At 67.9% G+C, this 54512-nt stretch carries 47 protein-coding genes and 1 tRNA gene; 29 read left to right on the top strand and 19 right to left on the bottom strand.

Annotated elements, in window-relative coordinates; translation table 11 throughout:
* Positions 1–1269 (bottom strand): DNA polymerase III subunit gamma and tau (locus RL72_RS04095; RefSeq protein ID WP_156156692.1); only part of this gene is annotated, 1269 nt, incomplete at its 3' end.
* 225 nt (positions 1270–1494) lie between these two features.
* Here RL72_RS04095 and RL72_RS04090 point away from each other — a divergent pair.
* The 3 genes from RL72_RS04090 to RL72_RS04080 are packed head-to-tail and all read left to right on the top strand — an operon-like array spanning position 1495 to position 4068.
* Positions 1495–2445: a hypothetical protein gene (locus RL72_RS04090; protein ID WP_045249541.1), complete on the top strand. Its 951-nt coding sequence runs from the start codon at positions 1495–1497 to the stop codon at positions 2443–2445.
* 22 nt (positions 2446–2467) lie between these two features.
* Positions 2468–3061 carry a recombination mediator RecR gene (recR, locus tag RL72_RS04085; protein WP_045249540.1) on the top strand — a complete coding sequence of 198 codons (594 nt, stop codon included), beginning with the start codon at positions 2468–2470 and terminating at the stop codon, positions 3059–3061.
* Entirely contained in the window at positions 3058–4068 is a 1011-nt protein-coding gene (locus RL72_RS04080) for a DMT family transporter (protein ID WP_248700367.1), read from the top strand. Before recR ends, RL72_RS04080 begins: the two co-directional genes overlap by 4 nt.
* Here RL72_RS04080 and RL72_RS04075 read toward each other — a convergent pair.
* Positions 4034–4507, bottom strand: a complete 474-nt coding sequence (locus tag RL72_RS04075) for a DUF2871 domain-containing protein (RefSeq protein ID WP_045249547.1) — start codon at positions 4505–4507, stop codon at positions 4034–4036. The two genes, RL72_RS04080 and RL72_RS04075, sit on opposite strands and share 35 nt — an antisense overlap.
* 96 nt (positions 4508–4603) lie before the next feature.
* On the opposite strand from RL72_RS04075, the gene RL72_RS04070 reads away from it, so the two are divergent.
* The 9 genes from RL72_RS04070 to RL72_RS04030 all read left to right on the top strand — a co-directional run bounded on the left by RL72_RS04070 (position 4604) and on the right by RL72_RS04030 (position 14259).
* Complete coding sequence (locus RL72_RS04070; RefSeq protein WP_082072047.1) at positions 4604–5851, top strand: sensor histidine kinase; 1248 nt, start codon at positions 4604–4606, stop codon at positions 5849–5851.
* Positions 5848–6465, top strand: coding sequence for a response regulator (locus RL72_RS04065; RefSeq protein ID WP_045249539.1), 618 nt, complete (start codon positions 5848–5850; stop codon positions 6463–6465). Before RL72_RS04070 ends, RL72_RS04065 begins: the two co-directional genes overlap by 4 nt.
* A 126-nt stretch (positions 6466–6591) precedes the next feature.
* On the top strand, positions 6592–7878 hold the full coding sequence (locus RL72_RS04060; RefSeq protein ID WP_045249538.1) for an aspartate kinase: 1287 nt from the start codon (positions 6592–6594) through the stop codon (positions 7876–7878).
* A gap of 164 nt (positions 7879–8042) precedes the next feature.
* Positions 8043–9107, top strand: coding sequence for an aspartate-semialdehyde dehydrogenase (locus RL72_RS04055; protein WP_045249537.1), 1065 nt, complete (start codon positions 8043–8045; stop codon positions 9105–9107).
* Between the two features lie 128 nt (positions 9108–9235).
* Entirely contained in the window at positions 9236–10696 is a 1461-nt protein-coding gene (mqo, locus tag RL72_RS04050) for a malate dehydrogenase (quinone) (protein WP_045249536.1), read from the top strand.
* A gap of 9 nt (positions 10697–10705) precedes the next feature.
* A complete protein-coding gene (locus tag RL72_RS04045; protein WP_045249535.1) occupies positions 10706–11326 on the top strand; it encodes a thymidine kinase in 621 nt (206 codons plus the stop codon).
* A 62-nt stretch (positions 11327–11388) separates the two neighbouring features.
* Positions 11389–12114 carry a FadR/GntR family transcriptional regulator gene (locus RL72_RS04040; protein ID WP_045249534.1) on the top strand — a complete coding sequence of 242 codons (726 nt, stop codon included), beginning with the start codon at positions 11389–11391 and terminating at the stop codon, positions 12112–12114.
* Positions 12115–12130: 16 nt separating this feature from the next.
* Positions 12131–13414 carry an alpha-hydroxy acid oxidase gene (locus RL72_RS04035; protein ID WP_045249533.1) on the top strand — a complete coding sequence of 428 codons (1284 nt, stop codon included), beginning with the start codon at positions 12131–12133 and terminating at the stop codon, positions 13412–13414.
* Positions 13411–14259 (top strand): alpha/beta hydrolase fold domain-containing protein, encoded by an 849-nt coding sequence (locus tag RL72_RS04030; RefSeq protein ID WP_045249532.1) that lies wholly within the window; start codon positions 13411–13413, stop codon positions 14257–14259. Before RL72_RS04035 ends, RL72_RS04030 begins: the two co-directional genes overlap by 4 nt.
* Before the next feature lie 16 nt (positions 14260–14275).
* Here RL72_RS04030 and RL72_RS04025 read toward each other — a convergent pair whose 3' ends face one another.
* The gene (locus tag RL72_RS04025; RefSeq protein WP_045249531.1) at positions 14276–15058 is read right to left on the bottom strand and encodes an HAD-IIB family hydrolase; all 783 of its coding nucleotides are present in this window, start codon (positions 15056–15058) and stop codon (positions 14276–14278) included.
* Positions 15059–15201: 143 nt separating this feature from the next.
* Here RL72_RS04025 and RL72_RS04020 point away from each other — a divergent pair.
* A tRNA-Pro gene (locus RL72_RS04020) sits at positions 15202–15278 on the top strand.
* A gap of 82 nt (positions 15279–15360) precedes the next feature.
* On the opposite strand, the gene RL72_RS04015 is transcribed toward RL72_RS04020, so the two are convergent.
* Genes RL72_RS04015 through RL72_RS04005 form a run of 3 tightly spaced genes read right to left on the bottom strand, consistent with a single transcriptional unit; the run spans position 15361 to position 19606 of the window.
* Positions 15361–16017 (bottom strand): Pr6Pr family membrane protein, encoded by a 657-nt coding sequence (locus RL72_RS04015; RefSeq protein ID WP_248700366.1) that lies wholly within the window; start codon positions 16015–16017, stop codon positions 15361–15363.
* A 5-nt stretch (positions 16018–16022) separates the two neighbouring features.
* The gene (locus RL72_RS04010) at positions 16023–16958 is read right to left on the bottom strand and encodes a metallophosphoesterase (RefSeq protein WP_045249529.1); all 936 of its coding nucleotides are present in this window, start codon (positions 16956–16958) and stop codon (positions 16023–16025) included.
* Positions 16955–19606 carry a penicillin-binding protein gene (locus tag RL72_RS04005; RefSeq protein WP_045249528.1) on the bottom strand — a complete coding sequence of 884 codons (2652 nt, stop codon included), beginning with the start codon at positions 19604–19606 and terminating at the stop codon, positions 16955–16957. Before RL72_RS04005 ends, RL72_RS04010 begins: the two co-directional genes overlap by 4 nt.
* 74 nt (positions 19607–19680) lie before the next feature.
* Here RL72_RS04005 and sp36 point away from each other — a divergent pair, with 74 nt between their 5' ends.
* Together sp36 and RL72_RS03995 are read left to right on the top strand one after the other, a co-directional pair.
* Positions 19681–19905: a Sp36 family protein gene (sp36, locus tag RL72_RS04000; protein ID WP_045249527.1), complete on the top strand. Its 225-nt coding sequence runs from the start codon at positions 19681–19683 to the stop codon at positions 19903–19905.
* Positions 19902–20360 (top strand): RidA family protein, encoded by a 459-nt coding sequence (locus RL72_RS03995; RefSeq protein WP_045249526.1) that lies wholly within the window; start codon positions 19902–19904, stop codon positions 20358–20360. The genes sp36 and RL72_RS03995 overlap by 4 nt, the downstream gene beginning before the upstream one ends.
* Positions 20361–20426: 66 nt before the next feature.
* Here RL72_RS03995 and acs read toward each other — a convergent pair whose 3' ends face one another.
* Positions 20427–22391 (bottom strand): acetate--CoA ligase, encoded by a 1965-nt coding sequence (gene acs / locus RL72_RS03990; protein ID WP_045249525.1) that lies wholly within the window; start codon positions 22389–22391, stop codon positions 20427–20429.
* A gap of 397 nt (positions 22392–22788) precedes the next feature.
* Between acs and RL72_RS03980 the strand changes: the two genes are divergently transcribed.
* On the top strand, positions 22789–23298 hold the full coding sequence (locus tag RL72_RS03980) for an ATPase, T2SS/T4P/T4SS family (RefSeq protein WP_082072046.1): 510 nt from the start codon (positions 22789–22791) through the stop codon (positions 23296–23298).
* A 106-nt stretch (positions 23299–23404) separates the two neighbouring features.
* Here the strand turns inward: RL72_RS03980 and RL72_RS03975 are convergent, their stop codons facing one another.
* Entirely contained in the window at positions 23405–24745 is a 1341-nt protein-coding gene (locus RL72_RS03975; protein ID WP_045249523.1) for an FtsX-like permease family protein, read from the bottom strand.
* Positions 24745–25494: an ABC transporter ATP-binding protein gene (locus RL72_RS03970; protein ID WP_045249522.1), complete on the bottom strand. Its 750-nt coding sequence runs from the start codon at positions 25492–25494 to the stop codon at positions 24745–24747. The genes RL72_RS03975 and RL72_RS03970 overlap by 1 nt, the downstream gene beginning before the upstream one ends.
* Before the next feature lie 117 nt (positions 25495–25611).
* Between RL72_RS03970 and RL72_RS03965 the strand changes: the two genes are divergently transcribed.
* The 9 genes from RL72_RS03965 to RL72_RS03925 all read left to right on the top strand — a co-directional run bounded on the left by RL72_RS03965 (position 25612) and on the right by RL72_RS03925 (position 39473).
* Positions 25612–26895, top strand: coding sequence for a sensor histidine kinase (locus RL72_RS03965; RefSeq protein ID WP_045249521.1), 1284 nt, complete (start codon positions 25612–25614; stop codon positions 26893–26895).
* Positions 26876–27538 carry a response regulator transcription factor gene (locus tag RL72_RS03960; RefSeq protein WP_045249520.1) on the top strand — a complete coding sequence of 221 codons (663 nt, stop codon included), beginning with the start codon at positions 26876–26878 and terminating at the stop codon, positions 27536–27538. The genes RL72_RS03965 and RL72_RS03960 overlap by 20 nt, the downstream gene beginning before the upstream one ends.
* A 219-nt stretch (positions 27539–27757) precedes the next feature.
* Entirely contained in the window at positions 27758–30841 is a 3084-nt protein-coding gene (locus tag RL72_RS03955) for a hypothetical protein (protein WP_045249519.1), read from the top strand.
* Positions 30842–30990: 149 nt separating this feature from the next.
* Positions 30991–31839: a hypothetical protein gene (locus RL72_RS03950; RefSeq protein WP_211256020.1), complete on the top strand. Its 849-nt coding sequence runs from the start codon at positions 30991–30993 to the stop codon at positions 31837–31839.
* A gap of 250 nt (positions 31840–32089) precedes the next feature.
* Positions 32090–32818, top strand: a complete 729-nt coding sequence (locus RL72_RS03945) for a hypothetical protein (RefSeq protein WP_045249517.1) — start codon at positions 32090–32092, stop codon at positions 32816–32818.
* A complete protein-coding gene (locus tag RL72_RS03940) occupies positions 32805–33968 on the top strand; it encodes a helix-turn-helix domain-containing protein (protein WP_045249516.1) in 1164 nt (387 codons plus the stop codon). The genes RL72_RS03945 and RL72_RS03940 overlap by 14 nt, the downstream gene beginning before the upstream one ends.
* 164 nt (positions 33969–34132) lie before the next feature.
* Positions 34133–35110 (top strand): hypothetical protein, encoded by a 978-nt coding sequence (locus tag RL72_RS03935; RefSeq protein WP_045249515.1) that lies wholly within the window; start codon positions 34133–34135, stop codon positions 35108–35110.
* 108 nt (positions 35111–35218) lie between these two features.
* Positions 35219–35989 (top strand): Hachiman antiphage defense system protein HamA, encoded by a 771-nt coding sequence (locus tag RL72_RS03930; protein WP_045249514.1) that lies wholly within the window; start codon positions 35219–35221, stop codon positions 35987–35989.
* Positions 35973–39473: a DEAD/DEAH box helicase gene (locus RL72_RS03925; RefSeq protein WP_045249513.1), complete on the top strand. Its 3501-nt coding sequence runs from the start codon at positions 35973–35975 to the stop codon at positions 39471–39473. The genes RL72_RS03930 and RL72_RS03925 overlap by 17 nt, the downstream gene beginning before the upstream one ends.
* Positions 39474–40073: 600 nt before the next feature.
* Here the strand turns inward: RL72_RS03925 and RL72_RS03920 are convergent.
* From RL72_RS03920 to RL72_RS03910, 3 genes are read right to left on the bottom strand one after another with little or no spacing between them, the layout of a single operon-like run.
* Entirely contained in the window at positions 40074–40709 is a 636-nt protein-coding gene (locus RL72_RS03920) for a DsbA family oxidoreductase (protein ID WP_045249512.1), read from the bottom strand.
* Positions 40706–41647 carry an NAD(P)/FAD-dependent oxidoreductase gene (locus tag RL72_RS03915; protein ID WP_045249511.1) on the bottom strand — a complete coding sequence of 314 codons (942 nt, stop codon included), beginning with the start codon at positions 41645–41647 and terminating at the stop codon, positions 40706–40708. Before RL72_RS03915 ends, RL72_RS03920 begins: the two co-directional genes overlap by 4 nt.
* A complete protein-coding gene (locus tag RL72_RS03910) occupies positions 41644–43110 on the bottom strand; it encodes an MDR family MFS transporter (protein ID WP_045249510.1) in 1467 nt (488 codons plus the stop codon). The genes RL72_RS03915 and RL72_RS03910 overlap by 4 nt, the downstream gene beginning before the upstream one ends.
* A gap of 71 nt (positions 43111–43181) precedes the next feature.
* Between RL72_RS03910 and RL72_RS19050 the strand changes: the two genes are divergently transcribed.
* Both RL72_RS19050 and RL72_RS03900 read left to right on the top strand, forming a co-directional pair.
* Positions 43182–43823, top strand: a complete 642-nt coding sequence (locus RL72_RS19050) for a TetR/AcrR family transcriptional regulator (RefSeq protein WP_211256019.1) — start codon at positions 43182–43184, stop codon at positions 43821–43823.
* Positions 43820–44461: a class I SAM-dependent methyltransferase gene (locus tag RL72_RS03900; RefSeq protein WP_045249509.1), complete on the top strand. Its 642-nt coding sequence runs from the start codon at positions 43820–43822 to the stop codon at positions 44459–44461. The genes RL72_RS19050 and RL72_RS03900 overlap by 4 nt, the downstream gene beginning before the upstream one ends.
* Before the next feature lie 222 nt (positions 44462–44683).
* Here RL72_RS03900 and RL72_RS03895 read toward each other — a convergent pair whose 3' ends face one another.
* The 7 genes from RL72_RS03895 to RL72_RS03865 all read right to left on the bottom strand — a co-directional run bounded on the left by RL72_RS03895 (position 44684) and on the right by RL72_RS03865 (position 53028).
* Positions 44684–46570, bottom strand: coding sequence for an alpha/beta hydrolase family protein (locus RL72_RS03895; RefSeq protein WP_045249508.1), 1887 nt, complete (start codon positions 46568–46570; stop codon positions 44684–44686).
* Positions 46571–46653: 83 nt separating this feature from the next.
* On the bottom strand, positions 46654–48060 hold the full coding sequence (locus tag RL72_RS03890; protein ID WP_045249507.1) for a mannitol dehydrogenase family protein: 1407 nt from the start codon (positions 48058–48060) through the stop codon (positions 46654–46656).
* 138 nt (positions 48061–48198) lie between these two features.
* Positions 48199–48975, bottom strand: coding sequence for a DeoR/GlpR family DNA-binding transcription regulator (locus RL72_RS03885; protein ID WP_045249506.1), 777 nt, complete (start codon positions 48973–48975; stop codon positions 48199–48201).
* A gap of 404 nt (positions 48976–49379) precedes the next feature.
* Positions 49380–50258, bottom strand: coding sequence for a zinc-binding dehydrogenase (locus RL72_RS03880; RefSeq protein WP_156156689.1), 879 nt, complete (start codon positions 50256–50258; stop codon positions 49380–49382).
* Between the two features lie 111 nt (positions 50259–50369).
* A complete protein-coding gene (locus RL72_RS03875; RefSeq protein WP_248700365.1) occupies positions 50370–51155 on the bottom strand; it encodes a CPBP family intramembrane glutamic endopeptidase in 786 nt (261 codons plus the stop codon).
* Positions 51156–51403: 248 nt separating this feature from the next.
* On the bottom strand, positions 51404–52129 hold the full coding sequence (locus tag RL72_RS03870) for an ABC transporter permease (protein ID WP_045249504.1): 726 nt from the start codon (positions 52127–52129) through the stop codon (positions 51404–51406).
* On the bottom strand, positions 52126–53028 hold the full coding sequence (locus RL72_RS03865) for an ABC transporter ATP-binding protein (protein WP_045249503.1): 903 nt from the start codon (positions 53026–53028) through the stop codon (positions 52126–52128). The genes RL72_RS03870 and RL72_RS03865 overlap by 4 nt, the downstream gene beginning before the upstream one ends.
* 108 nt (positions 53029–53136) lie before the next feature.
* Here RL72_RS03865 and RL72_RS03860 point away from each other — a divergent pair, with 108 nt between their 5' ends.
* A complete protein-coding gene (locus RL72_RS03860; RefSeq protein ID WP_045249502.1) occupies positions 53137–53373 on the top strand; it encodes a hypothetical protein in 237 nt (78 codons plus the stop codon).
* A gap of 18 nt (positions 53374–53391) precedes the next feature.
* Positions 53392–54512, top strand: a 1121-nt coding sequence (locus tag RL72_RS03855) for a sensor histidine kinase (protein WP_156156688.1), incomplete at its 3' end; no start/stop codon positions are given.

Here is a 54512-nt window from a genome sequence, read left to right as displayed (position 1 = left end):
GCCGCTGTTCGCGGGGATCGAGTTCAGCGAGGACTCCCGCGTCATCAACCAGTGGGCGCCGCTGCTGATGGAGCACCGCCGCAAGGGCGAACCGTTCGCCGCGGACGCCGGTGCTGCCGCGGCCGGAGCCGGGAGGCTCTCCCCACCGCCGGCGAGCGCGGTGAGCACCCGGGCCACGAGCAGTTCGAGGTGCAGGCGCGGTGACGTCGCACCGGTCATGTCGTCGAGCGCGGAGCTCACCAGGTCGGCCGCCCGCGACAGGCGCGGGCCGCCGAACACCGCGGCCTGCGTGCGCATGCGGGCGAGCTCGTCCTCGGGGACGCCGCGCAGCACCGCCGAGGCCGCGTCGCCGACGGCGGCGATCACGATGAGGTCTCTCAAGCGCTCCAGCAGATCGTCCACGAAGCGACGCGGATCCTGCCCGGTCTGCACCACCCGGTCGACCGCGGGGAAGGCGGCCGCCGCATCGCCCGCGGCGAGCGCGTCCACGATCTCGTCGAGCAGCGCGGAGTGCGTGTACCCGAGCAGCGCGACGGCGCGCTCGTAGGCCACTTCCACGGCCCCCGAGGCATTCGAAGGGTCGGAGCCGGCGATGAGCTGGTCGAGGAGGGAGAGGGTGTCTCGCGGGGATCCGCCGCCGGCGCGCACGACGAGCGGCAGCACGCCCTGCGCGACCGTCACGCCTTCCTCTGCGCAGAGCTTCTCGACGTACTCGAGCATCGCCGCGGGCGGCACCAGCCGGAACGGGTAGTGATGGGTGCGGGAGCGGATCGTGCCCAGCACCTTCTCGGGCTCCGTCGTGGCGAAGATGAACTTGATGTGCGGCGGCGGCTCTTCGACGAGCTTGAGCAGGGCGTTGAAGCCCTGCGGCGTGACCATGTGCGCCTCGTCGAGGATGAAGATCTTGAACCGGTCGCGGCTGGGCGCGAAGGTGGCGCGCTCGCGCAGGTCGCGGGCGTCGTCGACGCCGTTGTGGCTGGCGGCGTCGATCTCGACGACGTCGAGGGATCCGCCGCCGTTGCGGGAGAGCTCGACGCAGCTCGGGCAGACGCCGCAGGGGGTGTCGGTCGGCCCCTCGGCGCAGTTGAGGCAGCGCGCCAGGATGCGCGCGGACGTCGTCTTGCCGCACCCGCGCGGCCCCGAGAACAGATAGGCGTGGCCCACGCGGTCGCTGCGCAGCGCGGTCATGAGCGGATCGGTCACCTGCGACTGCCCGATCATCTCCCCGAAGTTCTCGGGCCGGTAGCGGCGGTACAGGGCTGTGCTCACCCGACAAGCCTAGAGCGTGCCCGCGACATTCGGACCGGGAGCCGTGCAGCCCGCCGCCGGGGCTCCTCGCACCCCTGCCGCGGAGCCGCGGACGGACGTACCCTGGAAGCGGAGGTGGGACCATGACGCAGGTGGCGGCAGGCGACCGGATCCGCATCCACGGCCGAGTCGTCGCCTGCCGCCGGTCCGATCGACATCGAGCGCATCCGCGCCGCATGGCCCGCCGTGCTCACGCGCCTCGAGAAGATCAGCCGTGGATCCTGGCTGGTGGTCACCGCCGTGCAGCCGCTCGCCTACGACGCCGCCTCCGACGTGCTCACGCTCGGATTCCCCGGCCCGAACGACGTCGCGCGATTCAAGGGCACGACACCGGGCAGCGGTCCCTCCGATCATCTGCGCACCGCGATCGAGGGCGAGCTCTCCGTCACGGTGAAGTATCTGCCTGCGCCGCTGCCGGCATCGGATCCGTCCGGCGCCGAGAGGAACTTAGCCGAGAGCGGGAAGGCCCCGCGCCCCTCGGACCACGGTCGCGCCGAGCGCGAGGAGCGCGGATCCGATGCCGCCGCAGCGACCGGCTCCCGTGCGGAAGCCCCTCGCGCCGCCGCATCGAAGGCGGCGCCGCATCCCGCGTCCGCGCCCGTCACCGAGTGGGCGGTCGCCGCGATCCCGCAGGGCGACCCCGAGCCGGCGCCGGAAGCCCCGGCGCCCGCCGCGCCCACGGCGGAGTCGCGGGTCGGGCAGTTCCCCGTCGACGAGGAGCCCGCCGACGTCGAGGCGATGCCGGCGTCCGGCTGGTACGAACCGGGGCACGACGGCGACGTCCTGGACGACGAGCCCCCGTTCCCCGACGACGCCGACGCGCCCGCACCGGACGAGGATCCGGATGCGCACGGTCGTACGCCCCAGCCGGCGATGGCCGCGGTGCAGAGCCCCGTCGAGCGAGCCGGGGCCGATCCTGCGACCACGGCCGCGCGCCCCGACACGGCCCCCCGGGCCGATGCGGCGGCACGGCCCGATCCGAAGGCCCGGCCCGCGGCCGCACCGGCGGTCGCCGACCGCGCTCCGCGCTCCGGCCCGCCCGGTGTGCAGCGCTACGGCGAGGCCGTGGTGCGACAGGTGCTCGGCGCCACCTTCCTGCGGGAAGAGCCGTACGAGCCGCAGACCAGATTCCAGTGACGACTGACCAAGGGACCCCGAGATGTACGACGGCATCGTCCAGGAACTGATCGACGAGTTCGGCCGTCTGCCGGGCATCGGGCCGAAGTCCGCCCAGCGCATCGCGTTCCACATCCTGCAGACGCCCTCCTTCGACGTGAAGCGGCTCGCCGAGCTGCTCACGGAGGTGCGCGAGCGCGTGCGGTTCTGCGAGATCTGCGGCAACGTCGCCGAGCAGGAGCGCTGCGCGATCTGCCGCGATCCGCGTCGCAACGCCGCGCTCATCTGCGTCGTGGAGGATGCGAAGGACGTGGCCGCGATCGAGCGCACCCGTGAGTTCCGCGGGCTCTACCACGTGCTCGGCGGCGCGATCAGCCCGATCGCCGGGGTCGGCCCCGACGATCTGCGTATCGCCCAGCTGATGACGAGGCTCGCCGACGGAACGGTGCAGGAGGTCATCCTCGCCACGAACCCGAACCTCGAGGGCGAGGCCACGGCGAGCTACCTCAGCCGTCTGCTCACGAGCATGCAGATCACCGTCTCGCGGCTCGCCTCCGGCCTGCCGGTGGGCGGCGACCTGGAGTACGCCGACGAGGTGACCCTCGGCCGAGCGTTCGAGGGCCGGCGCGTCCTGTGAGCGCCGCCGGGTTCAGCCGCCGCGGCTGGCTGCTCTTCGGAGCCATGTGCCTGCTCTGGGGCGTGCCCTATCTGCTCATCAGCGTGGTCGTCGAGTCGTTCTCGCCGCCCGCGATGGTGGCGGGCCGCACGCTCATCGCGGCCCTCCTGCTGCTGCCGTTCGCGATCCGCAGCGGCGCGCTCAGGGCCGCGTGGAAGCTGTGGCCGTGGGTGCTGGCATTCGGTCTCATCGAGATGGCCGGGCCCTTCCTGCTGCTCGGCCACGCGGAGCAGTCGCTGCCCTCGGGGCTGACCGGGCTCCTCGTCGCCACGGTGCCGCTCTTCGCCGCACTCATCGCGCTGGGCGGCGGCGACCGCGGCGTGCTGCGTCCGGCTCGTCTGATCGGCCTGCTCGTCGGATTCGTCGGCGTCGGCGTCGTGGTGGCGGGCCCCGGCCTCACCGGAGGCAAGGTCGACCTCCTCGCCGCCGCGGAGGTGCTGCTCGTCGCCGTGCTCTATGCGACCGCGCCGTTCATCGTCGCCCGCAAGCTCACCCACGTGCCTTCGATCGGCACGATCACGCTCGCCCTGCTGTTCATCGGGATCCTCTACCTCCCGGTCGCTCTGCTCACACAGCACAGGGTGCCGACGATCCCCTCGATCGCGGCGCTGGTCGCGCTCGGCGTGATCTGCACCGCGATCGCGTTCCTCGCCTTCTTCGCGCTCATCAAGGAGGTCGGTCCGGTGCGCGCGCCGCTGTTCACCTACGTCAACCCCGTGATCGCGATCATCCTCGGCGCGATCGTGCTGGCCGAGCCGCTCACCGTCGGCCTGCTCGTCGGGTTCCCGCTGGTGATCATCGGATGCTGGTTCGCGGGCACGGGCGGCCGGCTGCGGCCGAAGGCGGCGATCGACGAGACCGCCGTGGAGCTCACGGCCGAGCCGGTGCCGCCGGCGGAGCCTCCCGCCTCCGGCCCCGCCGCGCCGCCGGAGGTCAGGACGCCCGGCGGATCCCCTTCCACAGACTGATCAGCAGCAGCACGAAACCGGCGCCGATGAGGATGTGCCCGGCGCCGGCGATCCCGGAGATCGCCTTGGACGCCTCCACCTTCTGCACGTCGAGGATGCCGTGCCAGGTCATCATCGCCGCGGTGAGCAGCACTCCGGCGTTGTAGATCCAGAAGAACCAGCGGAACAGGCGGCTCGCGGAGAGGGCGAACAGCTTCTCCAGGGCGAGCACGATCAGGGTGACGAGTGCCCCGAGCGCCAGCAGGTGCGTGTGGACGAGGGCGAGCTGACCGCTGAACCCGTTCGGAAAGCCCTGCGCCTTCGTGAACTCGCGGTAGAAGAGCCCTGCGACCAGGCCGAGCGCGATCCAGGTCACGGTCGCGACGAAGAGCTGGGAGAGGGCACGGCGCTGCGCGGGCGCGGCGAGGGCCGGGGCGGTGAGGTCGGATGAGGAGGTCATGATCTCCACCTTCCTCTCCTTCGAGGTTTTCCGGATCCATCGAAGGATCGATCCTGACGCGGCGGGATCCGGGCCCCGACGGGGGAGAATCGGAGCATGACGACTGCACCGGCCTCCGCCCGTCGGCGGATGCTGCGCGGGGCCCGCTTCGCCTTGCACCTGATCACGGTGGTGCTCGTGGTCGTCACGACCGCGCGCGCCGCCGTCGAGGGCGAGCTGCTGCCGGTGCTGCTCGCCGCGGCCGTGTACCTGGCCTGGTACGGCGCGGGGGCGGGCTTCGCGCACAAGCGCGCCGCGGGGTGGTGGATGCTCGGCCTGCTGGCGATCTGGATCGGGATGCTCGCCCTGTCGCCGGAGTTCGTCTGGCTGGCCTTCCCGCTCCTGCTGCTCGCCGGGCATGTGCTGCGCCTGCCGTGGTCCCCGGTGTTCGTGGTGGTCGTGCTCGCGGCGTCGATCGCCGCGCCGTGGCTGCATCCCGGCACGGTGCAGCCGGGCACGTCGCTCGCGCACCTGATCGGTCCGCTCATCGGCGGCGGGTTCGCGTTCGCGGTGTCGCTGGGCTACGACGCGATGCTCCGGGACGCGGTCGAACGCGAGCGCCTCATCGACTCCCTGCTGCGCGCCCAGCACGAGGCCGCGCAACTGCACGACGAGCTGGCGGCCACGCAGCGCGAGGCCGGAGCCACGCGCGAGCGCACGAGGCTGGCGCGCGACCTGCACGACACGATCGCCCAGGAGCTCAGCACGATCGTGATGCTCGCGAGGACGGATCCCGCCGTCGAAGGGCCGCGACCCGACCGGACCGCGCAGATCGAACAGCTCGCACAGCACTCCCTGACGGAGCTGCGGCGCATCGTCGCGGCTCTCGCCCCCGCGGATCTCGACGAGTCGGCGCTCGCGGCGGCCCTGGACCGGATGCTCGACGCCCTGCACGACGAAACCGGCGTCGCGGTGCGGCTCGAGGTGGCCCCGGATCTGCCCGCCCTCGCCACGCCCACGGAGGTCGCGCTGCTGCGCGTCGCGCAGTCGGCGCTCGCGAACGTGCGCCGGCACGCGCGGGCGCAGCACGTCGTGGTCCTGCTGGAGGCCGACGAGGCGTCCGTGCGGCTCCGCGTGCAGGACGACGGTGTCGGGTTCGACCCCGACGTCCGCCCGTCCGATGCGTCCTACGGGCTGGCGGCGATGCGCTCGCGGCTGCGCGAGGGCGGGGGAGAGCTGACCGTGCGCTCCGCCCCGGGTGCCGGCACGACGATCGACGCGGTGCTGCCGCGCGGCGTCGTCGCGCCGGGCTCGCTGGCGGGTGCGGCGGGCACCGTGCCGGACGAGAGGACGGAGTCCGTATGAGCGTGCGGCTGATCATCGTCGACGACCACCCGATCGTGCGCGCCGGGATCCGTGCGGTGGTCGAGGCCCGGGGGTTCGAGGTGCTCGCCGAGGTGGGCACCGGCGAGGAGGCCGTCGACGCGACGCGCGAACTCCGGCCGGACGTGGTGCTCTGCGACCTGCGGCTGGGGGAGGGGATGGACGGGGTGGCGACGACCGCCGCGCTGCGGGCGCTGCCGCATCCGCCGGCCGTGCTGATCCTCACGACGTTCGACCACGATGCGCAGATCGTGCGGGCGGTCGAGGCGGGAGCCGCCGGCTACCTGCTCAAGGAGGTGGGCATCGAGGTCATCTCACGGGCGATCGTCGACGCCGCCGCGGGCGCGGCCGTGCCGACGCCCGGCGGCGACGAGCGGCTGGTGGCCGCGCTGCGCGCACCCCGCGTCGAGCTCACGAGCCGGGAGCAGGAGGTGCTGGCCCTGGTCGCCGAGGGGCTCAGCAATCGCGAGATCGCCACGCGGCTGTTCGTCGCGGAGGCCACCGTGAAGACCCACATCGTGCACCTGCTCGACAAGCTCTCCGCCGACAGCCGCACCGGCGCCGTCTCGGAGGCCCGTCGGCGCGGCCTGCTCTGACCGGGAGCGTGGGGGGCGGCGGTCCTTACCGCCCGGTCGTCACATACCGGTTGGGGCATGGAGGCCGCTCGTAGAATGACCTCTGGTGCGCCGACTCCGGCGCCCGGCATCCCCCAGGAGTGATCCGTGGCCCTCATCGTGCAGAAGTACGGCGGCTCGTCCGTCGCCGACGCAGAGAGCATCAAGCGCGTCGCGAAGCGCATCGTCGACACCCGCCGTGCCGGCCACGACGTGGTCGTCGCCGTGAGCGCCATGGGTGACACCACCGACGAGCTGCTGGACCTCGCAGCCCAGGTCGCGCCGATCCCGGCGCCCCGCGAGCTCGACATGCTGCTCTCCAGCGGAGAGCGCATCTCGATGGCGCTGCTCGCGATGGCGATCCACTCGATGGGCTTCGACGCGCGCTCCTTCACCGGTCCGCAGGCCGGCATGCGCACCGACAGCCGGCACGGCTCCGCCCGCATCGTCGAGGTCACCCCGACCCGCCTGCGTGAGGCGCTCGACGAGGGCGCGATCGTCATCGTCGCCGGCTTCCAGGGGATCAACGACGACACCCAGGACATCACCACGCTCGGCCGCGGCGGATCCGACACGACCGCGGTCGCCCTCGCCGCCGCGCTCGACGCCGACGTCTGCGAGATCTACAGCGACGTCGACGGCATCTTCACGGCGGATCCGCGTGTGGTCCCCCTCGCGCACAAGCTCTCGCAGGTCTCGAGCGAGGAGATGCTGGAGCTCGCCGCGAACGGCGCCAAGGTGCTCTACATCCGCGCGGTCGAGTACGCGCGGCGGCACGGCGTCCTCATCCACGCCCGTTCGACCTTCACGGCGAACGAGGGCACGTACGTTCTCGGCGAGGGCATGAAGAACCCTCGCGAATCCCAGGGAGAAGCCATGGAAGAGCCCATCGTCGCCGGTGTCGCCACCGACCTCAGCCAGGCCAAGGTCACCGTCGCGGGCGTGCCCGACGTGCCGGGCAAGGCCGCCGAGATCTTCAAGATCGTGGCGAAGTCCGGCGCCAACGTCGACATGATCGTGCAGAACGTGTCGGCCGCGTCCACCGGCCGCACCGACATCTCCTTCACCCTCCCCAAGTCGGACGCCACGGCGGCGCTCAAGGCGCTCGCCGCCGAGCAGGCCGAGGTCGGCTTCGAGAGCCTGCTGCACGACGACCAGATCGGCAAGCTCTCGGTCGTCGGCGCCGGCATGCGCACGCACTCGGGAGTCTCCGCGATCCTGTTCGAGGCGCTGTCGACCGCCGGCGTGAACCTCGAGATGATCTCCACGTCCGAGATCCGGATCTCGGTCGTGGTGCGCGGCGACGAGCTGGCCGAGGCCGCTCGCGTCGTGCACGCCGCCTACGGCCTGGACGGCGAGGTCGAAGCCGTCGTCGCCGCCGGCACCGGCCGCTGACCGCGACGGACCGGGGCGCGAGCACCGCGTGCTCGCGGAACCGATAGAATCGCCCAAACCCTGACACCGGCGCCAGGCGCGGAAAGCTCCGTCGTACCCGGCGGTCCGCGCCTTCGCCTCGTCCGCCGCCCTGTCGCGGCACCAAGCCGAGGAACAGCATCCCCATGACCCGCATCTCCGACTCAGGATTCTCCGTCGCCATCGTCGGCGCCACCGGCCAGGTGGGCACCGTCATGCGCGACATCCTCGCGGAGCGCTCCTTCCCGATCCGTGAGCTCCGCCTGTTCGCGTCCGCCCGCTCCGCGGGCAGCGCGATCGACTTCGGCGGCGTCTCCGTGATCGTCGAGGACGTCGAGACGGCCGACCCGGCCGGCGTCGAGATCGCCCTGTTCTCGGCCGGCGCCACCGCGAGCCGCGCCTACGCGCCGCGCTTCGCCGCCGCGGGGGCGATCGTCGTGGACAACTCGAGCGCCTGGCGGATGGATCCCGAGGTGCCCCTCGTGGTCAGCGAGGTCAACCCCGAGGCGATCGCAGAGACCCCCAAGGGCATCATCGCGAACCCCAACTGCACCACCATGGCGGCGATGCCGGTGCTGAAGGCGCTGCACGCCGAAGCGGGACTCGAGCGACTCATCGTCTCGACCTACCAGGCGGTGAGCGGATCCGGCCTCGCCGGGGCGCAGGAGCTGCTCGGTCAGGTCGAGGGGGTGCTCGCCCAGGGCGACACGCTGCGACTCGTGCACGACGGCTCGGCGCTCGACTTCCCGCAGCCCGAGAAGTACGTCGCCCCGATCGCGTTCGACGTGATCCCGCTCGCCGGATCCGTCGTCGACGACGGGCTGAACGAGACGGACGAGGAGAAGAAGCTCCGCAACGAGAGCCGCAAGATCCTCGGCCTCCCGGACCTGCGTGTGGCGGGCACGTGCGTGCGCGTGCCGGTGTTCACCGGGCACTCGCTGTCGATCAACGCCGAGTTCGCCGACGGCATCACGCCGGAGCGCGCCTACGAGGTGCTCGCCGCCGCCCCCGGCGTGGTGGTCGAGGAGGTGCCCACCCCGCTCTACGCGGCGGGCAAGGACCCGAGCTACGTCGGCCGGATCCGTGCCGACCAGTCCGCCCCCGAGGGCAAGGGACTCGTGCTGTTCATCAGCAACGACAACCTGCGCAAGGGCGCCGCGCTGAACGCGGTGCAGGTGGCGGAGCTGGTCGCGGAGCGCCTGCACGCCTGAGTCGCGAGCGCCGCACGCCCGAGTCGCGGGGCGCCCGCGTCGCCGTGATCTCCGCGTCGGCGAAAGGGCGTCGCCGGATGGCCGACACGGCGAAGAGGAGCACTCGTTCGGCGAACTAGACTGTTCGAGTGACTGAATCCGTCGACGTCGTCCTCATCGGCGGTGGCATCATGAGCGCCACCCTCGGAACACTGCTCCGCGAACTGCAGCCCGACTGGAAGGTCGTCGCCTTCGAGCGGCTGGGTGACGTCGCGGAGGAGAGCTCGAACGCGTGGAACAACGCGGGCACGGGACACGCCGCCCTGTGCGAGCTCAACTACATGCCCGAGGGCAAGGACGGCTCGCTCGACCCCGGCAAGGCGATCGGCATCAACGAGCAGTTCCAGCTCAGCCGCCAGCTGTGGTCGACGCTCGTCGACCGCGGCGTGCTCGACGCGCCCACCACGTTCATCAACTCCACGCCGCACATGACCTTCGTGCGCGGGCAGAAGGACGTCGACTACCTGCGCCGCCGCTACGAGATCCTCAAGGAGCAGCCGCTGTTCGCGGGGATCGAGTTCAGCGAGGACTCCCGCGTCATCAACCAGTGGGCGCCGCTGCTGATGGAGCACCGCCGCAAGGGCGAACCGTTCGCCGCGACCCGTGTGCCCAGCGGCACGGACGTCGACTTCGGATCCCTCACCCGCCAGCTGTTCGACCACCTCGCCGAGAGCGAGAACTTCACGCTGCTGCGCAACCACGAGGTCCGCAAGCTCAAGAAGCAGAAGGACGGCAGCTGGAACGTCCGCTACCGCAACGCGATCGGGCACACCCCGGGCGAGCTCAACGCGAAGTTCGTGTTCGTCGGCGCCGGCGGCTGGGCGCTCAAGCTGCTGCAGGGCTCCGGGATCTCCGAGATCCGCGGCTACGGCTGCTTCCCGATCGGCGGTCAGTGGCTGAAGACCTCGAACCCCGCGATCGTCGCGAAGCACAAGGCGAAGGTCTACTCGCAGGCCCCGGTCGGCGCGCCGCCGATGTCGGTGCCGCACCTCGACACCCGCGTCGTCGACGGTGAGACGAGCCTGCTGTTCGGCCCGTTCGCGACGTTCAGCCCGAAGTTCCTGAAGCAGGGCGGGATGCTCGACATCGTCACCCAGGTGCGCGCGCACAACCTGGGCAGCATGCTCAAGGTCGCCTTCACCAACTTCGACCTGATCAAGTACCTCGTCAGCGAGCTGCTGAAGACGCACCACCGCAAGGTCGCGACCCTGCGCGAGTTCATGCCGACGGCTCAGGACGGCGACTGGGAGCTGCTCCAGGCCGGTCAGCGCGCGCAGGTCATGAAGGGCGGCAAGCTGCAGTTCGGCACCGAGGTCGTCGCGGCCGCGGACGGCACCATCGCCGGACTGCTGGGCGCCTCCCCGGGCGCGTCGACGGCCGTCCCGGTGATGCTCGACGTGCTGCAGCGGTGCTTCCCGGAGCAGTTCGGCGCGTGGGAGCCCGCGCTGCAGAAGCTGATCCCCACGCTCGGCGAGAAGCTCAACGACTCGCCGGCCGACGCCGCGGCGTCGATGGGGGCCACCGCGAAGACGCTCGACCTCACGGCCTGATCGCGCCCCGTGGCCAAGCTGTACTTCCGCTACGGAGCGATGAACTCCGGCAAGTCCACGGCGCTGCTGCAGGCGGCGTACAACTACGAGGAGCGGGGGCAGCGGGTCCTGCTCGCCAAGCCGGCGATCGACACCAAGGGCGCGAGCCAGATCGAGAGCCGGCTGGGGATGACCCGTGAGGTCGACTTCCTGATCGCCGCGGGGGAGGGCGCGCGGACCCTGTTCCAGCAGGAGCGGGAGAAGGCGCGCAGCGACGGATCCGACATCGCCTGCCTGCTCGTCGACGAGGCGCAGTTCCTCGAGCCGGGGCAGATCGACGACCTGTTCCGCATCGCGGTCGAGGATGACATCCCGGTGCTCGCCTACGGCATCCGCAACGACTTCCTCACCCACGCCTTCCCGGGATCCGGACGGCTGCTGGCGATCGCCCACACGCTGGAAGAGCTCAAGACCATCTGCCGCTGCGGCCGCAAGGCGGTCTTCAACGGACGCAGGATCGGCGACCGGTTCGTGTTCGACGGCGACCAGGTCGCGATCGACGGCGCCCTTCGGCAGGCTCAGGGAGCCGTCACCTACGAGTCGCTCTGCGGCCACTGCTATCTCGAGGAGTCCGGCGGCCGCCTCGGCTGATGCATTGTGCTTGCGTGGTCTGACCACACGCCTTAGGCTGTGGTCTGACCACAGGAGGCCCCATGCCCGACCTCAGCGACGTGCCCGCGCGCACCTGGCGCGCGGTGCTGCTGCACGTCGAGCAGCGCCTCCTCGACGGCGACCTCGGCCCGGGCGACCGCCTGCCCAGCGAGCGTGATCTCGCCGCCGAGCTGGGCGTCGGCCGTTCCAGCGTCCGCGAGGCCATCCGGGTGCTCGAGGTGATGGGGCTCATCCGCACCTCGACCGGATCCGGACCGCAGGCGGGCGCGATCGTCATCGCCGCGCCCGGGGGAGGCCTGTCGGCCCTGCTGCGGCTCCAGGTGGCCGCCCAGGGCTTCCCGATCGCCGATGTGGTCGGCACCCGCCTCATCCTGGAGCAGGCGGTCGTGGCGGCGCTGGCGACCGGGCGGCGCGACACCGCCACGGCGCACCGGATCCTCGACGCCATGGACGCGGAGCTGGACGCCGCGGACTTCCTCGCTCTCGACGCCCAACTGCACCTGGCCCTGGCGGAGGCGAGCGGCAACACCGTCGTCGCCGCGATGATGACGGGGCTGCGCGACAGCATCGAGTCGTACGTGCTCTCCGGATCCGCCGGGATCCGGGACTGGCCGCGGATGGCCGACCGGCTCCGCGCCGAGCACCGCGACCTCGTCCGCGCGATCGACGACGGCCGCGCCGACGCGGCGGCCGCCCTCGTGCGCGACCACATCACCGGCTACTACGCCGCCACCGACCTCGCCCGCGCGGGCGACGCCCCCGCCTGACCGGAAGGACCACGCCATGGTGCAGCGACAGCTCCCGAATCCCGTTGAGATCTTCGAGCTCATGAAGTTCAAGGCTCCCGAGCTCGACGGCACCAAGCGCCGCCTCGAGGGCGCCCTGACGATCTCCGACCTGCGCACGATCGCGAAGCGGCGCACCCCCAAGGCCGCCTTCGACTACACCGACGGCGCGGCGGAGGGCGAGCTCTCGCTCGCGCGGGCCCGGCAGGCGTTCGAGGACGTGGAGTTCCACCCCGGCATCCTCGCGCCCGCGCCCGACCTCGACACCTCGACCACGGTGCTCGGCGGATCCAGCGCCCTGCCGTTCGGCATCGCCCCGACCGGGTTCACCCGTCTCATGCACACCGAGGGGGAGGTGGCGGGCGCGGGCGCCGCGGCCGCCGCGGGGATCCCGTTCACGCTGTCCACGCTCGGCACCACCTCGATCGAGGACGTCAAGGCGACCACCCTTCGAGAGCCTCAGGGGCCGACTCCCGGGAGGAACTGGTTCCAGCTCTACGTCATGCGCGATCGCGAGATCTCGTACGGCCTTGCCCGGCGTGCGGCCGAGGCGGGCTTCGACACGCTCATGTTCACGGTCGACACTCCGGTCGCCGGCGCCCGGCTGCGGGACAAGCGCAACGGCTTCTCGATCCCGCCGCAGCTGACGCTCGGCACGATCGTCAACGCGATTCCGCGGCCGTGGTGGTGGATCGACTTCCTCACCACGCCCAAGCTCGAGTTCGCGTCGCTGTCGACGACCGGCGGCACGGTCGGCGAGCTGCTCGACGCGGCCATGGATCCCACCATCTCCTATGAGGACCTCGCGGTTATTCGGGAGATCTGGCCCGGCAAGCTCATCGTGAAGGGCGTGCAGACGGTCGACGACGCGGTGCGGCTCAAGGACACGCACGGCGTCGACGGGGTGGTGCTCTCCAACCACGGCGGCCGACAGCTCGACCGCGCCCCCATCCCGTTCCACCTGCTGCCGCACGTGCGTCGAGCGGTCGGGGACGACTTCACCGTCATGGTCGACACGGGCATCATGAACGGCGCGGACATCGTCGCGTCGGTCGCGCTGGGCGCGGACTTCGCGCTGATCGGCCGGGCCTATCTCTACGGTCTGATGGCCGGGGGGCGTCGCGGCGTCGACCGCACGATCGCGATCCTGCGCAGCGAGATCGAGCGCACGATGCGCCTGCTCGGCGTCTCCTCGCTCGCCGAGCTCGAGCCGCGTCACGTCACGCAGCTCACCCGCATGGTGCCGGTCGACCCGGCCGCCGCGGAGCTCGCCGCGCGATGAGCCGGGACGAGGCGGTGCGGATCGCCGCGCAGGAGATCCCGGGACCGCACGGCGCCATCCCCGCCCGCGCCTACACGCCCGTGGATCCTGCCGGTCCCGGACTGGTCTGGCTACATGGCGGGGGCTTCTGGGCGGGCGACCTCGACATGCCCGAGGCCGACTGGGTCGCGCGCTCGTTCGCGGCGCGGGGGATCACCGTGCTCTCGGTGGACTACCGGCTCGCGCCGCCGATGGCGGACGCCGCCGGGCGCGAGGGCCGGAGCGGGTTCCGCCACCCCGTGCCCGTCGACGACGTCGTGGCCGCGTTCCGCTGGGCGACGGCGTCGGGGGGTGCCGCCGGGCCGTGGGCGATCGGCGGCACGAGCGCCGGGGGCAACCTGGCGGCGGCCGCGACCCTGCGCCTCGTGGCGGAGGGCGGGATCGCACCGGCGCTCGCGCTGCTCGCCTATCCCACACTGCTCGCCGTCCAGCCGGCACCGGATCCCGAGCTGCGCGCCGCCCTCGACGCGGATCCCGCCGCGGACGTGTTCGGACCGGATGCCGTGCGGGCCCTGTATGAGAACTACCTGGACGCACCCGCAGAACAGGCGACGTCGTCTGCCGCGCCGGGTCTCGCCGTCGGGGGCGAGCTCGCCGGCTTCCCGCCCGTCATCATGATCAATGCGGAGGTCGACGAGCTGCGCGTCTCGGGGGAGGCGTTCGCACGGACGCTCGCCGAGGCCGGGGTGCCGATCGACGTGTCCATCGAGCCGGGGGCCACCCACGGCTACCTCAACCGGCCGGAGGAGGCCGCGGCGTCGAGGTCGATCGCGCGCTACGCGGAGCGGATCCTGGCGCTCGGCTGAGGCTCCTGCAGCGCTGTCAGGATGCTGCGGTGGGCGCCGGGGCGCCCAGGGTCGGCAGGAGGGCGTCCAGGTGCTCTGCGGTGTCCTCCCAGCCGTCGACCGCGACGCACGGCACACCGAGGGCCTTCACCGGGTAGTCGTTGCCGCCCTCGTCGAGGCGGTCGCCGTAGAACAGCATCTCGCCGAACGGGATGCCGGTGCGCTCGGCGAGCTCGGTCATGCCGTAGGCCTTGTCGATCCCCGCCCGGGTGATGTCGATCGACGTGGATCCGCCCGAGCGGACCTCGAGGTCGGGTACGCGCGGAGCGACGGCGTCGCGGAGAGCGGCGCGCCGGGAGCCGTCCGGATCCCACGCCTTCTTGACGTCGTGCGGCGCCCGCTGGCCGAGCGCCGAGAAGGTGATCTGCGATCCGCGGTCCTCGAGGATGGGCCCCCAGGTCTCGCTCTCCCAGAGGCCGAGTCGACGCGCCTCCTCCTCGAGGGCGGTGAGCGCGGCGGCCTTCTGCGCGGGGCTGAGATCGCGGGCGTAGACCAGGGAGAACCCGGTTCCGTCGTGGCGGAGGTAGCGGGTGCCGCACGTGGGCAGCAGATGGATGCGCTGCAGGACAGCGGTGTCGGCCGCGCCGAGCCGGGCCACGACCTGGGTGCGGAACTGCTCCTCGTTGCCGCCGGAGATGATCGCCACCTCGACGCGCTCGGCGAGACCGAGGAGGAGGTCGGCGATGCGGGGCTCGATCGCGGCCTTGGAGGCGGCGAGAGTGTCGTCGAGGTCGAACGCGACCAGGCGTGGCGTCGTCATAGCGTCTCCAGGATACGGGAGGCGGCTGGGGGACAGCCCGGGGCGGGCGGCGCCCTGATCCGGCGACCGCGGGGCGCGCCACGCGCGGGTTCCGCCTCGATTCGCTCCCGTGCTCCTGTCCGTATAGACTTGAACGGTTGCCACGGGGTGTGGCGCAGCTTGGTAGCGCGCTTCGTTCGGGACGAAGAGGCCGCAGGTTCAAATCCTGTCACCCCGACCAGCACGACGAGAGGGACCGACCACCGGGTCGGTCCCTCTCGTCGTCTCCGGCGACGCTTCATGCGCCGCTCGCCTGTGATCCGTCAGCGTCCCGCATCGCGCCGCAGCACGACGCCGGGGAAACGACTCGCCGTCCACACGAGGGCGCCGGCTGCGGTGAGCGCGCCGAGCAGCCCGAGGACGGTGAGCACCATCGCGATCGCGCCGCGCTCGGGGAGCAGGAAGCCGTAGGGCACCCACCCGTCGGTCGCCCCACGCACGAGGACGACGACGAGCCACAGCAGGGGATACGGAGCGAGCACCCACAGGCGGGACCAGGGCAGGCGTCGACGGTCCCCGATCAGCAGCCAGTCCAACGACGTCAGAGCGGGCAGGACGGCGTGGAGCGTGACGCTGACCCAGACGGGGGCGGATCCGGTCCCCGGCACCAGAGCGTTGTAGATCACGGCGACGATCAGCATGCACGCGGTGACGACGGCACGAGCCGGCGTGAGCCAGCGAGTCGCACGACGACCGATCAGGCCGAGGGTGCCGCAGATCATGAGCACGATCGCCGTGAGCAGGCCCGTCAGGTTGGTGAAGTAGCCGAAGTAGTCGAAGGGGTTGTATCCGTGCGCCTCGCCGCCGATCGCGTACGTGTACATCAGGATCACGAGCACGGCGACGCCGACGAGCACCCGGCTTCCGCCCACGACGCGTGCTGCGGCCGGCCGGGTGTGCTCCGGGGCGTCGGGGCGCACGTCGCTCAGGTCCGCGGCAGCAGCGTGAGCAGCGTGGCCTCGGGCCGGCAGGCGAACCGGATCGGCGCGTAGATGGAGTGCCCGCACCCGGCGCTCACGTTCAGAGGGACGGCGCGACCGGCGTGCGACCAGGTGCTGAGACCCTTCGCCTGCTTCAGCGGGATGTCGCAATTCGCCACGATCGCGCCGAAGCCGGGGACGCAGACCTGACCGCCGTGCGTGTGGCCGCCCAGGATCGCATCCGCGCCGAGATCGGTGAACGCGTTCAGCACGCGCTGGTAGGGCGCGTGCGTCACGCCCAGTACGGGAACGCCGGCCGGGCGCGGGCCGAGCGCGTCGATCGCCGCGGGGAGCGCGTCGAGCTCGTCCCAGTCGCGGTGCGCGTCGTCGACGCCGAACAGGTCGATGCGCTCGCCCGCGACGGTCAGCGAGGCGGCGGTGTTGTCCAGATCCGTCCAGCCCAGCTCATCCGTGAAGTAGGCGTCCAGAGCCTCGGTGTCGAGCTTCGGAGCGGTGATCGATCGCGCCGAGGGGCCCATGAAGTAGCGGAACGGGTTGCGCGGCGACGGCGCGTACTTGTCGTTGGATCCGTGCACGAAGACGCCCGGCGTTCCGGCGAACGGGGCGAACGCGGCGCGGACGCCGTCGAGTCCGTCCTCATGACCGAGATTGTCGCCGGTGTTCACGACCAGGTCGGGCCGGAGCTCTGCCAGCGAGGCGAGCCAGCGCTGCTTGCGGTGCTGCCAGGGCGCCATATGCGCATCAGAGACGTGCAGGATCCGCAGCGGGCGGGTTCCCGGCGGCAGGGCCCGCGCCGTGGCGTGGCGCAGGGTGAACAGATAGCGCTCGATGCCGATGCCCCAGGTGGCGGCCGCGACACCGGCGGCCCCCACCGCACCGAGTGCGATGAGGGCCGAGCAGGTGGTGCGAGACGAGGTCATCCCTGGCAGTTCTTCTTCACGTAGTTGAGCGTGACCGAGGAGCCCTTGGGTGCGGCCGTGCCGGCTGCAGGGCTCGTCGCGGACACCGTGCCGGAGTCGTCGCCGTTGCCGGGCGTGCACGCGCCCTTCACCGCCTGGAAGCCGGCCTGCTGCAGCGCGGTCGCGGCATCGCCCATCGTCTTGCCCACCACGTTCGGCACCGTGGCGCCCTGCCCGTTGCTCGGGCTGATCGTGATGGTGCTGCCGGTGACGACCTGACCCGGACCCGGATCCTGCTGCGCCACCTGATCCGTGGGCAGGTTGCTCTGCACGGGGGCGCCCACGGAGACCGAGAACCCGGCGCCCTCGAGCGTCTGCGTGGCCTGGTCGACCGTCATGCCGACGACACTGGGCAGGTTCGTGTACGACTGCTTGAGCTGGCTCTGCACCGGGTCGGGGAAGGACCCGCCCGGGAACAGCGAGTCGGCTGCGCTGAGGATCGCCCTGCTCAGGGGGTACCGGATGTTGGGGACGCCGATGTCCTGCGTGGAGAAGTCGTTGATGTTGACATCGCCGCTCGCCTGACCGACCCAGACACCGGTGGTGGAGGTCGTCGAGGAGGACATGAGCATCGTCTGCGCGTTGTTGTGCGAACCGGTCTTGCCGATCAGCGGGGTGCCGTCGAACGGGTTCGCCTGGGAGCCCGTACCGCCGCTGTTCATCACTCCCTGGAGCGCGTACGCGGCGCCGGCGGCGATCTCCGGCTTGATGACCTCGGTGCACGTGGTCGGCGCGAGCGGGATGTCGGCGCCGTCGGGGCCGGTGATCTTGTCGATCGCGTGCGGGTCGCAGCGCGTGCCGTTGTTGGCGATCGCGGCGTAGACCGCCGCCATGTCCAGGGGCGCGATGTTCTTCGAGCCGAGGACGTCGAACGGCGCCGGCGCGGACGCCAGGATGTTCCCCTCGTCATCGGTGACGTTCTCGCGGTTGTTGACCGGGACCATCTTGCCCTTGTACTCGGTGCCGAGGTGCACGCCCATGCGGGCGGCGAGATCGTTGATGTCGCAGAGGTCCAGCTTCGAGGCCATGCCGAGGAACCCGCTGTTCAGCGACAGCCTGGTGAACTCCATCGGGGTTCCGGTGAACCCGCGCTGGTTCTGGAAGTTGCCGATCTCGCCGGTGTCCGCCGTCATCGTGCTGGTGCCGCACTTGAACGTCATCTTCTTGAGGTTGCCGTCCACGGACTCACGCAGGGAGTGACCCTTCTCGAGCCAGTCGAGGAGCGTGAACACCTTGTACGTCGATCCGACGGAGAAGCCGATCCCGCCGCCGTGCGCCTGGTCGGCCGCGTAGACGATGCCGGTCTGCCCGGGAGGCGCGTCCTGCGCCTCGTTGAAGACGGTGTTCTGCGCGAGGGCGAGGATCCTGCCCGTCTTCGGGTCGAGGTTCACCGCTGCGGCGCCGAAGTCCATGCCGTCGATGGTCGGCGTGGTGTAGTCGTGCATGGCCTGCACGGCGGCGCCCTGCATCGCCGGGGAAAGCGTCGTGTAGACGTTCAGGCCGCCGCGCAGCAGCTTGTCGGCCCGATCCTTCTGCGGGCCGAGCGCCGAGTCGAGCGACGGATCGCCCTCGAGCGTCGCCTGGACGTACTTGCAGAAGTAGGCGTTGTCGCCCGCATCGGCGCAGCCCGACGTCGGCGTCTTGATCACGGGCGTGATCGGCTGCGCCTTGTCGGCCTCGAACTCGGCCTTGGTGATCTTGCCCAGGAACTCCATGCGGCTGAGCACGTAGTTCCGGCGCACCATGGTGTCGTGGTAGCCGTCGGCCTGCCCGTTCTTGCAGTTCTTGCCGTCCTTGTCGCAGTCGTACGTGCCGCCGGGCAGGTCGATGCGGAAGGCGTTGGGGTTCTGCACCATGCCGACCAGGGTGGCGGCCTGCACGGCGTTCAGCTGCGACGCGGAGACGCTGAAGTACCGCTGCGCCGCGGCCTCGATGCCGTACGTCGTGCCGCCGAAGTTCACCAGGTTGAGGTACCCGATGAGGATGTCGTTCTTGGAATACTGCTTCTCGATCGCGGTGGCGTAGCGGATCTCCTGCAGCTTGCGCGCGATGCCCTTGGATCCGACGGCGGAGGCCGCGTCGACCCAGCACTGGTTCAGCTTGTCGTCGCGCTTCTTGTCGGAGAGGGGGACGCCCTTCTCGCACTCCTGCAGCAGCACGTTCTTGACGTACTGCTGGCTGATCGAGGATCCGCCGTTGGTCGCGGATCCCGTCACGTTGCCGACGATCGCCTTGAGCGTGCCGGTGATGTCGATGCCGCCGTGCGAGTAGAAGTTCTTGTCCTCGCTCGCCAGCAGCGCGTCGTACAGCACCGGGGCGACCTGGTCGTACTTGACCGGCACCCGGTTCTGGTCGTAGAACCGCGCCATGACCTGGTCGTTGCCGTTCGCGTCCTTGGCGTAGATCGTCGTCGGCTGCATCGGGCGGTCGACCTTCAGGTTGGAGGGCAGGCCCTCGAAGAGGTCGATCGACTGTGCGGCGGTCGCGCCGGTCACGGCGAACACCGGCGTGACGGCGGCCGTCACGAGCACACCGGCGACGACGCTGAGACCGACGAGGCCGGCCAGGCCGCCGAGCACACCGGTGAGCGTGCGTTTGGTCTGAGGCATACGCTTGATCGTAGGGGAGTTCCCTGAACGCAAACTTTGACGCGCCCGAGCGCGTCCCACCCTCCGGGAGAGCCATGACCACGTGGGAATACCTCACCACGCCGCTGCTGATCCACAACACCGCCGCGATCCTGAACAACTGGGGCAAGCAGGGGTGGGAGCTCGTGCAGGTCGTCACCGGGCCCGAGGGTGGGCTCGTCGCATACCTGAAGCGCCCGGTCGGCGGCGACGCCGCCGCCAACACCGGTCTCGGCGCCGCCGCGGAGGCCGCACGTCAGTTCGAAGGAGACAACGCATGACCATCAGTTCCCGCCTCGCCGAGCTCGGCATCGAGCTGCCCGCGGTCGCCGCGCCGGTGGCCGCGTATGTGCCGGCCCGGGTCCACTCCGGCCTCGTGTACACCTCGGGACAGCTCCCGTTCGTGTCGGGGTCCCTTCCCGCGACCGGCAAGGTCGGCGCCGAGGTGCCGGCGGAGGACGCGAAGGGCCTCGCGCGGCTCTGCGCGCTGAACGCCCTGGCGGCGGCCGCCGACGCGGCGGGCGGGGTCGATCGGCTCGGCGGCGTGCTGCGCGTGGGCGGGTTCGTGGCGTCCGACCCGGCGTTCTCCGGCCAGCCCGGCGTGATCAACGGTGCGAGCGAGGTGCTCGGCGAGATCTTCGGCGACGCGGGCAAGCACGCCCGTGCCGCCGTGGGCGTGGCCGTGCTGCCCCTGGACGCTCCCGTCGAGGTCGAGGTCGTCTTCACGCTCGCCTGAGTCCTGCACAGCGAAAGAGGCGCCCCTCCGATCGGAGGGGCGCCTCTTTCGTGCGGATCCGGGGACCTACTTGACCTGGGCCGAGATCACGCTCATGACCGCCGTGTCGGCGAGCGTCGTGGTGTCGCCGACCTCGCGGCCTTCGGCGACGTCGCGCAGGAGCCGGCGCATGATCTTCCCGGAGCGGGTCTTGGGCAGCTCGCCCACGATGTACACGTCCCGGGGCCGGGCGATCGGGCCGATCTGCTCGCCGACCCAGCCCCGCAGCTGCAGTGCCAGCCCCTCGGGGGAGTGCGCCTTCAGGTAGCTCTCCTTGATGATCACGAACGCGACGACGGCCTGGCCCGTGGTCTCGTCCGAGGCGCCGACGACGGCCGCCTCGGCGGTGGCCTCGTGCGCGACCAGCGCCGACTCGATCTCCGCCGTGGACAGGCGGTGGCCGGACACGTTCATCACGTCGTCGACCCGCCCGAGCAGCCACAGATCGCCGTCCTCGTCGAAGCGCGCCCCGTCTCCGGCGAAGTAGTACCCGTGCGTGGCGAACTTCTCCCAGTAGGTCTCCACGAACCGTTCCGGGTCGCCCCAGATGCCGCGCAGCATGCTCGGCCACGGCTGCGTGATCGCGAGCAGCCCGCCGCCGCCGACGCCCACGGAATTGCCGTCGTCGTCGACCACGTCGATCGAGATCCCGGGCAGGGCCACCTGCGCGGAGCCCGGCTTGGTCGCGGTGATCCCGGGCAGCGGGGAGGCCATGATCGCCCCCGTCTCGGTCTGCCACCAGGTGTCGACGATCGGAGCGCTCCCGCCGCCGATCACGTCGCGGTACCAGATCCACGCCTCCGGGTTGATCGGCTCGCCGACGGATCCGAGCAGGCGCAGGGAGGAGAGGTCGTACCGCTGGGGGATCTCGCGGCCGAGCTTCATGAACGAGCGGATCGCGGTCGGTGCGGTGTAGAGCGTGGTCACCCCGTACTTCTGGATGATGTCCCACCAGCGCCCCTGCTGCGGCGTCTCCGGCGTGCCCTCGTACATCACCTGGGTGGCGCCGTTCGCGAGCGGTCCGTAGGCGACGTAGGAGTGGCCGGTGACCCAGCCGATATCGGCGGTGCACCAGTAGACGTCGGTCTCCGGCTTGAGGTCGAACACCACGCGGTGCGTGTACGACGCCTGCGTGAGGTAGCCGCCCGAGGTGTGCAGGATGCCCTTGGGCTTTCCGGTGGTGCCGGAGGTGTAGAGGATGAACAGCGGGTTCTCGGCGGGGAACGCCTGCGCGTCGTGCGCATCGGACGCTGCCGAGACCGCGTCGTGGTACCAGACGTCGCGCTCGTCGTCCCAGTCGATCTCGTTCTCGCACCTCTTCACGACGAGGACGTGCTCGACGGTGTTCTGCTCGCCCTCGCCGCGGTCTGCGAGCGCCTGGTCGACCGTCGGCTTCAGCGGCGAGGCCTTGCCCTTGCGGTAGCCGCCGTCGGCGGTGATCACGACCTTCGCGCCGGCGTCGTCGATGCGCGAGCGCAGGCTGTCGGCGCTGAAACCGCCGAAGACCACGGAGTGGATCGCGCCGATGCGCGCCACGGCGAGCATCGAGGCGACGGCCTCCGGGATCATCGGGAGGTAGATCGCGACGCGGTCGCCGTGTCCGACGCCGAGCCCTTCCAGCACGTTGGCGAGACGCTTGACCTCGTCGGTGAGCTCGGCGTAGGTGATGCGACGCTCGTCGCCCGGCTCGCCCTCCCAGAGCAGGGCGACACGGTCGCCGTCGCCGGCCTCGACGTGGCGGTCGAGGCAGTTGTACGCGACGTTGAGCTCGCCGTCGGCGAACCACTTCGCGAACGGCGGGGTGGTCCAGTCCAGCACCTGCGTGAACGGCGTGTGCCAGTGCAGCTCACGGGCCTGCTCGGCCCAGAACGCCTCACGATCGGTGGCCGCCTCGGAGTAGATCTCGGGCTGCGCGACGGCGGCTGCGGCGAACTCCGGAGAGGGCGGGAACACACGGGTCTCGTCGAAGACGTGATCGATCTGGCTGCTCATGCGTGGGGGCGCTCCTTTGCGGCGGGTGTGCGTCGCGGCATGGGGCTGCGACACCGGTGAATCTAGCCGTGCCCATCGTCCCTCAATACCGCCGGAAGTCGGTAGCGCCTCTCGTTTTGTTCGGTCTCTTTTCAGACGTACACTGTCCGACGGCCGATCATTCGAATCCGGCTTTCCCGTGGCAGCGACGGCCCCCCTCCGTCCGCCGCGGCTGGGCGGCATCCTATTCCCCCCGTGGGATGCCGCCCTCTTCTGCGTCCGGCCGTCTGTGTGCGGGCGTCTCTGTCCAGGCGTCCGTGCGCCGCGCGTCTCCTGCACAGCCGGCGCGCACCGGGACTTCTGCACGGGAAGCAGGCACCCCGCTCCATGCCGCCCGACGGCTGCCTAGCTTCGGTGCATGGCCTCTCCCTTCGTGATCGTCCCCCGCGGATCCGCCGGCCCGACCGGGCAGCTCGACCTGGATCCCGCCTTCGGCGAGCTCGCCGTGCACGCCGAGGATCCGCGCGTGACGGATCTGTTCCTGAACGGGGCGAGCGGCCTGTTCGTCGACCGCGGCGCGGGTGCCGAGCCGGTGGACGGATGGACGGCGTCGGAGAGAGAGGTGCGCGAGCTCGCCGTCCGGCTCGTGGCGCTCGGCGGACGGCATCTGGACGATCAGGCCCCCTGCGTGGACGTGCGCCTGGCTGCGGGCGTGCGCGTGCACGCGGTGCTCGCGCCGGTCGCGAGCGGCGGCACGGCCGTCTCCGTGCGGATCCCGCGGGTGCGCGCCGCCGATCTCGACGACCTCGCCGGTCTGGGCGCGATCGACGCCCCGCGGCGGGTCTGGCTGGAGCAGACGGTCACCGCCCGCAAGAACGTGCTGATCACGGGCGGCACCGGCACGGGGAATACAGCATGGAATCTCTGACCCTGGTAATCGGAGCCCGCATTTCGAGCGTATCGCGCGATGGCTGCGGCAGTCAGACCGAAGGTTCTCGAGTACGTGGCTGGGGCTGGCTCCGATGGTGCAGCCGCTATTCGACGGCGAGTGTGCGGGGTATCTCGTGGCGGAGTGCAGCCATTGTTGGCGCGACGGTCGCGGCGAGGATGAGCACGAGCCCTCCGCCGGCGATCAGTCCGAGGGTTGTGAACGACACGACGGGGGCGGGCAGGGAGAGTTTGGCTGCGATGATGAGTCCGCCGATGACGGTCGCGGCGGTGCCGAGGATGGCCGCGGTAGCGGCGTAGATCACGGCCTCCCAGATGGCGGTGAGCGTGATGGCTTCGTGTGTCGAACCGGCGGCTTGGATGAGGGCGAGTTCTCGTTCGCGGGCGTGACCGGACATGAACACGATCGCGGCCGCTGCGACGGCTGAGAGCAGGAGTGGGCCGCCGAGCAGGATCACGACTCCTTCGGGGGCGAGGTCGAATCCTTCGCTGCTGCCGGTTCGCGCGGCTTGCGCTGCGGCGAGGGTCGCGCCGGTGGTGTAGAGGCCGCCGGCGAGGGCGATCGCGACCATGAGAGGGCTGATCGCGGCGCTGGACTGGCTGAGCCGGTAGCGGGCGGAGTTGCGGGCGAGGAACCAGGATGCAGATGCCTCGGCGGGGAGGAGCGAGGTCCAGGCTCGCAGGACAAGAGGGAACACCAGCGGGCCTGCTGCGGCGAGGGCGGCGGCGATGAGGGGTGTGAGCAGGACGGCTTGGCCCGAGAACGCGGAGATAGAGGCGTTGCCGTCGAGGGTCAGCGCCAGCGCGACGATCCCTCCGAGAAGGAGAAGGGTGAGCACGATGCGGAGCCACCCGATCTTGATTTGGGGTGGCTCGGGGTCGCGTAGAGCCTCGATCGGTGGGATGCGGCTGGCGCGTCGCGCCCCGCGCAGTCCACCGAGCAGCACGACGACCGTGATCGTTGTGACAACGACGAGCACGCTGATGGTGCCGAGGTGCAGGCTGATGCCGTGCATGTCTGGCCACTCGCGGAACGCCCAGACGAAGAGCGGAGGGAAGATCGGCAAGGCGACAAGGCAGCCGACCAGCGCGCCGAGAGTGCCGACGATCCCGAGTTGGGTGAGCACGACCAGGGCGACGAGGGCGGGTCGGATTCCGGCTAGTTGCCAGAGGGCGTAGCTGCGCTGTTGCAGGGCAACCGTCAGGTTTGCCGTGGAGCTGAGCACGATGAGTGCGGTGACGGCGGTGAACATGATGACGGCTGCGCTGGTGCTGGATAGGCCCTCTTGCACGCGCCCGCCGTGGACGATGCCGGTCTCGATGAGCCCGGCCGCGATCGCTCCGACGATGCCGGTGGCGATCGTCACGGCGAGGACGCCGAGCCACACACGCGCGTGAGCTGCCAGATCGGACAGCACGAGACGCATCACGCGGCTGCCCCGGCGAGTGTGATCGCTTCGAGCACCTGTTCCGGCGTGGGACGCCGCAGTTCGCTGTGGATGAGACCGTCTCGGAGCACGAGCACCCGGTCGGCGAGCGCAGCGGCCTCCAGGTCGTGGGTGACTACGACGACCGAGCGGCCGTCTCCGGCTGCTGCGCGCAGGAGCCGGAGTACGTCAGAGCCGGTAGCGGTGTCGAGCGAGCCGGTGGGTTCGTCAGCGAACACGATATCGGGGCGCATAGCGAGCACGCGGGCGATGGCGACGCGCTGCTGCTGACCGCCCGAGAGCTGTCCAGGACGGTGGCCGCCGCGATCGGCCAGCCCCACGTCGGCCAACGCACGGTAGATGCTTGCGCGATTCGCGCGGCGACGAGCGAGGCGAGCGGGCAGGGCGATGTTCTCGCGCGCGGTCAATGAGGGGATCAGGTTGAAGGACTGGAACACGAAGCCGACATGCTTGCGGCGCAGGGTCGCGAGAGCGCCACGTCCGAGGGTGCCGAGTTCGCGCCCGGCGAGCCGCACCACGCCGGAGTCGGCCGGTTCGAGCCCGGACAGGCAGTAGAGAAGCGTGGACTTGCCGGAGCCGGACGGCCCGACGATGCTCACCATCTCGCCCGGCTGCACATCGAGGGAGATCCCGCGAAGCACTGGCACGCGGGGCTCCTTCACCCCGGCCGAGGAGAAGGTCTTGTGCAGGTTCTCGGCATGGATCAGCGATTCAGTCACGTCCTCCATCTGACGCGACCGAGGCGACCGATGCGATGGAGCAGAGTGGAGAGTCGAGGTAGAGCTGGCTCTACTCTTCGGCAGGCGGCCACCCGTGGCCACGGGCGCGTCCGTAGGCTGGAATGCATGAGACCGGCAACCGTATGGCACGCGCTGATGCGCCCGCCGTGGCGGTTCCTGCTCGGTAGATGGCCCTGGCGCACGCTCGTCTACGTTCTGTCGAGCGCAGCGATCGGATTCCTTCTGCTACCGGTCACCATCGTCACTCTGCTGCTCCTACCGCTGTGGGGCATCGTCATCGGTGCGCTCGAACGTCGCCGCACCCGCCTGCTCGGTTTCCCTCGCCAGACGTCCGGCCATGTCCCGCTCTCACGGGACCAGCGGCACATCTGGCTAGCCGTCCGCGTGGCCGAAGGGGCGACCTGGCGGGAGACGGCAGCCCTTCTGCTCGATCTCGTGCTCGGCTGGATCGCGCTCGCCGTCCTGTTCGTCCAAGGTCTGTGCCTCGTCGTGTTCGTTTTCATCGGAGTGTCAGGATCGTGCGGCCCCGCTCAGATCAATCTCTTCGCGGACGTCCGGATCGTCGTTGGGCCGGACAACTGGTGGCCGGTCATCCCGATCGCGCTGCTCGCGGTATGCCTGTTCGCCTACGTCAACGCCGTGCTCGCAGCGGGCCAGGCGTCGCTGCTGCGCGTGCTGTGCGGTCCGCGGCAGCGCGAGCTCGCCCGCAACGTGGAACGGCTCGTCCAGTCGCGGGCCGCGCTCGTGGCGGCATTCGAGGCCGAGCGGCGACGCATCGAGCGCGACCTGCACGACGGTGTGCAGCAGGAACTCGTCACCCTCGCCGCCCGGCTCGGCATGGTTAGCCTCGAACTCGACGACCTCACCGCGCAAGGCATCGACACGGCCCTGGCCCGCGACGCGCTCGACGCCGCCCAGGGGCAGGCGGAGCATGCAATGGCGACGCTGCGCAACACCGTGCGCGGCATCCACCCCGCCGTGCTCACCGATCACGGGCTCCGCGCTGCTCTGGATGAGCTGGCCGACCGCACCCCGATTCCGCTCAGTCTCGACCTCTCCGAGCTCGATCGGCTCCCCGCACCTTTGGAGACCGCCGCCTATTACCTCGTCACCGAAGCGATCAGCAACGCTGCCAAGCACACCGCCGCGACCCGCCTGACCGTGCGTGCCAGCATCGAAGACGACGCGCTGTCGGTCACCGTCACCGACAACGGGCACGGCGGCGCCGACGAGAAGGTCGGCACCGGACTGCGCGGTCTGCGCGAGCGTGCGGAGACCCTTGGCGGGCAGTTCAGCGTCGTCAGCCCGGCCGGTGGACCCACGACACTTCACATGGTTCTGCCGATCCTCACGGGGAGTGTCGAGCGCGATGCGTCTGCTGCTCGCTGAGGACTCTGCGCTCCTGCGCGAGGCGCTGACCGCGCTGCTGGAGCGGCTCGGCCACACCATCGCTGCTACAGCGCAAACCGCGCCCGAATTGCTCGCGGCGTACGAAATGCTGACTCGCACCGGTGACGCGCCGGACCTCGTGCTGACCGATGTTCGGATGCCTCCCGGTAACAGCGATGACGGCCTGCGCGTCGCGCTAGCGATCCGGGCCACGCGCCCAACCCAGCCGATTATGGTGCTGTCTCAGTACATCGCAGACACCTACGCTCGTGAACTGCTCACCCTCCCCGAAGGAGCGATCGGCTACCTACTCAAAGACCGCGTGAACCGAGTCCGCGACTTTGCCGCCGCCCTCGAAACCGTCGCCTCCGGTGGAACCATCATCGACCCCGACGTCGTGCAACACCTCCTCAGCAGCTCCCGGCCCGGCCCCCTCGACGGCCTCACCGCCCGCGAGCGAGAAGTGCTCGGGCTCATGGCAGACGGACAGTCGAACGCCGACATCGCCCTCACCCTCACCCTCACGGACGCCGCAGTGAGTAAGCACATAGGCAACATCTTCGCCAAGCTCGGCCTCGGTCCCATCGAAGACAACCGCCGAGTTAGAGCAGTGCTGACCTACCTCCAAAATCCTGGCCAATAGCCAGGAGCGATCCCCGGTAGAACGGCCGATCAGGGGCTGAATCTACGAAAGAAATACGTGGGGGATTGCAGCGAATACCACATGGAATCTCTGACCCCAGTAGTTGTTTGGGCGTCGTTCCTGCCGGCACCCCTACCGACCGCTGGGCGAGGCGACCGTCGACTCGGCCGTTGCGACGAGATACTGGCCTAAGGAGAGCTCAACTGGGACGGAGGCGTGATGGAGAACCCTCCCCAACTCGTACAGCAGATCCTGTTCAGCCTGGACCGTTTGTCCGACGGCAACGGCCATCACGAGTACGAAAAGATCTGCTTCGCGTTCGCGCGTCGTCGAATCAGCATCAACCTGCTTCCCGCAACCGGACCGGTGAGCGCAGGGGGCGACCAGGGACGTGATGGGGAGAGCTTCTGGTCGAACATCGCGAACGAGATCGCGGCGACATCGGTGCACGCCGCCACTGTGTCCGACGAGCGGGTGGTGCTCGCCTGCACCATCCAGAAGACCGATATCCCGTCCAAGATCCGCTCCGACCTCAACAGCATCACGGGTCAAGGAACTCCCGTGGACCGCGTCCTGTACTTCACAGTGGCGTCAGTGCCCGTTGCAAAACGGCACGAGCTCATCGCGCAAGCGAGGACGGATCACGACGTCGAGCTCGAGGTCTTCGACGGCCTGGCACTCGCCGAACATCTCGCCGACCCGGACCTCTTTTGGATCGCGGCAGAGTATCTGAAGCTGCCGGCCTCGCTGGCTCCCGAACGCGTCGACGAAGACGACCCCCTGCCGGACTGGTACGTCCGCGACCGCGACTACTGGCGGGCTCGGACAGAACCCGGGCAGACGATGGGCGATCTCGTGAGCCTGCGGGACGTCCTGCGCCACGCCACGTATCACGTTCAAGCGCGCGGCGATTTGGGGGACTGGATCGCAAAGATGCGCGAGTTCCTCACCGGAGACGGGCCGGCGGAGGTCAAGATGCGAGCCCGATACGAGATCGCGGTGGCGACACTCCGCGGCACCGGGGAGCTTCACACGGCTGACCCACTTGTCCGCGAGTTCTTTCAATCCATCACGGGCATCGAGGGTGATCTGCCGCTTCTTGAGGACGCGAGTGTGCTACTCCAGTACGGATATGGGTCTCGCCTTCGCGGAAACACCAGCATCACCATGCCCGAGTTCGACGGTTACTACGAGACGCTGCGAGAACATGTTCAGATAGCGCTAGCTGCCGGTCCGTATCCAAACGCGAAGGCACTGCTGCTCGCCATCGATGTGCGCCTCGCTTTCTTCCAGGCATACCCGGACGACCTCCCTGAACGGATCGAGGGGTTGCGTGATCCTCGTGACACTCTTCGCCTTGTTCTTGACGCCTATGACGCCGACGAGACCGTGCCCGCGCAGACAATCGCGCTTCCGCTTCGGGACCGCGACGGAGGCACGATCACGCTCGGCGCACTGCTTGATGTGTTGCCATCCGCCCCGCTGTTCCCGATCGAGCACACAGCAGAACTGTTCGAGATGCTCACCCTGTCCCTCGCCGACCACCCGGACTACGCAGAGCTTCGCGATCGTCTGGACGAGGCGGGCGCCCGAGTCGGAGGGGACGCGAGTAAGGCAGAGCGTGCTCATGCCCGCGCAATCACCTTCGCCGGCGCCGGCCAATTGCTCCGCGCTCTGGCCGAAGTGCACGAGGCAAAGATCGGGTGGCGTCACGGCGAGACAATTCATGACAGCATCCCTATGATGCTGCTCGCCGCTTCCATCTACGAGAATCTCGGTCTGTTTTTCGCGGCGAAGTTGCACGCTGTTGCCGCCGCTGTAGCCGCTAATGGTGCTCAACAAACCGACGTACGTCGCTTCGTGCCACAGGCCATCGCCGTCGCGGCCATCAGCGACTTCAAAGCGGGTAACTGGTGCTCGGCATCACGGCTCGTGCGCGTGACGATCCTTGCGCAGAACGCGTATGCGGAAGACCCAACGAACCTCGACCGGCATCCCTACCTGGCCGATGTTCTTCAGCGGGAAGCATTCGCCCTTCACGTCGCTCACAGGATCGCACCCGATTACGAAGCCTCGATTCGGACCACAGCCCGAGAAGTGGGCACCGAAACGTTGCTCGACGACCTGGCTTCCGAGCTTGCCAGCGAGGACCCCTGGACCATTGAGAGCCTCGTTCGAGGACTCGATCGACAGGGATCTGGACGACCTTTCGCCGACGCTGGCGAGGCCCGAGAAATGCGCTGGACAGCTTTCGGCGCAACATGGACCGTGCAGTGCCGAAACACCCGGCGCGACACCCTCGCCGCGGAACGCCTCGTCTCCGGCATCCAGATCATCCAGGCTGAACTCGCGCTCGCCGATGCTGTCTGGCTTCCCGCGCAAGTCCACATCGAAGTGAAGACCGACCGAGATGAGCAAGCGACCGATGCAGAGAAGCTCGAGCGCATCCCAGACAACAACGACCTCAGCCGGTGGATCGTTCACCTTCAGCCAGGCAACAGTGTTCAGGAAGATCGTGCGCTCGTTGACCTTGTCACAGATGCTTCGCTGTTGCTCCTCGACAACTCCCTCCTCGACCGAGAGAAGTTCCTCGCTCTCGTCGACGACGCGTTCGCACGAGGCCTCGGGCACAAACTCTCAGGAGGACGACCCTACGACGAGGCGGCCGGCTTCCTCCGGGACGAAGACTACGAACGCATGGCGGCTCTTCCAGACGGACCACTCGGTGAGGGAATCGTCGGCGATGCGTTCCCCGAACACCCAGAGCTTGCACTCCGAACCGATCTTTCGAAGTGGTACGACCACGATGAGACAGTCGCGAACATCGAGCGACGTTACGAGCGCATGATGCCGATCGGGCGCGTGACCATTCCCCGGCTCGCCAGGACCGAGCCTACAGCCGCTGTCCTTCGCCAGCTCCGCGATGAGGGTTGGCGCGATTGGCAGATGATGATGGCGATCACCAACATCATCGGCAACGCTCGCCCGGCCTGGGAGGGACTGCGAATCGCCGTCGGCAGTCCCCCCGAAGTTCGAGCACGCGCGTCCGCGCTCCTACGGCGAGAGGAACTCGACACTGATCCGCAGCTCGGTAGCGACGCGTTCACACGCGACAAGCTCCTTGCAGCGTTGGAATTCACCGCCTTGCTCACGCTGCCGTCCTATGGGCTTCATCTGAACACCCCAACACCGAACGCCACCGCCGTACTGACCGTCCTCCGGGATCGATTCAACTTCGGGGTCGACGACGCGGAACACGATGACCTCCTTGCCGGACCGCCCGGTCGCGGAGACGCCGCGTAGTGCTTGCGAGAGCCGGGGCTATGGAACGACCGATTGACTTCTCCCACCAACGACACATGCTGTGTGGAAAATGCGGCCACCAATGGGTTACTGACCTCGACTGGATCGATCGGTGGGATCAAGCCCTCGAGAGTTGTCCAGGGTGCGGCGTGACCTGCGAAGCGGAGGCCGCGCCACGGGTCACCGTTGACCCGCATGACCTTGCCCTGACGGACGAGAACGTTCCGCGGCTCGCCTGGTATCACACCAGCACTCAACCGGATTGGCCCACGCAAGACTTGGATCCCGCCGCGGAGCTGACACAGGACACTCGGCAGAGGATGGGTGGAGACGATCACGTCGCCCGCTGGGCCGAACGGCAGAGGGCCAAGGCGCTGCATGTCGGCACCTACGAAGCAGCAATCCACAACATGCTGCGACGAATCGACGACCAGGGCGATCGCGGTACCCAGTTCTACCTCTACCGCGTGCGCCTGGTGCCTACCATCTCTGTGCGGCAAGGGTGGCTTATTGACCCGAGCAACTTCGTCGGCGACGTGGTTCTCAACGAAGTCTGCCCACCCGGTACTGACGTCGCCCGCTACCTCAACTACCACGAGGACCCCGGCGCGATCTCGCTAGCGTTAGGCCGAACCGCAATCGACTCCACACAACGCGTCGCGATTCCCATGACTGACGAAGAGCAGCCCTCCTGGGCGATCGAAGCCATCCGCGAGCTCGACAGCGCAAGCGTGACACCGCCCCGTCCAAGCGGAACCCGTCCGCTCGGAAGACGTCGCGCGCCCTCCCCTCGGACCAGCACAGCACGCGAGCTCTCTGCATCACTCGCCGACCAGCTACCAGTGAACCTGCGCTGGCAGTTCGAGTCCGCCGCTGGCTTCAGGGATGATCTAGTGCCCGAGGAGTGGACCCGCTACGTCCGCGGGGTGATGGACCTCATCCTGGACTCCGCGCGAATTCTGAGGGCGCTCGACAACGAGCCGATCCGGCAGCATTGAGCTGGTCACCGGCGCGGGCGATAACGCACATTCGGTCCGCATTCGAGACGACTGGCCTGGCCTGGGTAAATCCTGGTCAGACACAGTTTCCAGGCGAGAAAATGTAGGGCGATTGCAGCGAATACCACATGGCATCTCTGACCCCAATAGACACCGCGTCGGCGACACGCGACAGCCCGACGTGAGCGATTAGTGTCAAGAACTAAAGCGACATGATATGTTTTGGGTATCCGGATGAAGGGAGCCCGTTGTGGCGATCGACGAGGGGCGCGCGTGGGCGCTGCGAACGCTGGGAGCCGATGGCGTGCTGGTGCGAGAGCAGATCTCGTCCATCATCCGCGACTGCCACGAGAAGATGGCGAACGCGCAGGCCGAGGCCGAGATGAAGCACACCGGCGTGTATGGCCAGATCTGGCGGAAGTGTTTGGACGAGTTTGTGACCGTGCTCGGGCGCCTGCCCTCGGCTGAGATCGTTCCGCGCCGGGGATACAAGCTGGTCGCGTTCAACGGGGTGATCCTGTTCCCGTGGCGGTTCGCGCGGGAGCGGTCCACGGACATCGGCTCGCGCCCGTTCGCCGTCTCGGACACTCGGATCTCCCTGTTCGGTGAGGAGCGCGAATCGACCCAGCAGCGTCTGGACATCGAGTTCGAGCACCCCGAGTTGACCGAGGAAGAGCGGGAGTTGCTCGACGCCGAGAGCAAGGCGCTCGAGGAGGCGCTGTCGACCCACTCCCGCGTGGTTGTCGTGCCGTATGCGAGCAACCCGTTCGCGCTCTACAGCGTCGACTGGGGTGAGGCGACGTTGGGAAGCGACGGCTACCTCACCTTCGCGTCGATGGAATCGCTGCTCGAAGTAGGCGCGGGCTCCCTGGTGGATGTGGACCTGACGGACGAGTCCTTCTCCGACGGGCCGATCCCGCGCCCGGATCTGGGGGTGAAGGGCGACGAGGTGAACGGAGAGGCTGATGGACGACCGTGACACCCTCTTCTCTCTGCTCGGAGTAACCGACCGTCCCGATCTCGACGCCGTCGCGGATGCGTTCGATCCGGCCCGTCTGACGCAGGCGCGTTTCGCGGCTGGCTTGTCGAAGGCGAGGCTCGCCGAGCTAGTTGGGGTCACGCCTGCGGCGATTGGCCAGTACGAGTCGCGAGTGGTAACACCGCGTCGCGATGTATTGCCGGTGCTCGCGCGCGAGCTCGATGTTCCGGTGGACTACTTCGCCACGGGGCGACCGATCGGCCGGGTCGACGGCTCGGAGGCGCATTTCCGGAGCCTGCGCTCGACCACGGCCCGGGATCGGTCCAAGGCGATCGCTTTCATCGAGCAGGTGTGGGAGCTCACCTTCGCGCTGGAAAAGAAGGTCCGGTTCCCCGATGTCGACTTGCCGGTGGTGGATCGGCAGCAAGCAGATCCCGTTTCCGCGGCGCAGGCGCTTCGCGAGCATTGGGGTCTGGGCGTGAAGCCGGTCAAGCACCTGGTCGCGCTGACGGAATCGCACGGGATCGTTGTGAGCCTGCTGACGTTGGCGAACGCCGATGTGGCCAGGGTCGGCGCGTTCTCGACGTCTCGCTTGGCTCGCCCGGTCATCGTGGTGACACCCGAGCGCGCGAAGTCGGTGTTCGTCTATCGGTTCACGGTTGCCCACGAGTTGGGCCATCTGCTGCTGCACGGTGAGGCAGTACCGGGCGACCAGCAGCAGGAGCGAGAAGCCGATCAATTCGCTGCTGAGTTCCTGACTCCACGTTCCCAGATTGTGAACTTGCTGCCGCGGACCGTGAACCTTTCCCGGCTCGATGAGCTCTCGCGGCGTTGGGGTGTGTCGGTGGATTCACTGCTGCTACGGATGAAGGAGACCGGTACGGTCTCCGACGCTTCGATCCGTCGGGGCTACCAGAAGCTGAACCAGCTGCGCAGCTCTTCACTGGACGCCCCCGAGCCGGTGAACGCATATCCGGGTGAGGTGCCGTCGATGTTGGCCGAGGCTGCCCGGCTTGCCGATCAAATCGGCTTCGCCCAGATAGACCTCGCCCGCGAGCTGCGATGGCACCCGGCACGTGTGCGCGAAGTCCTGGGTGTCGACGATCCCAGGCCGACATTGAGGCTTGTCACCGATCCCTCACCCGAATAGGGCTGGATTGGTGTCGTCGAGGTCGAGGAGTAGTGCGCAAATGACGGCCCTCCGGAAAGGCAACGACGTCGCCCAACGGTGATGGGATTCGGCAGCCGCGACGCGGAGGATTAGGGATGAGCCGATCAAGTTCGAAGACCCGGCGAGATGCTCGGGCAGCGAGCGTGACTGCTCGTAGCGTCCAGAGTTCCGGCATCGTCAAGTGCTACGTCGAGCGGTTCGAGAACGCGGTCGGCGCACCGGACCTCCGCCTTCGCGAGAAGTCGACCAAGCGGCTCGTGCGGGTTCTGACGGATAACCAGATGTTCAGGTCATTCGCGCCGCTGTCGAACCTTCTGCAGGACTGCTACGCGCATGGAGGCGGCCTCGTTGAGCCGCGGAGTCGCACGGAGTACGTCGCCATCTCCGCGCCGATCGTGAAACAAGGCGCACACGAGATAGCTGTCGCGTTCGAGGGCTTCTCGGCGAAGGTCCACATCGTGACGGCGGATGTCGGATCTCCTCCGACATCTGTGTGGGCTTACATCGAGGAGTATCCGGTCGATGACGGGGGCCTTGGTCTGCGTCTTCGCCAGAAGGTCACAGGTCGGAAGGTCGAGATGTACGGCAGGAACCAGGACCACTTGCTTACGTTCCTCAGCAGCCCGCAGTTCACAGGTGCTGACAGGCACATGCCGAACGTGTACCAGAAGGACGGCTTCGACGACTACGTGCTGGTTTCCGGAGGTGCGGCCACGGACTCCTACGACGTGCTGCTCTTCAACGACGGCGCCGAGCTCACTTACCTGCTTGGCCCGACACCCGACACCGCATACAGGGACGCTTTCCGTGAGCTCACGGATGAGTCAGCGCCCGAGGCGCACGCGCGTACCGCGCAGACGCACTTCGACACGGGCCGCTACCGCGAGGCCGTACTCGCCGCGCGACTCGCTGTCGAGACAGCGTGTGGCGGACGTGGGCCGGATGTGAAGCGCCGTCTCGCTAGAGCTCCTGCTGACGTCGCGGCTGCGGGTGATGCGCTGTACGGGAAACGTCACATCGCCGTCCATGAGGGCGACACGCGGGTCGAGCAACCCGACGCCATACAGGCGATCCTCGCGATGCACAGCGTCCTCGCCTACCTAGAGTCAAACAGTTCCTAAGCCGGCGGGTTCAGGATCTAGTTGTCCCCTTGGTGGAGCGCCGTTTTACTTGCGGAGGCAAGGGGATGTATTTGAGTTCAGTAGCTAAGCCTCTGCCACGATTGAGGGATGGCACCGCTTTCTTCGTGGACGACTTCCACGCGCGAGCCGCTGAGGCGGCACGCGATGGTGCACATGGTTGCCCCGCCGGCGACCATCGGGTCGGGGGTCGACTGGGCTGCGTCACAGATCCCGAACCAGTACACAGGTCCCGACCGCGTCGCCGCGATCCTCGCCGATCTGGGGAAACCTGCTGCGGCCGAATACCTGGAAGGGAAGCTCCCTACAAGCAAGCGCACCCGCTCGGGCGACCTCGGAGAGATCATCGGAGCGCAGTACGCGGCGCTTGAGCTGGGGTTTCGAGTCGTGGAACGCCTGCGGTGGAAGGACCACCGCGAGATGTCGATGCGTGGCGATGACCTGGTTGGGGTGCGCGCGGCCACCAATGGATCGCTCGAATTGCTGAAGGGCGAGGCCAAGAGCCGTGCGACGCTCGGAGCGGCGACGGTCACAGACGCGGACCTTGCACTCAGACGCGATCGGGGACGCCCATCGCCTCACGCTCTCAGCTTCGTCGCTGACCGACTCCACGAACTCGGCGAGCATGCATTGGCGAACCTTGTCGACGACGCTCAACTGACTACAGGGATCAGCCAACGGCAGGTGGTGCAACTGCTTTTCACCTTCACGGGCAACGACCCACGCAACCTCCTCCGGACAAACACGACCGCATATCGAGGCGGCGTAGAGCGCCTCGCCGTCGGCCTGCAGGTCTCAGAGCATCAAGCGTTCATCGCGAACGTGTACTCGAAAGCGATCGCCAATGCCCGAGACAATTGAGGACATTGAGGCCGCGATCGAGGAGGCGACCACGCCCGGCTTTCGCGAACAGCTTCTCGCGCGAGGCGAAGCCCGGTCGATGATCTGGCGTGACGGCGTCCTGCCCGAGGACGCGCCCGCGTTCGATCAGCTACTCAGCTACGACCTCCTCTCCTACGGCTATTCGCTCCTGGGCCTGGGGCTACATCTCGTGGAGGCGAATGGGTCGCAAAGCCTCGCCCAACGCGCCTTCGAGGGCGCAGCCACAGCCATCGAATCAGTCATCGCCAGAGGACCTAACTCGCGCGAACGGGGCTTCCACCGTGTCGTCGCAGCAGCCGCCTACCACCTCGGCAGCTACTCCGCGCGGGCATACTCCCTGCTTCAGACCGCGCTCGATTCCGGTGAAGTCACGACTGGCGAGCGATCCCTCATCCACATCATCCGCAGAGAACTCGACACCCTGGCCGCGCTCATCCTGAGCCACCGCGACGAGGACGCGGCAGCAGACGCCAACCTGGTTGAGACGTTGCGCGGGCTCTTCGAGCCCACGAGCGATGAGGACCAGGACGATGAGAGCGGCGACACCGATGTCATCGACGTCGTCGACCTCGCACTGACCGACGCGTTCGTCGGTGCGATCAGCATGGCGCTGCTTGCGTTCGAACGGGGCGAGCAAGCGCTGCTGGATGAGGCCCTCAGCACACTGCAGGTCGGTCTAGGAGCCGCCAGCGAACTGAACATGGTTCCGCAGTGGTGGTGCCATCGACTTGCGATTCACCTACTCCGCGGCCTCTGGGAGGCCAGTTTCCATCGCCTGCTCCCGGACGGCCCCATCGACGGTGATGGTGGCGACTGGGCACGGCTGCGTGCGACGTTCATCGCATCACTCTTCCGGAGGCGACGCTCGGAGATCGACCTCTGGCCGTCGCAGGTCGCCGCCGCAGAACGGGTGCTGAACACCAGCGAGAACCTGGTGTTGTCTCTCCCGACGAGCGCCGGCAAGACCCGGATCGCCGAACTTTGCATCCTCGCGTGCCTAGCCGAGGGCCGGCGGGTTGTCTTCGTAACCCCATTGCGGGCGCTGTCAGCCCAGACCGAAACGGCCCTGCAACGCACCTTCACCCCTCTGGGGAAGACCGTCACATCCCTCTACGGCGCGATCGGGGCCAGCAGCGCCGACGAGGACTTGCTACGAGAGAGGGACATCATCGTCGCCACTCCCGAGAAGCTCGACTTCGCCCTGCGCAACGACCCAACACTCCTCGACGACGTCGGACTTGTCGTCCTCGACGAGGGGCACATGATCGGAGCGGATGAACGCGAGGTCCGATACGAAGTTCAGGTACAACGACTGCTACGCCGTGGGGATGCGGCCACCAGACGTATCATCTGCCTCTCGGCGATCCTGCCAGACGGAGACGAAGTCGAGGACTTCGTCAACTGGCTCACCGATGACCAACCCGACGGTCTCATCGCGAGCTCGTGGCGGCCGACGAAACTTCGCTACGGCGAAGTGATTTGGCAAGGCGATCGAGCCCGCCTGAGCGTCATCGTGGGAGACGAGGAGCCCTTCGTTCCCCGGTTCCTCGAACCCGTCGTTCCACCGATCGGTCGCAGGACGACGCCCTTCCCCAAGGATCCGCAGGAGCTGACGCTGGCTACCGCCTGGCGGCTCGTCGACGACGGGCAGACCGTCCTGATCTTCTGCCCACTCAAGTCATCGGTGAACGCCTTTGCCAAGGTCATCGTCGACCTTCATGCGCGGGGAGCACTCCGGAGCGTCTTCGAAGGAGATCTGGGCGACCTCGCCTTGGCCATCACGATCGGAGAGGAATGGTTTGGCCGCGATCACCCGATCCTCGCCTGTCTGAGACTCGGCGTAGCGATCCACCACGGATCGCTGCCCGCACCCTACCGACGAGAGGTCGAAAGGCTGCTACAGCGAGGAGCGCTGAAGGTCACGGTCTCTTCGCCGACCCTCGCCCAGGGACTCAACCTCTCAGCCAGCGCGCTCGTAATGCACAGCCTCTGGCGCAACCGGGAACTGATCAAGGCGTCTGAGTTCCGCAACATCGTCGGCAGAGCCGGCCGAGCGTTCGTGGACTCCGTCGGCCTCGTCGTCCACCCAATCTTCAAGGATGTGTCCCGAGGGCGGCGGAACTGGAGGCAGCTGGTCGAGGACACCGCTCTGCGCGACATGGAAAGCGGCCTACTGCAACTGGTGGTGAACCTGTTCGCCCGGATGCAGGCCAAGCACGGTCTCCGGGATCTGGACGCGCTGCTGGAATACGTCGCCGGCACAGCGGCGTGGGATTATCCAGAAGTCGCTGCGGAGAGCGACGAGGAAGCGGCGCATTCCCGAACTGCGTGGCGCTCGCAGCTCGCTAGCCTCGACAACGCCCTCCTCAGTCTGCTCAACGATTCCGCGGTTGCGGAGGACGGAGTCGAGGGGGCTCTCGATGACGTGCTCGCCTCGTCCCTCTGGAACAGGAGCTTGGCTCGACGGCAGGAGCCCGTTCAGACAGCGCTTCGAGCCGGCCTGACCGCGCGTGCACGCTACCTCTGGAGCCAGTCAACCGCGGCACAGCGCCGAGGGTACTTCCTTGCGGGGGTCGGTCTCGAGACCGGACGCCAACTCGATGAGCACGCCAGCATCTTGGAGCAGTACCTGCGCGACGCAGACGAGGGCATCCGACTTGGCGACCCCGGTGCCGCAATCGATGCTCTAACGAGCTTCGCCAGGATCGCATTCGGCATCCACCCTTTCGCGCCCCGCGCTCTTCCTCCACATTGGGAAGGCGTCCTCGCTGGTTGGCTTCGCGGTGAGGACCCCTCGCAGATAGCGGGAGAGGAGGTCACGGACACGCTGGAATTCATTGAGGACTCGCTGGCCTACAGGCTGCCATGGGCGCTGGAAGCGGTCCGGGTCCGAGCGACCGCCCACGAAGAGCCTGTCGGCGATCTTTGGGCGCTCCTCACCGACGAGCACGGACTCGCAGTTGCAGCGGTAGAGACAGGGACGCTGAACCGTTCCGCCGCGCTGCTCATGCAGGCCGGATTCTCTTCCCGAGCCGGTGCTCTCGCCGCGGTCACGGCCGGAGGCGGCACCTTCACGACCGTGTCGGAGCTTCACCAGTGGATGAACTCGGAGGAGGTCCGGCGACGCGCAGGCGACACGCACTGGCCGACTGTGTCATCCCACGATCTCTGGGTCGGTTTCATCGGCCGTAGCACTGCTGCACCGGAGAGAACCTGGATCAACACGGTCGAGGATACCGCGGTGACGTGGCTCCCCGATCATCAGCCGAGTAGCGGGACGCCGTATCGGGCTGTGTCCCTTGCGAACGGGGAGACCATTCTCCAGGCCGCTGACGGTCGACGGGCCGGTCTGCTTGAGGAACCGCTCAATCCGAATCGGCGCGGCTTGCTCACTGTCACCGGGGCCAGCGATGCCAACGTCGTCGAACTTCGCTATCGAGGCCCATCCGACCTTCATGCATAGCGGTGTCGCGTGAATCCCAGATCAGGCGAGCATTCCTGCGAGTAAATGTCAGGGGGATTGCAGCGAATACCACATGGAATCGCTGACCCTGCTATTCGCGGCACTCTTCAACAGTCGCTCGAGGGTCACAAGCGGGGAACTGATTGGCACTCGACCCTTCGCGCGTTGAACCACGGACCGGCGTTCTGGCCCGTAGACGCGCGGGCGCAAGGGAGCGCGCCCGTGGCTGGCTGCACCGAGATTGCCGCCTACGGTTGCTTTCCATCTGAGTATCTACCTCTTGGCGCTGCGGCCCGCCTGGAGAGTCGATCTACCTGGCGACCTGGACAGGCTCGGGCTTGGCGGCGGGCACTCCTTTGACAAGATCGGGGCTTGGGCATCGCGCGGGGTTCTCAGCTCGCTGCTCTTGCTCCTCCACACCCCAGGGAAGTCATTGTCTCGGTGCCAACACCTATCCTTCCTTCCTCGCTTGGAACGGAGACTTCCCCGGCGGCAGATCCGTCTTCGGCGCTGCGAGCATCGCGGACTTGTCGCGTGGTTGCGGGGCGGTGGAGATCGGTAGCATGCATATGCCGTCTTCGCACAGCTCTGCCTCCCCACTCATGCGCGGCGGGCCTGGTCGAATGCGGCGAGGAACTGTTCCACGGGCTGCGCTCCGGATAGCCCGATTCTGTTGTTGATGACGTAGAACGGCACCCCGCGGGCACCGAGCTGACGGGCGTGATTGCTGTCACTGTCCACGGCGGCCGCGTAACGCCGATCCGCGAGCACGGCCGCGGCCATAACCCTGTCGAGGCCGATCTCTTCGGCGAGCTTGAGGAGTTCGTCGGCGTGGCCGATGTGTCGGCCTTCAGCGAAGTACGCCTCGAAGAGCCGCTGCATCAGTTCCGCTCGTTTCCCAAGCGTGCCGGCATGGTGGAGCAGCTCGAGCGCTTGGTGGGAGTTGGTCGGCTGGGTGCGGTCGGGGTCGTAGGGGAGTCCTTCCTCGGCAATGAGCTGTGCCAGCTGGGTCTTGATCTGCTGCATCCGGGCGGGGTCCATGTTGTGGCTGCGGATGTGCGCGTCACGGTCGATGTCGACGGGTGCGTCGGGGGAGAGCTGGAACGAGTGGTGGACGATCTCGACGGGGCCGAGGTGGCGTCCGATGGCGGTGCGTAGCCGGGCGCTGGAGATGTAGCACCAGATGCATTGCACGTCGGCCCATACGTCGACGCGGATGGGTGTGGTGGCGTTCATCGGTTGTTCTCCGTTTCGGCCACGGCGCGGTCGGCGTCTTGGAAGATCAGCTCTGTGTTGATGTTTCTCGCCACCCGAGTCCCGTCGGCGGCGGCTTCGCTGACCTGGGTGGCGGGTTGGGTGAGGTTCCCGGCCGCCCACACGCCGGGCACGCTGGTGTGGCCGGCGGTGTCGACAGCCACGGCGGTGCCGGCCGGGGATTCGCTGACTTCGACTCCGAGGCCATCGAGGCCGTCCAGACGCGCGGTTGTGGAGGTGGGGACGACCAGTGCGTCGAGCGGGAAGGTGGATCCGTCCTCGAGGTGCACCCCGGCGAGGTGGTCCTCGTCGGTGTCTATGCCGGTGATGGTGCGCGTGTCGACGCGGATGCCGGTCGCTGAGAGCTTCGCGAGGTCTGCGACACTGTAGTCCAGTCCTTGGGGGAAGAACCGCACATCCGAACTCCACTGGCTGAACATCAGTGCTTGTAGTGCGGATATCGGTCCGGTGGCGAGGACGCCGACGCGCTGATCGCGAACTTCCCAGCCGTGGCAGTAGGGGCAGTGGATGACGTCCTTGCCCCATCGCGCAGCCAAGCCGGGGATATCGGGCAGATTGTCGCGGGTGCCGGTGGCAAGCAGCACCGTGCGTGCGGTGACGTCGTGGCCGGCGTCGGTGCGGACACGGAAGCCGTTTCCTTCGGCGCGGGCATCGGTGACCCGGCCGGTGATGACCTGGCCACCGTATGAGGTGACCTCCTCACGCCCCTTCCGCAGCAGTTCGAACGGGCTGATGCCTTCCTGACCGAGGAGGCCATGCGCGCCCAGTGCGGGGGCGTTGCGGGGCTCGCCGTTGTCGATGACGATGATGCGGCGACGCGCGCGAGAGAGGGTGAGTGCCGCGGACAGGCCGGCGGGCCCGCCGCCCACGACGACGATCTCGGTCTCGATGGTGCTCATACGGCGACCTCCTTCTGGTCAGCCTCTGCCGGCATGGCGGGGGCGGGTGGCTTGCGCAGGAACAGCGCGAGGATGATTCCGGCGGCGCTGATTACCGCGCCGACACCGAATGCGGTGCCCACCCCGCCGGCGAGGGCGGTGAGCGGGTTCTCGCCGGCGCTGGCGGTGGCGGCGACAGTGAACAGCGTGATGAACAGGGCGGTGCCGGCAGCGCCGGAAACCTGTTGCAGGGTGTTCACGATGGCGCTGGCGTGCGGGTAGAGCTTCGGGGTTACCGCGCCGAGCGCGGTGGTCATCAGCGGGGTCATCATCATCGCGGCGCCAACGCTGAGCAGCATGTGCATGCCGATGACTAGCCACACGGGGGTATCCGTCCCGAGGGTGGAGAACGCGGCCATCGCGCCGGTGACGACGATCGCTCCGGGGAGGATGAGGGCGCGGGGGCCGACCTTGTCGTAGGCCATGCCGACGAACGGCGCCAGCACGCCGGAGAGGACCCCGCCGGGCAGCAGCATGAGGCCGGAGACGTAGGCGGGCTCACCGAGCACTTGCTGGATGTAGAGCGGCAGCAGGATCAGCGACCCGAACAGTGCGATGGAGACGATCACGATCGTGATCGTCGACATGGTGAACAGGCGATCGGCGAACACGCGGACATCCAGCAGCACTCGGTCGGTGTCGCGCAGCGCAAGTTGCCGTGCCACCAGCCCGGTCAGGACGACGACGCCGACGAAGATCGGGATCCAGGACGGCAGACCACCCCCGCGCTCGGCCTGTTCGCCGATGCTCGCCAGACCATAGATGAGGGCGGAGAACCCGACCGCAGACATCAGCACAGAGAGGACGTCGAACCGGGCGAGCACCGTCGGGGTCACGTTCCGCAGCCACACGGCCCCGGCGACGATCGCGAGCACGGCGATCGGGAGAACGATGATGAACACCCACCGCCATCCCAGTGACGACACGATCACGCCCGACACCGTGGGGCCCAGGGCCGGGGCGGCCGCGGTGACGATCGTGACCAGCCCCATCGTGCGGCCCCGGTGCTCGGGCTTGACCAACTGCATCACGGTCGTGAACAGCATCGGCAGCATGATCGCCGTGCCCAGCGCCTGCACGACCCGCGCGGCCAGCAGCACCTCGAATTCGGGTGCGAACGCGGCGATCGCGGTCCCCACCGTGAAGAGCCCCATCGCGGTGAAGAAGTTGCGGCGCAGCGGGAATCGCTGCAACAGCACGCCCGTGATCGGGATGACCACCGCCATCGTCAGCATGAACGCGGTCGTCAACCATTGGGCGGAGGCGGCGGAGACGCCGAAACCGTCCATGATGTGCGGGATCGACACCCCCATGGCCGTCTCGTTCAATACGACGACGAATGCGGAGACCAGCAACAGGGCGATCGCGGGTCCGGTTCTCAGTGGGACAGCCGGTGGGGTAGTACGCGTGGGCGCGGTGGTCATCGAAGCTCCTAGGCATCAAGTATTGAGATGGTACTCAGTACCGAGTAGGTACAACATGCTAACCTAGCAGCGTGACCTCCTATTCCCCAACTCAGGCACCAGCGCCCGATCTGCGCGAGCGACGTCGGCGCGAACTGACTCGCATGATCGCGTTCACCACCGTCGAGTTGTTCGAGCGCAAGGGGTTCGCGGCGACCACCATCGAAGACATCGCCGCAGCCGCGGGCATCTCCCGCACCACGTTCTTCCGGCATTGCGCTACTAAGGAGGCTGCGGTCCTCCTCGACGATGCGGGTGTGGATGCGGAGTTGGTCGCGGCCGCAGAGCGTACCTCCAGATCCGGCCCGCTGCGTCAGCTGGAGATCGCATGGGAGAAGATGACAGCGGTCTTCGACACCGACCACGAAGGACGCGACCTGTTCCTCCGGGTGCGTCGCCTGATGCGAGACAACCCGCCGCTCCTCGCAGCAGGGCTGGAACGCGACGCCCGGCTCACCGAGCACATCGCCGCAGCCCTCGCCAACGGCCCCGGCATGGACTCACTGGACGCGCACGCGGTCGCGGAGAGCTTCGTGCTCGGGATGCGACTCACTTTCGACGAATGGGTGCGCTGCGCCGACCAAGCCCCGTCCGCCTCGCCGCCGGTCCTCGGCGACGTCTACAAGCGCGTCCGGGCAGCTCTTGTCCGCGCCAATGAAACGACCGCACGATGAACCACGAGTTTGACAAGAACTACTGGGAGAGCCACTGGGACGGTACGCACGGCTCGAGCGGCCTTCCCGCGCATCCCGCGCTGAGCGCCGAGCTCACGGACCTGCGTCCTGGAACAGCCATCGATGCTGGCAGCGGTGAAGGCGCCGAGGCAACCTGGCTCGCTGCGCACGGATGGGCCGTCACCGCGGTCGACATCTCCGCACACGCCGTCACCCGCGCCGCCGCCAGCACCTCCTTAGGAACCGGAGGCGGTTCGGTCACCTGGATCGAAGCGGACCTCACCGAGTGGGAACCCGACCAGTCCGTTGACCTCGTGACAACGTTCTACGCCCACCCCACGATGCCGCAGCTCGCCTTCTACAAACGCATCTCCGAATGGGTCGCACCGCACGGGACCCTCCTCATCGTCGGCCACTGCCATCACGGCTCACACAGTGACGGTCACATGCACCCGGAGAACGCGGTCGCCACGCCGGAGCAGGTACGGAACCTCCTCGATCCGGGGGAATGGGTCGTGCACACCGCCGAGATCCGCGAACGCGTTGTCCGCCCGCACGGTGACGCCCCCGTCGCGCTTGCAGACGTCATCATCCGCGCCCAAAGAAGACCGGCCCCATCGCCCACTGGCGACCGCTGAGCCCGTCATCCTCCAGACACCGGCTGCCCTTGCCGATTCCACTGAATCTCCGGTCAAGCTGGCAATGCTCGACCGAAGATGCAGGGGGATTGCGGCGAAACCACCTGGAACGCTTGACGCGTCCACGCTCGGTGGCCATGCCTCCCTGCCTCTCCCTAGAGGCGGAAATACGACGCGGTGTGCCGGTAGGGTCTCACGCAGCCTGCTGCGGCGCCGTCTCGATCAGGTCTGCACGGTGAGAGCGTTGCTGCACGTCATGACGGTGATCATGGCTGAGAACGCGATGGCGTGAATGTACGGGTTGCGTGTGTGCCGGTAGATGACGCGGGACAAGAAGGCTGCGACCGTGAGGACCGCCACGACGGAGATCAGCCATCCGCCCATTGTGCTGATGCCCCATCCGAGCTGGTCGAACGGCATGAGTCCGGTGGTGTAGAAGTAGCCGTAGGTCACTAGGAAGAAGAGCACTGGTCCGAGCGGGTTGAACACCGTCACGATGAGGGTGTTCACCCAGGGCCTTCTGCCGATGGAGATGTTGTTGAAGACGTTCACTGCGATCGAGTTGATGATGTAGAAGAACAGCATGAGGGGGAAGATGATTGCCATCGTGGCGAGCTTGTCGGCGTTGAAGGTCCGGAAGCTGAACAGGATCCACGTGTGGTAATCCACGTTGAACAGGTAGGACGTGACGAACACGATCGCGTAGACCGCGGTGGGAGCGAGCAGTCCCAGCAGGATGGTCTTGCCCCACTTCGTGCGGTCGAGCAGGACTCCGCTCTTGCGCAGGTCGGGTCCGTTGGCCTTCCCGTGCTTCCGGTAGTAGCGCCACAGAAGGAGCAAGACGAACAGCCCGTTCGCCAGTGCCCACAGCCCCAGGGTCCATGACCGTTCTTGGGCTATGAACCCCGGGCGCAGAGCGATGCCGAGAACCCACGCGACGGGATAGCTCAGTGCCCCGAAGACTCCTGCCGCGATGAGACCTCCCCATAGCCACCTCTTGCCGACCTTCGTGGCCGGTAGCGGCAGGACTTCCTCGTTGGTCCGGAGCACGCCGAACAACCGCGTCCTCAGCATCACCAGGATGAACGAGGTGAAGAACAACAGGAGCCCGATGACACCCAGCGTGCTGAGGAGCACTTTCCACGGCCAGACCTGGTTGTCGCCCGGAAGAGGATGGGGCGGATTCAGCGCGGCCTCGAAGAACTCGACCCCGCTGGCCACCACACTCGTCGAGATGAACCCTTGCGTGTGCACTAGGTCGGGGTTGTAGATCGCACGGATGGCATGCTCGCCATCGACCGATTCGGTATACATGGTGTTGCTGGCGCGGGGCTCTCGCCCGGTGGGATCCTGTCCGAAGTACAGGAATGACTGCGCCACCGGCTGCTCGATGAAATCGACGGGGGAGGTGAGGGTCCCGTCCTCTTGAACGGTTCGATGGAACAGGAAGTCGTGCTGGGACGCGACGACGCCGACGTCGCGATCGCCGTAGACATTCGTGTAATCCGTGTCGGTGGCGTCCAGGTACTTTCCGAAGCGATAGAGGTCCGTGTAGCCGGCGTCCGGGGAATTCACGGACTCGGCCGCCGTGTAGATCGCATCGTTATTGACCAGGAACACCGCGGAGATCAACGGCGTTTCCGCCTCGTTGTCCATCAACACGGCCACGTTGCATGACCATGCCCCGTTGGAGTGTCCGGTGACGCCGATTCGACGGGTGTCGACATAAGGCAGGGTTGCGAGGTACTTCACCGCGTCGTAGGTGCCGTTGGCTCCGTTATCCTCATCCCAGAAGGCCTGTGACCCGACCACTTCCGAATCCCCGTGCGAGTACATGTCGATTGCGATCACGACAAACCCGCGGCGCGCGTACTCGATGAAGAAGGACTCCTGAAGCTCCGCGTTGTCGCTCCACCCGTGAGTGGCGACGATGGCGGGTGCCGGTTCCTGCGCGGAGGCGGATTCCGGGACCAGGAGTTGAGCGGCCAGGAGGTGACCGGACTGGGTCTCGACTCGTAGATTGTCGACCTTGACCGCGCCCCAGCCGGACGTGACGCCGCTCGCGAGCAACGAGCTGCCGAGACAGATCACAAGCGCGACCACCAGCATCACACCGGGAGTTCTATGAGTATTCCTGAGCCACGTCCACGACGTGGTCCACCGTCTTGCGTTGACGGATGTCTTCTCCTGGCTCATCGGGTGACCCCCTCAGCGGCGCGGGCGGCGTCCTCGATGCGGTGGAGCGCGAGCTGCACGTTTGCTTCGTTCGCGATCAGATCGATGTCCTTCGCCAGTGCCGCGACGGCCTCGGCGTCCATCGCGAGGTCGCCGAACCAGGCCTCACGTGAGAGGAAGGCGGGGATGCTGCGCTCGAGGTCCGCGACAGCGAGGGCCACCTCGTCCGCTCGGCGGTCCGTGAACGGCAACGCTGTGTCGGGGCCGGTCGCGAGCCGCAGGTATCGCGCCCACGCAGCGAGGATCGCCACACTCCGCGGGGAGGACAGCCCGCGTTGGCGTCGGTCGCGCAGGACGGGCAAAAGGAACGTGGTGACGCGGTCTACGCCGTCCGTCGCGAGCCGTGCGAGGGTGTCGCGCACGTGCGGATTCGCGAATCTCTCCAGGGTCTGCTCGCGGTAGGCGTCCAGGTCGATGACCGGATTGAGCGTGACTTGCGCCTCGACCATGTAGGCCGAGACGGCATCGCGGATCACGGGATCGGTGGCGGCTTCGTGCGCATACCGGTAGCCGGCGAGAAGACCGAAGTAGGCGAGCGCTTGGTGTCCCGCGTTGAGGATGCGCAGCTTGGCGAGCTCGTACGGGTGAACGTCGTCGACGAGTTGCACGCCGACCTCTTCGAGCGGGGGACGCCCGGCGGGGAATGTGTCCTCGATCACCCACTGGCGGAAGCTCTCTGAGAGCACCGGCCACGCGTCGGTGGCACCGAACTCCTTCCGGGCAATGGCCCGGTGCTCATCGGTCGTCGCGGGCGTAATGCGGTCGACCATCGTGCTCGGGAACGGGACCGCGCTGTCCACCCACGCCGCGAGCTCAGACGACAAGCGGCTTGCGGCCGAGACGAAAGCACGGCGCGCAACCTGCCCGTTCTCGGGCAGGTTGTCGCACGACACGACCGCGAACGGCTCGACGCCGGCGGCGCGGCGGCGTTCGAGCCCGCGGATGACGATATCGAAAACAGAGAGATGAACCGCCGAGTCCGCCGCGGCGTATCCGCCCTCCGTGATGGTGAGCGTCACGATCCTCGTCTCCGGCGCGGCGAGCACCCGGAGGACCTCGTCGAGTTCCTCCGGCGCGAAGAGGTATCGGCTGATCGAGCCGACCTGCCGCGCTGCCCGCTCACCGGAGGGATGCTGCTCGACGAGGGTGTAGACGCCATCGCCGGCAGCGAGAGCATCCCGCATGACCGCGTCGGCGGGCAGCACGCCCACTCCGCAGATACCCCACCCGTCGGCGAGGCCGCGTGAGGCGAGCTCGTCAAGGTACAGCGCCTGGTGTGCCCGATGGAAGTTGCCGACACCGAAGTGGACGATGCCCACTCCCAATCTCGATCGGTCGTAGTCGATGGGGTGAAGAGTGGTCATACGTCGTCTCCATTGACGTCAGAGGGAAGCGCCGGGCAGGCTGGCTTCCATGGAAGCACGCACTCGTACGGGCGAATCCACCCGATTTGAGGCAGTGTTTGCCCGGTTCATGCCCGGTTTAGGAGACGTGACGAGTGCTCACACGAGGCGTATTGGCGCACCCGCATCACTGAAACGTCGGGCCGCCGAGGCCCCGAGTTCCCGGCCGGTGAGAACCACTTCAAACTCGTTCAGCTGCGCGAACGTCACGAACGTGCGCCGCCCGAACTTGTGGTGAGCGCCGACGAAGACAGCCCGCGTCGCGCGACGGATTGCGGCCGACTTGATTGCCGCGACAGAGGGGTCGGGCGTGGTCATGCCGCTTTCGATAGAGACGCCGTTCGCGCCGATGATCGCCAGGTCGATGTTGAGGCGGCCAAGAAGCTCGACAGTCCAGGCATCCACGACCCCGAGCGTGTTTCCGCGGACTCGCCCACCCAACATGATGACCTGCGTGTTCACCCGCCCGGCCAGCAGCGTCGCAATCGGCAGCGACGACGTGACAACAGTTAGCGGATACTCCAACGGTAGCCGCTCCGCGACGAACAGCATTTGAACGCCCTCATCGAGGAAGATCGTCTGCGCGGTCCCAAGGTGTTCCACGATCGCGTCGGCGATAAAGATCTTCTCCTGCGGGTTGATTAACTCCCGCGCCGCGAGCGACGTCTCGAACGCCCCACTTTCGACCGCAGACACCTTCCCGTAACTGCGCCGAACAAGCCCCTGGCCCTCCAAAGCAGCGAGATCCCGCCTCACCGTCTCGACGGACACGGTGAGGAGAGTCGCCAGCTGTGCGACGTCGATGTCCCCATTGCTGCGCACGACGTCCAGAATCTGGTGCCGCCGTCCCCGCGGCGACCGAACACTCTCAACCACCCGGCCAGCCTAGTCGCCGCCGACCGAACGCCCTGTAGCCCGGCAACGCCCAACAGCATGGCGTCCGCCTGAACGCAGTCGCGTCCTGGTCACCGCAATTCCCTCACGCAAGGCCGCCTCGCGGCGTCGGTGGACACCGCTGACCCCGCCCAGTTCCTCTCCAGCGACCTGTCGCGCTGGACCACCGGGCAAGTTCATCGAAGCGTGTGACAAATTCAAGGCCAGACTCTGCACGCGTGCTCGCACGAAATGCTTGGCGGCGGTGTGGGTGCGCCGGCGACGACAGCGCTGCAAGCAGGCAGCACATCGAACCGCAGACTATCGATCAGTCGTATTTCCTCAGGGACTGAAAGAAGCGTCGACCGTCCGCACCCTGCGCCCTGCCTATGGGTGTTCGGGAAAGGTCAGCCGTAGGAGTCAGCATGGTCCACACGGAAGACGACTCTCCGTGACGGTCGGGGTGCTCCCTGGACGATCCAGGTCGCGAGCTCGGTCCAGGCGCGGGTGTCGACGTCGCCGATCTGGAGGTCCTTGTCGGCCGCGAGGTAGGCCATCTCGTCGGCGAGACCGGTCTCTGACCCGAGGAAGAAGCTCGTGATCGAACGGGCGGATGTCGTGGGGTCGGCGATGAAGGCGCCGTAGGGGAAGTGCTCGTCGGCGCCGGATGAGTGGCCGAGTGCGATGACGGTGGCGCCGGGTTCGAGGAGGGCGTATGCGTTGACGAGGTGTTGGCCGCCGATCATGTCGATGGCTCCGTGGACGCGAGATGTCACCGAGGTGAGAGCCTTGTGCGTTTCGTGGGCGCCGAGACGTCGGAGTTCGGCGTGCTGGCTCTCGTCACGCGCGACGGCGACGACGTGCGCGCCGGAGTGCGCGGCGAGCTGCACGGCGATCCTCCCGACGGCGCTCGTGGCTCCCACGATCAGGATGCGTCGGCCGAGGACGGAGCCGAGCTTCCGCAGGGCGCGTAAGGCGCTGGTCGCTGGAATGGGGAGTGTCGCGAGGTGCTCCCAGGCCGCGTCGGACGGGGCGGCGGCGGTGGTTGCGTGGGGTACGGCGCGGTGTTGCGCCCAGCCGCGGGCGCCGAGCCCGAGGAAGAGCACGCGATCTCCGACCTGTGGCCCTGCGCCGTCGGCGGCGGCCTGGAGCACGACGCCTGCTCCGTCCCACCCGGGTATCGACCCTGCGGGGGCGCCCGGGAGGGCCGCAAGATCACCGGGATTCGGGGCGAACGCCTCGACACGCACCAGCAGTTCGTGCGGAAGCGGGGAGGGGTCTGCCACCTCGCTCAGGGTCAATCCTCCAGGTGTGTCCGGAGTCGTTATCCATGCCCGCATTCTGGTCCTTCCGGTCCCGGCCGTCGCCGTTCTCCTGCAACCTGCGGCACCTGGACCCTATTCCGCACGAGGGTCTTGTCCGTCACCGGGGGTGAGGGCCGGCCCGGAACTCCGGGTCTGCCACCAGACCCATGCAGTGATGGCGATGTGCAACACGCAGGGGAGGAGCATGATCGCGGATCCGACCCCATCGGAGCGGTCATTCGCCGCGGTGAAGTCCGCGTGGATGACGAGCAGGAAGAGGAAGCCGATGGTGTTGTTCACCGCGTGGATGACGATGCCGATCTCGAGTCCACCGCTTCTCCAGGTGATGATCGCGAGGGTGGATGCGAAGACGAGGTAGTAGAGGTTGACCCAGGGGTCGGTCGAGAAATGGACCACGGCGAAGACGATGCTGGACACAGCGACACCGAGCAGCAGGGCGGTTCGCGGGCCTGTCGCCCAGCTCGCGGCGACGCGGAAGACGAGGCCACGGTATCCGTACTCCTCTCCTGCGGCCTGCAGCGGCGTCAGGAGGAGTGTGACGAGGAAGACGGAGGCCAGGCTGACCGTCGACCAGGTGGTCGTGGCGTTGTCCATCACGAGGTTGGAGACGACGAGGTTGATCGCCCACAGCGGCACGACGATCAGAACCGCCTTGCCGAAGACAGCGGTGCGGAAAACGTTCAGCACGGAGGTCAGTGAGGCGGCTCGAACTCCGTATAGCCATCGTTGGATCAGCATGCTCCACGGGATCAGTAGTGCGATGGGGAGCATCGCTGCGACGTGGATGCTCGCGGTGTATCCGCTGAGCCCCAGTGCGGCGTCGACGCGGAACGCGATCTGCACTGCCCCGAGAGTCATGCCGAACATTCCGCCGACGAGCAGGATGATCGCCAGGACGCCCCGTCCGATGCGGCGTTTGTCGCTGACGAGGACGCGCTGATACTCCACTCCAGGCGGGATCGGACGGGGTGCGAGTCGGGCGGCTCTCGCCGAAGAGCCTGCGGGGGATGACGTGGTGGCTGGGTCGTGTGTCATGTTGCTTTCGCTTCTCGATCGGGTGTTGTGCGGAGGGGATGTTTGTCCGTCGTCGGACGTGGGGCGGGGTATCAGTGCCGTGGTTCCCAGTGGAAGGTGATCTTTGTCATGAGGAGTGCGGCGGCGATCCAGCCCAGCGTCGGGAGCAGCAGGAGCAGGTTCTGGTCGAGTGGGGTGCCGCCGTTCCAGGCGTTGATGCTGAGCTGGGTCGTCGCGCCGGTGGGCAGGAGTGCTTTCACGAGTGGGAGCTCGTCCGTACCGGTGAGCCCGATCCACATCGCGAGCCCGATCGCGCCGAGCGTGATCGGGAGGGTCGTGATCTGGGCATGTTCGGGGGACCGAGTCACTCCGACTGTCGCGAGGGCGAGGGCGAGCATGAGGGTGATCAGGAGCACTGCTGAGAGTGCGAGCAGGAGGGGATCGGCGGGGCCTTCGGTGATCCACGCGAGGACGACGAGCACGATGCTCACCTGAATGGCGCTGATGACCACAGGCGGTGCGAGGAGTCCCGTGAGGATGCCGGTGTCGCTGGCTGCCGTGGAGCGGAGGCGTTTCAGGAAAAGTGTCTGACGCCGGGCCGCGAGGGTCGTGACGGCGGTGACGTACAGGCCGAGCGCTGCGATCGACACCATCATCACCCCGACGGCGAAGCCGAGCCCGGTGGGAAAGTCCCGGTAGCTGTCGCGTCCGAGGATCAACAGCGCGCTCGTGCCGAGCGGGATCGCTGTCGCGCCGATCAGGACGGACGTGTTACGGGTGATCTGCTTCAGTTCGCTCGCCGCGATGGTGAAGGTCATCGCTCCTCCTCGTCTCGTTCGGGCTGGTGGTCGGCGATCGAGCGGAGCACGTCGTCGAGCCGCGGCGATCCGGCCTCCAGCGCCTGCAGCTCCACGTCGTTCTCGGCAGCCCAACCCAGCAGGGCGTGCAGGTCTTCCTGCATCCGGGTGGTGCGGACGGTGAAGCTGTCGTCGGGCAACCGTTCCGCACCGGCCGGGACTGCGGCGTCCGGCGCCAGGCGGAAGGAGATGCGCGCGGGCAACGTACCGGTGATGTCGGCGACGGTGCCCTCCAGCTGCAGTCTCCCCTTCTGCATCAGACCGATGCGGTCGGCATACTGCTGTGCTTCCTCGAGATAGTGGGTGGTGAGCAGGAACGTCGTTCCCTCATTTCGGAGGGCCTCCACCGCCGCCCACAGGTCGTCACGGGCATTGACATCGAGCCCGGTGGTGGGTTCGTCGAGCACGATCAGCTCCGGTCCACCCCAGATCGCCGTGGCGAAGTCGAGACGCCGCTGCTCTCCACCCGACAGCTGGGAGACCCGCACTCGCGCGCGATGCCCGAGACCGACCGCGTCGAGGACCCTCGCAGCATCGTCCTTCCGCCCGCTGAGAGCACCGAACAGCTCGACGGACTCACGTGCGTCCAGTTCGGGGGAGAAGCCGCCGTTCTGGAGCATGATCCCTGTTCGGGGCCGCACCGCGCGCCGACGCCGAGGGTCTTCCCCGAACACGCGCACGGAGCCTCCATCGGCGGCGCGGTGGCCCTCGATCGTCTCAAGCGTGGACGTCTTGCCCGCACCGTTGGCGCCGAGCAAGGCATACAGCTCCCCGCGCAACACCTGCAAGGACACGTCGTGCACGGCGGAGAAGCCGCCGTAGCGCACGGAGAGCCGATCAAGCTCGATGACGGGATTCATGCCTTCATCTCATAAGTGCTCGACGGTCGACGTCAGGGCCGCCATGTCACCAGGACATGTGACACAGCGTCACTACTGCCGTCCGCCGTATCCGATGAGGCTCGGAGTATGAAGGTTCTCAGAGGCATACTCATCGCCATCGTCGTCGTCGGCGTCCCCAGCTCGTTCCTGCTGCTGACCAGCCGCAACAACCCGAACATCATCCGATTCCTCCCCGAGGACTGGCAGACGTTCATCGTCCAGCACGACTGGATCGGCTTCCTCGTCTTCGGGATCGAAGTGGCCGCGCTGCTGGGGTCTCTGGCGCTCGGCGCCCTGATCAAGAAGCGCGAGAACGCCGCCTAACATGGAGCCATCGAACAGTTGACGCAGGAGGGCCGTGCGCTGACGGACTCCGGTACTCGTCGGCGGATCCGGCATGCGACGATCCTCACCGTCGCCGTGGCCGTGGTCCCTTTAGGGGTGCTCGCGGTGGCCGTGACCTCCACCTCATGGTGGGACGGCGTGGTGGTCGCGCTCGGCCTGCTCGCACCGGTGTTCCTCCTGCTGCGGTGGACTCCGGAAGGCTACCCGGACGGAAGCATCCTGGCGCTGGCGTTGTCAGCCGCCAGCTGGGGGGTGAACGCGGCTCTCGGCGGCAGCCCGATCGCGGTGTTCGCGTTCTCGCTGGCCGGAGCGATGATCCTGCCCCGGTTGCCACGCCATCGCGTGATCGCGGTGCTCGGTCTCTGCGCGACCGCTGCGGCGATCGGTGCGCTGGCGTTCATCACGGTGCCGTTCACTCCCGCCACCGCAGCGGAGTACCTCCTCGTTCCCGCAGCCGTGACGGCGTTCATCTACATCGTCCTCGCCCTCGTCGAGCGGTACACCGTCATCCTTCTCTCCCTGGAACGCGCCAAGCAGGCCGAAGCCGAACTCGCCGTCGCCCAGGAACGGATCCGCTTCGCCGGCGACCTGCACGACATCCAGGGGCACACGCTCCACGTCATCAAGTTCAAGGCGGCCCTGGCCCGCCAGCTCATGAGTTCCGACGCAGCCGCGGCGACGCATGAACTCGACGAGGTGCAGCGCCTCATCGCGGAGACCATCACCCGCACTCAGGACCTCGTCCACGCGCAGCGCCGTCTCAACCTCGCCTCGGAACTGGAGAACGCCAAGAACCTCCTCGAAGCCGCCGGAATCACCGTGACGATCACCACGACCAACCCGATAGGCGATCCCGAGAGCGCACTGCTCGCACAGGTCCTCCGTGAGACCACGACGAACATCCTGCGCCATGCGCACAGCACCCACGCGACAATCACGATCGACACCGACCGCATCGAGATCCTCAACGACGGGGCCAAGACCGGCCCGCTACCAGCGCTCGGCGGGTTGGACACCCTCCGTCACCGACTGGAGGAGGCAGGAGGAGCGCTCGACGTCGCTCGCGATGCCGGCCGTTTCCGCACGACGGCCACCACTCCCGCGACACATCCCACCCC

It is taken from the genome of Microbacterium azadirachtae, from assembly GCF_000956545.1.
GTDB lineage: Bacteria > Actinomycetota > Actinomycetes > Actinomycetales > Microbacteriaceae > Microbacterium > Microbacterium azadirachtae.
Note: the sequence above shows the minus strand (reverse complement) of the source record. Positions and strands in the feature narration are given on the sequence as shown.

Bases quoted from the DNA above. Each gene is read 5' to 3' on its own strand.
- RL72_RS03995 (WP_045249526.1), top strand. From the start codon at position 19,902: ATGACCATCAGTTCCCGCCTCGCCGAGCTCGGCATCGAGCTGCCCGCG.
- RL72_RS03860 (WP_045249502.1), top strand. From the start codon at position 53,137: ATGAAGGTTCTCAGAGGCATACTCATCGCCATCGTCGTCGTCGGCGTC.
- RL72_RS03930 (WP_045249514.1), top strand. From the start codon at position 35,219: ATGGCACCGCTTTCTTCGTGGACGACTTCCACGCGCGAGCCGCTGAGG.
- RL72_RS04005 (WP_045249528.1), bottom strand. From the start codon at position 19,606: ATGCCTCAGACCAAACGCACGCTCACCGGTGTGCTCGGCGGCCTGGCC.
- recR (WP_045249540.1), top strand. From the start codon at position 2,468: ATGTACGACGGCATCGTCCAGGAACTGATCGACGAGTTCGGCCGTCTG.
- RL72_RS03940 (WP_045249516.1), top strand. From the start codon at position 32,805: ATGGACGACCGTGACACCCTCTTCTCTCTGCTCGGAGTAACCGACCGT.
- RL72_RS04025 (WP_045249531.1), bottom strand. From the start codon at position 15,058: ATGACGACGCCACGCCTGGTCGCGTTCGACCTCGACGACACTCTCGCC.
- RL72_RS04065 (WP_045249539.1), top strand. From the start codon at position 5,848: ATGAGCGTGCGGCTGATCATCGTCGACGACCACCCGATCGTGCGCGCC.
- RL72_RS03980 (WP_082072046.1), top strand. From the start codon at position 22,789: ATGGCCTCTCCCTTCGTGATCGTCCCCCGCGGATCCGCCGGCCCGACC.
- RL72_RS03900 (WP_045249509.1), top strand. From the start codon at position 43,820: ATGAACCACGAGTTTGACAAGAACTACTGGGAGAGCCACTGGGACGGT.
- RL72_RS04035 (WP_045249533.1), top strand. From the start codon at position 12,131: ATGGTGCAGCGACAGCTCCCGAATCCCGTTGAGATCTTCGAGCTCATG.
- RL72_RS03870 (WP_045249504.1), bottom strand. From the start codon at position 52,129: ATGACCTTCACCATCGCGGCGAGCGAACTGAAGCAGATCACCCGTAAC.
- RL72_RS03955 (WP_045249519.1), top strand. From the start codon at position 27,758: ATGGAGAACCCTCCCCAACTCGTACAGCAGATCCTGTTCAGCCTGGAC.
- RL72_RS04010 (WP_045249529.1), bottom strand. From the start codon at position 16,958: ATGACCTCGTCTCGCACCACCTGCTCGGCCCTCATCGCACTCGGTGCG.
- RL72_RS03875 (WP_248700365.1), bottom strand. From the start codon at position 51,155: ATGACTCTCGGGGCAGTGCAGATCGCGTTCCGCGTCGACGCCGCACTG.
- RL72_RS03975 (WP_045249523.1), bottom strand. From the start codon at position 24,745: ATGCGTCTCGTGCTGTCCGATCTGGCAGCTCACGCGCGTGTGTGGCTC.
- sp36 (WP_045249527.1), top strand. From the start codon at position 19,681: ATGACCACGTGGGAATACCTCACCACGCCGCTGCTGATCCACAACACC.
- RL72_RS03890 (WP_045249507.1), bottom strand. From the start codon at position 48,060: ATGACCACTCTTCACCCCATCGACTACGACCGATCGAGATTGGGAGTG.
- RL72_RS03895 (WP_045249508.1), bottom strand. From the start codon at position 46,570: ATGCTGGTGGTCGCGCTTGTGATCTGTCTCGGCAGCTCGTTGCTCGCG.
- RL72_RS04075 (WP_045249547.1), bottom strand. From the start codon at position 4,507: ATGACCTCCTCATCCGACCTCACCGCCCCGGCCCTCGCCGCGCCCGCG.
- RL72_RS03910 (WP_045249510.1), bottom strand. From the start codon at position 43,110: ATGACCACCGCGCCCACGCGTACTACCCCACCGGCTGTCCCACTGAGA.
- RL72_RS03965 (WP_045249521.1), top strand. From the start codon at position 25,612: ATGAGACCGGCAACCGTATGGCACGCGCTGATGCGCCCGCCGTGGCGG.
- RL72_RS03960 (WP_045249520.1), top strand. From the start codon at position 26,876: ATGCGTCTGCTGCTCGCTGAGGACTCTGCGCTCCTGCGCGAGGCGCTG.
- RL72_RS03925 (WP_045249513.1), top strand. From the start codon at position 35,973: ATGCCCGAGACAATTGAGGACATTGAGGCCGCGATCGAGGAGGCGACC.
- RL72_RS03970 (WP_045249522.1), bottom strand. From the start codon at position 25,494: ATGGAGGACGTGACTGAATCGCTGATCCATGCCGAGAACCTGCACAAG.
- RL72_RS04055 (WP_045249537.1), top strand. From the start codon at position 8,043: ATGACCCGCATCTCCGACTCAGGATTCTCCGTCGCCATCGTCGGCGCC.
- RL72_RS03920 (WP_045249512.1), bottom strand. From the start codon at position 40,709: ATGAACGCCACCACACCCATCCGCGTCGACGTATGGGCCGACGTGCAA.
- acs (WP_045249525.1), bottom strand. From the start codon at position 22,391: ATGAGCAGCCAGATCGATCACGTCTTCGACGAGACCCGTGTGTTCCCG.
- RL72_RS03915 (WP_045249511.1), bottom strand. From the start codon at position 41,647: ATGAGCACCATCGAGACCGAGATCGTCGTCGTGGGCGGCGGGCCCGCC.
- RL72_RS04040 (WP_045249534.1), top strand. From the start codon at position 11,389: ATGCCCGACCTCAGCGACGTGCCCGCGCGCACCTGGCGCGCGGTGCTG.
- RL72_RS04070 (WP_082072047.1), top strand. From the start codon at position 4,604: ATGACGACTGCACCGGCCTCCGCCCGTCGGCGGATGCTGCGCGGGGCC.
- RL72_RS03865 (WP_045249503.1), bottom strand. From the start codon at position 53,028: ATGAATCCCGTCATCGAGCTTGATCGGCTCTCCGTGCGCTACGGCGGC.
- RL72_RS04030 (WP_045249532.1), top strand. From the start codon at position 13,411: ATGAGCCGGGACGAGGCGGTGCGGATCGCCGCGCAGGAGATCCCGGGA.